Source organism: Bradyrhizobium sp. Mp27, assembly GCF_029953005.1.
GTDB classification, from domain to species: Bacteria; Pseudomonadota; Alphaproteobacteria; order Rhizobiales; family Xanthobacteraceae; genus Bradyrhizobium; species Bradyrhizobium barranii.
Map to the genome: position 1 here is coordinate 1 of NZ_JASAUS010000012.1, position 57,671 is coordinate 57,671.

Annotated in this window: 48 protein-coding genes and 1 pseudogene (1 of these 49 running past the window's edge); 16 read left to right on the forward strand and 33 right to left on the reverse strand. The window is 65.1% G+C overall.

The window, feature by feature from the left end; all coding sequences use genetic code 11:
• Positions 1-255: 255 nt before the first annotated feature.
• Both hpnH and ispH read right to left on the reverse strand, forming a co-directional pair.
• On the reverse strand, positions 256-1,416 hold the full coding sequence (gene hpnH / locus QJT78_RS10045) for an adenosyl-hopene transferase HpnH (protein WP_014496816.1): 1,161 nt from the start codon (positions 1,414-1,416) through the stop codon (positions 256-258).
• Between the two features lie 35 nt (positions 1,417-1,451).
• Positions 1,452-2,377, reverse strand: a pseudogene (gene ispH / locus QJT78_RS10050) (4-hydroxy-3-methylbut-2-enyl diphosphate reductase).
• Positions 2,378-2,838: 461 nt separating this feature from the next.
• On the opposite strand from ispH, the gene QJT78_RS10055 reads away from it, so the two are divergent.
• Positions 2,839-5,427 (forward strand): MMPL family transporter, encoded by a 2,589-nt coding sequence (locus QJT78_RS10055; RefSeq protein WP_028146957.1) that lies wholly within the window; start codon positions 2,839-2,841, stop codon positions 5,425-5,427.
• On the opposite strand, the gene QJT78_RS10060 is transcribed toward QJT78_RS10055, so the two are convergent.
• Positions 5,395-6,060: a DUF2147 domain-containing protein gene (locus QJT78_RS10060; RefSeq protein ID WP_028146958.1), complete on the reverse strand. Its 666-nt coding sequence runs from the start codon at positions 6,058-6,060 to the stop codon at positions 5,395-5,397. The genes QJT78_RS10055 and QJT78_RS10060 overlap by 33 nt on opposite strands.
• A gap of 141 nt (positions 6,061-6,201) precedes the next feature.
• Here QJT78_RS10060 and hpnO point away from each other — a divergent pair, with 141 nt between their 5' ends.
• Positions 6,202-7,593, forward strand: a complete 1,392-nt coding sequence (gene hpnO, locus QJT78_RS10065) for an aminobacteriohopanetriol synthase HpnO (protein ID WP_028146959.1) — start codon at positions 6,202-6,204, stop codon at positions 7,591-7,593.
• A gap of 9 nt (positions 7,594-7,602) precedes the next feature.
• On the opposite strand, the gene QJT78_RS10070 is transcribed toward hpnO, so the two are convergent.
• From QJT78_RS10070 to QJT78_RS10105, 8 genes are all read right to left on the reverse strand, one after another.
• Positions 7,603-7,908, reverse strand: coding sequence for a HigA family addiction module antitoxin (locus QJT78_RS10070; RefSeq protein WP_028146960.1), 306 nt, complete (start codon positions 7,906-7,908; stop codon positions 7,603-7,605).
• An 11-nt stretch (positions 7,909-7,919) separates the two neighbouring features.
• Positions 7,920-8,201: a type II toxin-antitoxin system RelE/ParE family toxin gene (locus QJT78_RS10075; protein WP_028146961.1), complete on the reverse strand. Its 282-nt coding sequence runs from the start codon at positions 8,199-8,201 to the stop codon at positions 7,920-7,922.
• A 71-nt stretch (positions 8,202-8,272) separates the two neighbouring features.
• Positions 8,273-9,040 carry an anti-sigma factor gene (locus QJT78_RS10080; RefSeq protein WP_028146962.1) on the reverse strand — a complete coding sequence of 256 codons (768 nt, stop codon included), beginning with the start codon at positions 9,038-9,040 and terminating at the stop codon, positions 8,273-8,275.
• Complete coding sequence (locus tag QJT78_RS10085; RefSeq protein ID WP_028146963.1) at positions 9,037-9,585, reverse strand: sigma-70 family RNA polymerase sigma factor; 549 nt, start codon at positions 9,583-9,585, stop codon at positions 9,037-9,039. Before QJT78_RS10085 ends, QJT78_RS10080 begins: the two co-directional genes overlap by 4 nt.
• Positions 9,586-9,727: 142 nt before the next feature.
• Complete coding sequence (locus tag QJT78_RS10090; protein ID WP_028146964.1) at positions 9,728-10,051, reverse strand: cupredoxin family copper-binding protein; 324 nt, start codon at positions 10,049-10,051, stop codon at positions 9,728-9,730.
• A gap of 24 nt (positions 10,052-10,075) precedes the next feature.
• A complete protein-coding gene (locus QJT78_RS10095; protein ID WP_028146965.1) occupies positions 10,076-11,017 on the reverse strand; it encodes a metallophosphoesterase in 942 nt (313 codons plus the stop codon).
• A 170-nt stretch (positions 11,018-11,187) separates the two neighbouring features.
• On the reverse strand, positions 11,188-12,078 hold the full coding sequence (locus QJT78_RS10100; protein ID WP_080586509.1) for an alpha/beta hydrolase: 891 nt from the start codon (positions 12,076-12,078) through the stop codon (positions 11,188-11,190).
• 101 nt (positions 12,079-12,179) lie between these two features.
• Positions 12,180-13,799 (reverse strand): GMC family oxidoreductase N-terminal domain-containing protein, encoded by a 1,620-nt coding sequence (locus QJT78_RS10105; protein WP_028146967.1) that lies wholly within the window; start codon positions 13,797-13,799, stop codon positions 12,180-12,182.
• A gap of 211 nt (positions 13,800-14,010) precedes the next feature.
• Here QJT78_RS10105 and QJT78_RS10110 point away from each other — a divergent pair, with 211 nt between their 5' ends.
• The gene (locus QJT78_RS10110) at positions 14,011-15,183 is read left to right on the forward strand and encodes a M20 aminoacylase family protein (RefSeq protein WP_028146968.1); all 1,173 of its coding nucleotides are present in this window, start codon (positions 14,011-14,013) and stop codon (positions 15,181-15,183) included.
• A gap of 76 nt (positions 15,184-15,259) precedes the next feature.
• On the opposite strand, the gene QJT78_RS10115 is transcribed toward QJT78_RS10110, so the two are convergent.
• The 3 genes from QJT78_RS10115 to QJT78_RS10125 form a co-directional block, all read right to left on the reverse strand.
• The gene (locus tag QJT78_RS10115) at positions 15,260-16,888 is read right to left on the reverse strand and encodes an inorganic phosphate transporter (protein ID WP_028146969.1); all 1,629 of its coding nucleotides are present in this window, start codon (positions 16,886-16,888) and stop codon (positions 15,260-15,262) included.
• Positions 16,889-16,996: 108 nt separating this feature from the next.
• On the reverse strand, positions 16,997-18,439 hold the full coding sequence (locus tag QJT78_RS10120) for a UdgX family uracil-DNA binding protein (protein ID WP_028146970.1): 1,443 nt from the start codon (positions 18,437-18,439) through the stop codon (positions 16,997-16,999).
• Complete coding sequence (locus QJT78_RS10125) at positions 18,439-19,674, reverse strand: putative DNA modification/repair radical SAM protein (RefSeq protein ID WP_028146971.1); 1,236 nt, start codon at positions 19,672-19,674, stop codon at positions 18,439-18,441. Before QJT78_RS10125 ends, QJT78_RS10120 begins: the two co-directional genes overlap by 1 nt.
• 163 nt (positions 19,675-19,837) lie before the next feature.
• Between QJT78_RS10125 and QJT78_RS10130 the strand changes: the two genes are divergently transcribed.
• The 4 genes from QJT78_RS10130 (at position 19,838) to QJT78_RS10145 (ending at position 26,326) form a co-directional block, all read left to right on the forward strand.
• On the forward strand, positions 19,838-20,638 hold the full coding sequence (locus QJT78_RS10130) for a DNA repair protein (RefSeq protein ID WP_028146972.1): 801 nt from the start codon (positions 19,838-19,840) through the stop codon (positions 20,636-20,638).
• On the forward strand, positions 20,541-22,127 hold the full coding sequence (locus QJT78_RS10135) for a DNA polymerase Y family protein (protein ID WP_049807505.1): 1,587 nt from the start codon (positions 20,541-20,543) through the stop codon (positions 22,125-22,127). The genes QJT78_RS10130 and QJT78_RS10135 overlap by 98 nt, the downstream gene beginning before the upstream one ends.
• A complete protein-coding gene (locus tag QJT78_RS10140; protein ID WP_028146974.1) occupies positions 22,124-25,498 on the forward strand; it encodes an error-prone DNA polymerase in 3,375 nt (1,124 codons plus the stop codon). The genes QJT78_RS10135 and QJT78_RS10140 overlap by 4 nt, the downstream gene beginning before the upstream one ends.
• Positions 25,499-25,633: 135 nt before the next feature.
• On the forward strand, positions 25,634-26,326 hold the full coding sequence (locus tag QJT78_RS10145; protein WP_028146975.1) for a hypothetical protein: 693 nt from the start codon (positions 25,634-25,636) through the stop codon (positions 26,324-26,326).
• A gap of 306 nt (positions 26,327-26,632) precedes the next feature.
• On the opposite strand, the gene QJT78_RS10150 is transcribed toward QJT78_RS10145, so the two are convergent.
• Together QJT78_RS10150 and QJT78_RS10155 are read right to left on the reverse strand one after the other, a co-directional pair.
• Positions 26,633-27,403: an SDR family oxidoreductase gene (locus QJT78_RS10150; protein ID WP_028146976.1), complete on the reverse strand. Its 771-nt coding sequence runs from the start codon at positions 27,401-27,403 to the stop codon at positions 26,633-26,635.
• Positions 27,404-27,665: 262 nt separating this feature from the next.
• Positions 27,666-27,953 (reverse strand): hypothetical protein, encoded by a 288-nt coding sequence (locus QJT78_RS10155; RefSeq protein WP_028146977.1) that lies wholly within the window; start codon positions 27,951-27,953, stop codon positions 27,666-27,668.
• 117 nt (positions 27,954-28,070) lie between these two features.
• Between QJT78_RS10155 and QJT78_RS10160 the strand changes: the two genes are divergently transcribed.
• The 3 genes from QJT78_RS10160 (at position 28,071) to QJT78_RS10170 (ending at position 34,019) form a co-directional block, all read left to right on the forward strand.
• Positions 28,071-29,483: a CoA transferase gene (locus tag QJT78_RS10160; protein ID WP_028146978.1), complete on the forward strand. Its 1,413-nt coding sequence runs from the start codon at positions 28,071-28,073 to the stop codon at positions 29,481-29,483.
• Between the two features lie 145 nt (positions 29,484-29,628).
• A complete protein-coding gene (locus QJT78_RS10165; protein ID WP_028146979.1) occupies positions 29,629-30,873 on the forward strand; it encodes an efflux RND transporter periplasmic adaptor subunit in 1,245 nt (414 codons plus the stop codon).
• A 29-nt stretch (positions 30,874-30,902) separates the two neighbouring features.
• Entirely contained in the window at positions 30,903-34,019 is a 3,117-nt protein-coding gene (locus tag QJT78_RS10170; protein ID WP_028146980.1) for a CusA/CzcA family heavy metal efflux RND transporter, read from the forward strand.
• A gap of 20 nt (positions 34,020-34,039) precedes the next feature.
• Here the strand turns inward: QJT78_RS10170 and QJT78_RS10175 are convergent, their stop codons facing one another.
• The 5 genes from QJT78_RS10175 to QJT78_RS10195 all read right to left on the reverse strand — a co-directional run bounded on the left by QJT78_RS10175 (position 34,040) and on the right by QJT78_RS10195 (position 38,835).
• Positions 34,040-35,002: an amidohydrolase family protein gene (locus tag QJT78_RS10175; protein WP_028146981.1), complete on the reverse strand. Its 963-nt coding sequence runs from the start codon at positions 35,000-35,002 to the stop codon at positions 34,040-34,042.
• 45 nt (positions 35,003-35,047) lie between these two features.
• The gene (locus QJT78_RS10180; protein ID WP_038942553.1) at positions 35,048-35,611 is read right to left on the reverse strand and encodes a hypothetical protein; all 564 of its coding nucleotides are present in this window, start codon (positions 35,609-35,611) and stop codon (positions 35,048-35,050) included.
• Positions 35,612-35,636: 25 nt separating this feature from the next.
• Complete coding sequence (locus QJT78_RS10185) at positions 35,637-37,034, reverse strand: TolC family outer membrane protein (RefSeq protein ID WP_049807506.1); 1,398 nt, start codon at positions 37,032-37,034, stop codon at positions 35,637-35,639.
• Positions 37,035-37,255: 221 nt separating this feature from the next.
• A complete protein-coding gene (locus QJT78_RS10190) occupies positions 37,256-38,035 on the reverse strand; it encodes an enoyl-CoA hydratase (RefSeq protein WP_028146984.1) in 780 nt (259 codons plus the stop codon).
• 164 nt (positions 38,036-38,199) lie between these two features.
• A complete protein-coding gene (locus tag QJT78_RS10195) occupies positions 38,200-38,835 on the reverse strand; it encodes a hypothetical protein (protein WP_028146985.1) in 636 nt (211 codons plus the stop codon).
• 289 nt (positions 38,836-39,124) lie between these two features.
• Here QJT78_RS10195 and QJT78_RS10200 point away from each other — a divergent pair, with 289 nt between their 5' ends.
• Positions 39,125-39,670, forward strand: coding sequence for a sigma-70 family RNA polymerase sigma factor (locus QJT78_RS10200; protein WP_028146986.1), 546 nt, complete (start codon positions 39,125-39,127; stop codon positions 39,668-39,670).
• A gap of 2 nt (positions 39,671-39,672) precedes the next feature.
• Positions 39,673-40,311: a DUF1109 domain-containing protein gene (locus QJT78_RS10205; RefSeq protein ID WP_028146987.1), complete on the forward strand. Its 639-nt coding sequence runs from the start codon at positions 39,673-39,675 to the stop codon at positions 40,309-40,311.
• Positions 40,312-40,322: 11 nt separating this feature from the next.
• On the opposite strand, the gene QJT78_RS10210 is transcribed toward QJT78_RS10205, so the two are convergent.
• Together QJT78_RS10210 and QJT78_RS10215 are read right to left on the reverse strand one after the other, a co-directional pair.
• Positions 40,323-41,426: a DUF2336 domain-containing protein gene (locus QJT78_RS10210; protein ID WP_028146988.1), complete on the reverse strand. Its 1,104-nt coding sequence runs from the start codon at positions 41,424-41,426 to the stop codon at positions 40,323-40,325.
• Positions 41,427-41,489: 63 nt separating this feature from the next.
• Positions 41,490-42,647 carry a GGDEF domain-containing protein gene (locus tag QJT78_RS10215; protein ID WP_038942557.1) on the reverse strand — a complete coding sequence of 386 codons (1,158 nt, stop codon included), beginning with the start codon at positions 42,645-42,647 and terminating at the stop codon, positions 41,490-41,492.
• Between the two features lie 434 nt (positions 42,648-43,081).
• On the opposite strand from QJT78_RS10215, the gene QJT78_RS10220 reads away from it, so the two are divergent.
• The 4 genes from QJT78_RS10220 to QJT78_RS10235 all read left to right on the forward strand — a co-directional run bounded on the left by QJT78_RS10220 (position 43,082) and on the right by QJT78_RS10235 (position 47,281).
• Positions 43,082-43,651 carry a sigma-70 family RNA polymerase sigma factor gene (locus QJT78_RS10220; protein WP_008140099.1) on the forward strand — a complete coding sequence of 190 codons (570 nt, stop codon included), beginning with the start codon at positions 43,082-43,084 and terminating at the stop codon, positions 43,649-43,651.
• Positions 43,648-44,337 (forward strand): hypothetical protein, encoded by a 690-nt coding sequence (locus QJT78_RS10225; protein WP_028146990.1) that lies wholly within the window; start codon positions 43,648-43,650, stop codon positions 44,335-44,337. The genes QJT78_RS10220 and QJT78_RS10225 overlap by 4 nt, the downstream gene beginning before the upstream one ends.
• A 15-nt stretch (positions 44,338-44,352) precedes the next feature.
• Complete coding sequence (locus QJT78_RS10230; protein ID WP_212478881.1) at positions 44,353-46,068, forward strand: S8 family serine peptidase; 1,716 nt, start codon at positions 44,353-44,355, stop codon at positions 46,066-46,068.
• Between the two features lie 511 nt (positions 46,069-46,579).
• A complete protein-coding gene (locus QJT78_RS10235; RefSeq protein WP_028146991.1) occupies positions 46,580-47,281 on the forward strand; it encodes a TIGR03809 family protein in 702 nt (233 codons plus the stop codon).
• Between the two features lie 125 nt (positions 47,282-47,406).
• Here the strand turns inward: QJT78_RS10235 and QJT78_RS10240 are convergent, their stop codons facing one another.
• The 10 genes from QJT78_RS10240 to scpA all read right to left on the reverse strand — a co-directional run.
• Complete coding sequence (locus QJT78_RS10240; protein ID WP_028146992.1) at positions 47,407-47,715, reverse strand: GIY-YIG nuclease family protein; 309 nt, start codon at positions 47,713-47,715, stop codon at positions 47,407-47,409.
• A 243-nt stretch (positions 47,716-47,958) separates the two neighbouring features.
• Entirely contained in the window at positions 47,959-49,329 is a 1,371-nt protein-coding gene (locus tag QJT78_RS10245) for a TIGR03808 family TAT-translocated repetitive protein (protein WP_038942562.1), read from the reverse strand.
• Positions 49,330-49,563: 234 nt separating this feature from the next.
• Complete coding sequence (locus QJT78_RS10250; RefSeq protein WP_028146994.1) at positions 49,564-50,220, reverse strand: pyroglutamyl-peptidase I; 657 nt, start codon at positions 50,218-50,220, stop codon at positions 49,564-49,566.
• Positions 50,217-51,206, reverse strand: a complete 990-nt coding sequence (gene meaB / locus QJT78_RS10255) for a methylmalonyl Co-A mutase-associated GTPase MeaB (protein WP_028146995.1) — start codon at positions 51,204-51,206, stop codon at positions 50,217-50,219. The genes QJT78_RS10250 and meaB overlap by 4 nt, the downstream gene beginning before the upstream one ends.
• 51 nt (positions 51,207-51,257) lie before the next feature.
• Positions 51,258-52,769, reverse strand: a complete 1,512-nt coding sequence (locus tag QJT78_RS10260; protein ID WP_028146996.1) for a tripartite tricarboxylate transporter permease — start codon at positions 52,767-52,769, stop codon at positions 51,258-51,260.
• Between the two features lie 4 nt (positions 52,770-52,773).
• Positions 52,774-53,268 (reverse strand): tripartite tricarboxylate transporter TctB family protein, encoded by a 495-nt coding sequence (locus tag QJT78_RS10265; protein ID WP_028146997.1) that lies wholly within the window; start codon positions 53,266-53,268, stop codon positions 52,774-52,776.
• A gap of 181 nt (positions 53,269-53,449) precedes the next feature.
• On the reverse strand, positions 53,450-54,442 hold the full coding sequence (locus QJT78_RS10270; RefSeq protein WP_028146998.1) for a tripartite tricarboxylate transporter substrate binding protein: 993 nt from the start codon (positions 54,440-54,442) through the stop codon (positions 53,450-53,452).
• A gap of 131 nt (positions 54,443-54,573) precedes the next feature.
• A complete protein-coding gene (locus QJT78_RS10275) occupies positions 54,574-55,347 on the reverse strand; it encodes an RsiV family protein (protein WP_038942564.1) in 774 nt (257 codons plus the stop codon).
• Between the two features lie 32 nt (positions 55,348-55,379).
• Positions 55,380-55,676, reverse strand: a complete 297-nt coding sequence (locus QJT78_RS10280; protein WP_028147000.1) for a nucleotidyltransferase domain-containing protein — start codon at positions 55,674-55,676, stop codon at positions 55,380-55,382.
• Between the two features lie 37 nt (positions 55,677-55,713).
• Positions 55,714-57,671, reverse strand: partial view of a methylmalonyl-CoA mutase gene (gene scpA / locus QJT78_RS10285; protein ID WP_038952474.1) — the 3' portion only. It continues 199 nt past the right edge of the window; only the last 1,958 of its 2,157 coding nucleotides appear in the window; the start codon falls outside the window, past its right edge; it ends in the stop codon at positions 55,714-55,716.

Here is a 57,671-nt window from a genome sequence, read left to right on the forward strand (position 1 = left end):
ACATAAACGTCCTGCCTGACCGGCTACTGCTGTTCAGCGGCGCTGACGGCGATCATCAGGTGGGGGAGTTTCAAGTGACCATACCCGGGGGATTTTGACCGACCCACGGGGCGAATGCCTGCAGGCCGGGTCCCGCCAGGATCACATGGTGTGGGCGCTGCACGGATATCGTTGCCTCGGGGCGTTCGCGCCGAACATGAAAAGGCCCGGTCGCGGTGGCGACCGGGCCTTTTTCGTTCGTGCCGAGTCGCGCGCTTACGCGGCAGTCGAAGCCTTCCGAGCGGCCTTCTCCTGCGCAGCGGCTGCCTCGTCCTTGCGGATCTCCGACAGGCGCTTCTGCACTTCCGCCGAGAAGATGTACTGCGCGGGACGCTGCTTGGACATGTCGATCTCCGGCGCCATCGGACCGGAGGTCCTGATGCCGCGCAGCGAGACCCACATCGCCTTCAGCGGGTTGTTGAGAGCTGCGGTGGCCGCCGTCGGCTCGTAGCCGCAATGGGCCATACAGTCGGCGCACTTCTCGTACTTGCCGGTGCCGTAGGTCTCCCAGTCGGTGGTGTCCATCAGCTCCTTGAAGGTCTTGGCATAGCCTTCACCGAGCAGATAGCAGGGCTTCTGCCAGCCGAAGATGTTGCGCGCGGGCATGCCCCACGGCGTGCACTCGTATTCCTGGTTGCCGGCGAGGAAGTCCAGGAACAGGCCGGAATGCATGAAGTTCCACTTCTTGCCCTTGCCCATCGCGAAGACGTCGCGGAACAGCTTCTTGGTCTTGGTGCGGTTGAGGAAGTGCTCCTGGTCCGGCGCACGCTCATAGGCATAGCCCGGCGACATCGAGACGCCGACACCGAGCTCGACGGTGAGGTCGAGGAATTTCGCGATCTCCTCGGCCGGATGGCCGTCGAAGATGGTGGCGTTGACGTTGACGGTGAAGCCGCGCGCCTTGGCCGCCTTGATCGCGGAGACGGCGCGGTCGAACACGCCCTTCTGCGACACGGCCTTGTCGTGATGGTCCTTCAGGCCGTCGAGATGCACCGAGAAGAACAGGTACGGCGAGGGCGTGAACAGGTCGAGCTTCTTCTCGAGCAGCAGCGCGTTGGTGCAGAGCGAGACGAACTTCTTGCGCTCGACGAGGCCGCGCACGATCTCGCCGATCTCCTTGTGGATCAGCGGCTCGCCGCCGGGAATCGCGACCATCGGCGCGCCGCATTCGTCGGCCGCGTCCCAGCACTCCTGGGCGGTCATGCGGCGGTTGAGGATCGCATCCGGATAATCGATCTTGCCGCAGCCGACGCAAGCGAGGTTGCAGCGGAACAGCGGCTCCAGCATCAGCACGAGCGGATAGCGCTTGCGGCCAAGCAGTTTCTGCTTGAGCAAATAGCCGCCGATACGCATTTCCTTGAAGAAGGGGATGGCCATTACAAGTTTCTTTCTGGGCTTGGAATTCAGGTGGGTCAGCTCGCTGCCAGTTCGGCGGGAAGCCGGAATTCGATGTTTTCCTCGCGGCCCGGCAGCACCGAGACCTTGACCGGTCCGATCCGCCGCATCGCTTCGATTACGTCATCCACGAGTACCTCAGGCGCCGAAGCGCCGGCCGTGACGCCGACGGTCTTGGCATCTTTCAACCACTCCGGATTGAGCGCGCTGCCGTCGGCAATCAAATAACTCGCGACGCCGGCCTCAGTGCCGATTTCGCGGAGCCGGTTCGAATTCGAGCTATTGGCGGCGCCCACCACCAAGATCACGTCGACCAGCTTGCTCAAGTCCCTTACCGCAGATTGGCGGTTCTGTGTCGCATAGCAGATATCCCGGATATCCGGACCTTGAATATCTGTAAAGCGGGCTTGGAGGGCCGCAATAATGTCCTTGGTGTCGTCGACCGACAGGGTGGTCTGGGTGATGTAGGCCATTGGCGTATCCGCCTGCAGCGTCAAGGCCTTAATCTCTTCAACGCTTTGGACAAGCAGCACCGGGGCGGGAACCTGGCCCATCGTGCCCTCGACCTCGGGTGGCCGGCATGGCCGATCAGGATCAGGGTGCGGCCCCTGGCGATGTAGCGCTTCCCCTGATTGTGAACTTTCGTGACCAGCGGGCAGGTGGCATTGAGCACCGGAAGGTCGCGCGCGGCCGCCTCTTCCTCGACGCTGCGGGCGACGCCATGGGCACTGAAAACGGTCACGGCCTTCGGCGGAACCTCGGACAACTCCTCGACGAAGATCGCGCCCTTGTTCTTCAGGCTCTCGACCACATACTTGTTGTGCACGATCTCGTGGCGCACGTAGACGGGCGGGCCGTACTTCTCCAGCGCCCGTTCCACGATCTCGATCGCACGCACCACGCCGGCGCAAAAGCCGCGCGGCTGCGCTAGATAAACTTCCATCGGACGCCCATCACGCAAGTTGCACCAATCCGCTTCTCAAGTCCCCGGCGGCACCTCGGTACTGCCCAATGAGTTGCAATAACCGCACCATTGGTTTCGCGCACGCGGTAACCACCCACCTAGCTGGGCCCCGGCGCATGGAGGCACAGCACTTTGTGTCAAAAAACCGGCAAAAAGGAAAGACCGGATGAAACCCTGGTTCCGTTACCGTGCGCATCTGCGGTATTATAATAGGGCGTTCGCTCTGAGCAAAATGGCGACATTTGTGCTCACCGCTTCGCCACTTTCCCGCCTCAAGTCACCGGCTATACCGACCGCCCCGCATGATTTTGCCACGGTCCGTCGCCGTTTACCTCGAACCTTCGTGCGGCGAGAACCACTCAAAACAGCAATAGGTTTCGCCGGGGAACTCCGATAAACAGCGGGCGTTTCCGGCAAGCTGTTAACCGCAGAAAGAAAAGATGCTGCAAAGCGTAGTCGTTGCCATCGTCAGGGCCTGCACCCGGTTTGCCTCCCTCGTCGTCGTTCTCGGGCTCCTGCTGGCGGTGGGGGCGGGCTACTACGCGTCCCAGCACTTCGCCATCAACACCGACATCAATTCGCTGATTTCCCAGAATCTGGACTGGCGCCAGCGGGATCAGCAGTTCGACCGCGCCTTCGACCGCGATGCCACCATCACGGCCGTCGTCGAGGCGAAGACGCCGGAGATGGCGACCGCGGCTTCGGACGCGCTGTTTGCCAAGCTGAAGGACAACAAGACCGACTTCCAGTCGATGCAGCAGCTCGGCACCGGCGAGTTCTTCGAGAAGAACGGCCTCTTGTTCCTGCCGACCGAGGAAGTCGCCAAGATCACCAGCCAATTCGAATCCGCAGCGCCCTTGGTCGAGATCATGGCGGGCGACCCCTCGATCCGCGGCCTGACCGGCGCGCTGGAGACGGGACTTGCCGGCGTCAAGCGCGGCCAGGTCAAGCTCGACAACACCGCGCGGCCTTTCAACCAGATCGCGCAGACCGTCGAGACCGTGCTCAACAAGGGCAATGCAAGCTTCTCCTGGCGCGAGCTCGTCAGCGACGAGCCGCTGACCGATTCCGACAAGCGCGCCTTCATCGAGTTCAAGCCGATCCTCGACTACAACGCGCTGGAGCCCGGCAAGGGCGCCACAGACGCGATCCGCAAGGCGGCAGTGGATCTGGATTTTGCGACCAAATACCAGGCGCGGGTGCGGCTGACCGGCCCGGTGCCGATCGCCAACGAGGAATACGCCACCGTCCAGGAAGGCGCCGTCGTCAACGGCGTCGGGACTGTGCTGGTCGTGCTGCTCATCCTGTGGTTGGCGCTGCATTCGGCGAAGATCATCTTCGCCGTGTTCGTCAATCTCTTCGTCGGGCTTGCACTCACGACCGCCGCCGGTCTGATGATGGTTGGCTCGTTCAACTTGCTGTCGATCGCGTTCGCGGTGCTGTTCGTCGGTCTCGGCGTCGATTTCGGTATCCAGTACAGCGTTCGCTACCGCTCGGAGCGCTACAAGCACAACGACCTTTCGGGTGCGCTGGTGCTGGCTGCGAAACGCTCGGCGGTGCCGCTCTCGCTCGCGGCGATGGCGACCGCGGCCGGCTTCCTCTGCTTCATGCCGACCGACTACAAGGGCATCGCGGAGCTCGGCCAGATTGCCGGTGTCGGCATGCTGGTCGCGTTCCTCTCCTCGATCACCATCCTGCCGGCCATGCTGAAGCTGCTCAACCCGCCCGGCGAGAAGGAGCCGGTCGGCTACGCCTTCCTGGCACCGCTGGATCACTTCCTGGAGAAGCACCGTGTGCTGGTCGTCGGCGGCACGCTGCTGCTGGCGCTCGCCGGCCTGCCGCTGCTCTACTTCATGAAGTTCGATTTCAACCCGATGAACCTGCGCAACCCGCACGCGGAGTCGATCGCGACCTTCCTCGATTTGCGCAAGGATCCGAACACCGGCGCCAATGCCATCAACGTGATGACCACGTCCGAGGAGCAGGCGAGGCAGGTCGAGGCGAAGCTCGAGAAGGTGCCTGAGGTGCTGCGCGTGATGTCGCTCGACAGCTTCGTGCCGCAAGACCAGCCGCCGAAGCTGAAGCTGCTCGCGCAGGGCGCCAAGGTGCTGAACCCCGCGCTCAATCCCGACCAGGTCGACGCGGCGCCGACCGACAAGGAGAACGTCGATTCGCTGAAATCCTCGGTCGACAATCTGCGCCGGACCGCGGGTGACGCGAAGGGCCCGGGTGCGGTCGCCTCGCGCCGGCTTGCGGACGCGCTCGAGAAGCTCGCCAATGGCGACGAGGCGACGCGGAACAAGGCGCAGGACGTGTTCGTCACGCCGCTCAAGATCGCGTTCGATCAGCTCAGGAACGCGATGCAGGCCGGGCCGGTCACCCTGAACTCACTGCCGCCCGATCTCGTCAACGCCTGGAAGAGCAAGGACGGCATCATCCGCGTCGAGGCGTTGCCGAAAGGCGATCCCAATGACAACGACACGCTGCGCAAATTTGCAGCGGCGGTGCTCGCTGCCGAGCCGACCGCGATCGGCGGGCCGGTCTCGATCCTGAAATCCGGTGACACCGTGGTGAAGGCGTTCATCCACGCCGGCATCTACGCGCTGCTGGTGATCGGCCTGTTGCTTTGGATCACGCTGCGGCGGTTCGTCGACGTGCTGATGACGCTGGTGCCGCTGCTGGTCGCCGGCGCGGTCACGCTCGAAATCTGCGTGTTGATCGGCCTGCCGCTCAACTTCGCCAACATCGTCGCGTTCCCGCTGCTGCTCGGCGTCGGCGTCGCCTTCAAGATCTATTATGTCGTGGCCTGGCGCTCGGGCAGGACAAACCTGCTCCAGACCAGCCTGACGCGCGCGATCTTTTTCAGCGCGCTGACGACGGCGACCGCGTTCGGTAGCCTGTGGCTGTCGAGCCACCCCGGAACGTCCAGCATGGGCAAGCTGCTCGCACTCTCGCTGGTGACGACGCTTGCCGCAGTGCTGCTGTTCCAGCCGGCCCTAATGGGCAAACCCCGCAATCTCAGGGAGTAGGCAGATGTCGCCGACCGGGTCGGCGGCGTTCTTCTGACCGGGCTTGGCGGTGGTCGCGGTCTTCTGGGCTGCGGGGGCAGGGGCCGGCGTTGTGGCGCTGGCGCCGGTCGTGCCGCCTGTTGTGGGGCCGCCCGTTGTGCCTTGGGCTTTCGGCGCCGTGCCGGTCGGCTTCGGCGCGCCCTTGGCCATGGCGTTGGCGGTGCTCAAAGGAATCGGCGGGGCGACGCGGGTCCAGGTCTCGCCGCCGCAGAGGAAGCCCATCACGCAGCCCTTGATTTCGAGCTGGTCGGTGCCGACGGGCGTGATGGTTGCGCTGTAGAGCTGGCCGTCCTTGGCGTTGTAGACCTGCCCTTCCCACTGATCGACGCCGGGCTTCTTCTTCATGTCGATCAGAGTCGCCATGCCCAGCGTCGGCCTGGTCTTTCTCGACGGATCCGGATTGTATTCATCGCGGCCACCGGGCTGCTTTTCCCAGGAAACCGCGCCCCACATGCTGCCATTGCATTGGGCGACACGAATGTTGGCAACGGCGTCGGCAACCCGCCAGTCGCCGGTCGGATCGGCGGCGAGCGCCGGGGTCAGGCCGGTGAAGCCGCCAGCCAGTATTAGTCCGGTGTAAAGGGCTAAACGCATGATAGTTCCTTGGCAGTGCAACATGGTTTAAAGCTGTGCTTGCGAAGATGGTCCGAAAAAGGGCAAAAGGCCGCACAGACCGTTTTCGGTAACGGTCCCTTTTCAGTTGACGAGCCGGCCCTCAAGCGAAGTATGTAGCGGATGCACAGCCCAAATCCAGACATGTCTCAGCTATTCGCGGACCGTCAGGCCCAGCGCAGCACCCTACATAATCGGTATCTGAACGAGCAGTTCGTTCGGGTTCTCAAGACCATCGGCTACGATGTCGGCTTCCAGAAGGGGCAGGGGCAGTACCTCTACGATCGCGAGGGGGCGCGCTATCTCGACCTGTTGTCCGGCTTTGGCGTGTTCGCGATCGGGCGCAATCACCCTGTCATGCGCGAGGCGCTCAAGAGCGTGCTCGATGCCGACCTGCCCAATCTGGTCCAGTTCGACGTGTCGGTGCTCGCCGGCGTGCTCGCCGAGCGGCTGCTGAAATACGTCCCCTATCTCGACAAGGCGTTCTTCGCCAATTCCGGCGCCGAATGCGTCGAAGCGGCGATCAAGTTCGCCCGCGGCGCCACCGGCCGTCCCGGCATCGTCTACTGCGCCCACGGCTATCATGGCCTGACCTACGGCGCGCTGTCGCTGACGGGTGATTCGAACTTCCGCACCGGCTTCGAGCCGCTGCTGCCGGGCTGCACCTCTATTCCGTTCAACGACCTCGCCGCGCTCGAAAAGGCGCTGGCCTCGCGCGAGGTCGCGGCCTTCGTCGTCGAGCCGATCCAGGGCAAGGGCGTCAACATGCCCACCGACGAGTTCCTGCCGGGCGCTGCTGCGCTCTGCAAGAAATACGGCACGCTGTTCGTCGCCGACGAGATCCAGACCGGCATGGGCCGCACCGGCCGCTTCCTGGCGGTCGAGCATTGGAACGTCGAGCCCGACATGGTGCTGCTGTCGAAGTCGCTGTCCGGCGGCCACGTGCCGGTCGGCGCCGTGCTGACGCGCAAGAGCATCTTCGACAAGATCTTCAACCAGATGGACCGCGCGGTGGTGCACGGCTCCACCTTCTCCAAGAACGATCTGGCGATGGCCGCGGGCATCGCGACGCTCGACGTCATGGAGTCCGAGAAGCTGATCGAGTCCGCCGCCAAGCGCGGCGCCGAGCTGCGCCTTGCGCTGACGCGCATGGTGCCCGGTTACGAACTGATGAAGGAAGTGCGCGGCAAGGGCCTGATGATCGGCGTCGAATTCGGCCCGCCGAAGTCGCTACGGCTCCGGGCGTCCTGGAACGTGCTGGAAGCTGCCAACAAGGGCCTGTTCTGCCAGCTCATCACCGTGCCGCTGTTCAAGGACCACAAGATCCTCACGCAAGTCGCCGGTCACGGCAGCCACACCATCAAGCTGCTGCCGCCGCTCACCATCACCGAGGAAGACTGCGGCTGGATCGAGCGCGCCTTCGACGACGTCATCGCTGGCAGCCACAAGGTCCCCGGCGCGATCTGGTCGCTCGGCAAGACGCTGGTGGACAACGCGGTGCGGCGGTCGGCGTAAGCCGATTGCTCAGGCCGCCTTGGGCTTGTTCACAGTCTCGATGCGGTCGAGTGCCTTGCCGAGATCGCGCTTCGCGATCTGGATGTCATAATCGTTCTGAAGATTGAGCCAGAGTTCGGCCGTTGTGCCGAGCGCCTTGGCCAGTCGAAGCGCGGTGTCGGCGGTGATTCCGGTCTGCTCATTCGCGATCCGCTCGATGCGCGTGCGCGGCAAGCCGCACGTCTTGGCGAGCGCGCCAGCGGACATGTTCAGCGGGATTAGAAACTCTTCTCGTAGAACCTCACCGGGATGCATGGGCTTGAGTTTTTTGGCCATTGCTGCGTTCCCTAGTGATAGTCCACGATCTCGACCTCAACGGGCCCTTGCGGTGTCCAGATGAAGCACACTCGGAACTGATCATTTATCCTGATCGAGTGCTGTCCCTTGCGATCGCCGCTCAGGGCCTCCAGACGGTTGCCGGGCGGCGCCCTTAGATCGCTGAGCTCGCCGGCGGCGTGCAGATAACGCAGCTTCCGGCGCGCAGCCCTCACCAGATCGGCCGGAAAGCCTTTGGGACTTTCTCCGTTGAAGACTGCCTCAGTCGTTTTGTCCCGAAACGTCCTGATCACCCAATCAATGTATCATTATCTGATACATTTGGCAATACTCGCGTATCGCGGAATGATACATTGTCGAGCCGCTACCCCTCCACATTCGCCTTCATCGCCGCCTCGAACTTGTCGACGAACTCGGCGAGCTCGTCGGCGCCGATATCGCTGACGGCCCAGAAGTTCAGGCCGCGATTGCCCCAGCGGCGGCAGTTGAAGCCCTGCATGGTCTCGGTCTTCGGCGCGCGATATTCCGCGTTCGATGTCTGTGATACGAACAAATTGATCACATGCTGCCGGCGCTTGTAGACGACGGCGCCGATGGCGCGGGCGTCGATATAGTCGAGCCGGCCGCCGACCAGCGTGAAGCCTTGCGCGGTGAGATCGATCACGGGCGGGGCGACGTCGAGCTTGCCGTTGAACCACGGCTTCACGGTGTGCTGGTCGGTGGAGACCACGTCGATGAGATGGCCGGCCTGCAGCGAGCGCAGATGCGCGGAGACGACCTCCGACAGGATGCGCTGCTGGTCGTCCTGGCGCAGCACCACGGCGACGACGCCGGAAGCGGCGAGCGCGGACACGGCAGAGCCCATCGCGAAGCCGCGCAGCACCGAGCGGCGGGTCGGTTGCCGGCGCTGCGGCTGCGGCAGCGACGCTTCGATCCGGGCGCGCAGGCTTGCCGGTGCGGCATAGCGCAAATCGGTGTCGGCGAGCACGCGCTGCATCTCGCGTTGTGCAGCAAACTCCGCGGCGCAGTCCGGGCAGCCGGCAATGTGGGCTTCGACCTCGCGCGCGTGGCCGGCATCGAGCTCGTTGTCGAGCAGCGCGTGAAGCAGGATTTTTGCTTCGTCGCAGGTCATCTCGAGTGCTCCTCTTCCGCCGTCCAGGCCGCGCGCAGCATGGCGCGGGCGCGGGCGAGGCGGGACATCACGGTGCCGACGGGGGCGCCGACGGCCTCGGCGATTTCACGATAGGACAGGTTGTTGATCTCCCGCAGCACGAATGTTTCCTTGAACGGTTCGGCGAGCGCGTCGATCAGCTTGCGGATGGCGCCGGCATCGCGGCTGCGCAGCACCTCGGTCTCGGGGCTCGCCTCGCTCTCCTGCCAGATCGGCGTTTGCTCGGCGGCGCCGGGCGTATCCTCGATCGCGCTGGGCCTGTGCGCGCGCCGCGCGTATTCGGCGTTGCAGACGTTGCGCAGGATCGCGAACAGCCAGGGCTTCATCGCCGGCCCGCGATAGCTGTCAAAGTGCTTCAGCGCGCGCAGATAGCACTCCTGCACCGCGTCCTCGGCGTCGGAGGCATCGCGCAGCAGATAGCGCGCGAGCGTGTAGACGTCGTCGAGATAGGGCAGCGCGGCTTCGCGGAAGCGCTGCGCCTTCTGCAAATCGTCGTTGGCGGGCATCGCTCCTCGCTTTGCCTCTTGTTCTGCGCGTCGCGTTGTTTCGTCCCTGTTCGTTTCGTCCCGGTGTGTGACCGAAGGCACACGAGCCCGGCCGGCGTGGGACCACCGGCCGGGCAAGACGTTGATGCCTTGGTTCGAGGCGTTACTCAACCTTGATCATCCCCGTCATGTGCGGGTGCAACGAACAAAAATATTTGTAGTCGCCCGCATTGGTGAAGGTGAACGAGAACTTGTCGTCGGTGTCCAGGGCCTTGGACCTGAACTTGCCGGCCGACACCACGGTGTGGGGGATGTCGTCCCGGTTGGTCCAGGTCACGGTGGTGCCGAGCTTGATCTTCAACTCGGCCGGCTGGAAAACGAAATTGTCGATATGCACTTCCATGTCGTCGGCACGGGCCGTCGTTGCGGGCAACAGGATGGCCGCGACCACGGCGACACCGAAGTCGCGGCGATTGAGTGTTTTCATTGTCAGCTTCCGTTCAGCCTCGGATCAACCCTGCAGCGGCGTGTCGATGATCGCGAGCCGCTGTTCGTTCTGCTTGAAGTTGATGCTGGCGACGCCGAGCATGCCGCGCAGCTTTGCGTCCTCGACCTTCATCGGTCCGGGCGAGGGCGCGGACCCCGGCGCCGGTTGCGGGAACGCCGTCGAACGCGCGGTGTGGAAGGTGACGTTGCCCTCGACCTTCTGCATCACCTGATGGATATGGCCGTTCAGCACGGTGACGGAGCCGAAACCCTTCACGTGTTCCAGCGCGCGGCCGCCGTCCTCGGTGCCCCAGCCCCATTCGGGATAGACCGTCCAGAGCGGGATGTGCGCGAACAGCACGATCGGCGTCGATTTCGACTTGCCGCGCAGATCGTCCTCGAGCCAGGCAAGCTGCTCGGCGCCGAGATTGCCGAGGCCGCCGGCCTTGAGGTCGACGACGTTGACGAGGCCGATGAAGTGTACGCCGCCGGCGTCGAACGAATACCAGCCTGCACCCTTGGTGCCGCGGCCGTAACGTTCGCGATAGAACTTCACCTCCTCGTCGAGGAAGTCATGCTCGCCCGGCACGTAGTGCACGTCGAGCTTGCTCTGCGAGATGATGCGGTCGGCATTGTCGAACTCGGCGGCCTTCGAGAGATGCGTGATGTCGCCGGTGTGGATCATGAAGGAGGGTTTTGCCGGCATTGCGTTGATCTTGTTGATGGCCTCCTCCAGCGTGCCGAGCGCGTTGGGGTTCGCCGGCTTGTCGAAGCCGACATGGCTGTCGCTGATCTGGAGGAAGGTCATGCCGGGCGCGGCCGCGGTGGCGGCCTGCGCGGAATCGATGATACCGAGCGAGCGCGGCACGCCGCCCGTGATGGTCCAGAGCACCCCGGTGCCGGCCCAGGTCATGCATTCCAGCACCTTGCGGCGGCTGACGCCGTCCCCGTGATCGTGTCCGCTCATCGCACGTCTCCACTTCGCCCGGAATTGGGCTTCGGGGAGGTGATTGGGGGAGGGGGAGACTTATTCCCGGATGCGATGACGTTTTCGTGAGGTCGAGATTGTAGCCCGCATGGAGCGCAGCGAAATGCGGGGGCGCGGCTATCCCCGGATTACGCTTCGCTCCATCCGGGCTACGCAGGGGATTTGGCGAATTCCCGCAGGGCCTCTACCACGCGTTCCGGCACTTCCTGCGCCACGCAGTGCCCGGCGCTCTCGAAGACCATCGTGCTGACGCGCGGAATCAGCGACACGGCGCGTCGCGCCATCTCCTTGTAGATCGGCCCCAACTTCGCGGCGGTGGTGACGCGCACCGGGCAGTCGATCTCGGTGAGCGAGACAAACGGATTGCCGCGGGCATCGCCGACATAGACCTGCTCCATCGCCTCGTAGATCGGACGCAGGATTGCGAATTCGATCTCGGGCGTGCAACAAAGCCGAACCCGGCCATTCTCCAGCGGCACGAAGCCGTGGCGCACATAGGCCCGCAGCGATGGTTCGGTCCAATCGGCAAGCGCCGGCGCTGTGCGGTAGCGTTCGAACACGGTGTCGGCACTGTCGAATTCGGCCCGCCGGCGCAGCGTGCCCTGGACGCGGGTGAGCGAGTCTTCGCTCAAGCCTCCGGGCCGCACCGCGCGCGGGTCCATCACGGTCGGCTCCATCACGAACAGGCGCGTGAAGCGTCCAGGCCGAAGTTTCGTCGCGAGCAGGAGATCGGTCGCGCCGGCGCTGTGGCCGATGCCGTAGACGTCGCGCAGATCGAGCGCATCGATCACCCGGCAGACATCCTCGGCATAATCAAGGAAATGATAGGCATCGGGCTTGTGGCTCGCGCCGTGGCCGCGGCGGTCGAGCGCATAGATGGTGTAGGTCGATGCAAGCTCGCGGGCGACCTCGTCCCAGACGTCGGCGACGAAGCCGGTGCCGTGCACGAGCAGCGCGGGCGGCCTCCCGCTCTTGCCCCATCGCAGCATGGCGATCTCTGTGTCGGGCGGGCCGATTGAAAAGCGATGCGGGTTGATCATAGAGTGATGCATCGTAGCCCGGATGGAGCGCAGCGTAATCCGGGTCAATTGTGCATGGGTCCCCGGATTGCGCTACGCTCCATCCGGGCTACGGGGTTCGTTTACTTCGCATCCTCCAGGATCATGCTCGCGCCTTTCTCGGCGATCATCGCGGTCGGCGTGTTGGTGTTGCCCGAGGTGATGGTCGGCATGATCGAGGCATCGACGATGCGTAGGCCGCTCAGGCCGTAGAAGCGCAGCCGCTCGTCCACCACCGCCATCGGATCATTCGCGGCGCCCATCTTCGCGGTGCCGACGGGATGGAAGATGGTGGTGCCGATGTCGCCGGCGGCCTTGGCGAGCGAGGCATCGTCATCGCCGACGGTGGGACCGGGCAGATATTCGCTCGGGCGATATTTGGCGAGCGCCTTCTGCTGCATCAGGCGGCGGGTGGTGCGGATGGCGTCGGCGCCGACCTGGCGATCGTCGTCGGTCGACAGATAGTTCGGCGCGATGATCGGCTTCTCGTCCGGGCTCGCCGAGCGCAGCCGCACCGTGCCGCGCGAGGTCGGCTGCAGATTGCAGGCGCTCACCGTGATCGCGGGGAAGCGGTGCAGGGGATCGCCGAACTTGTCGAGGGACAACGGCTGCACGTGGAACTGGATGTTGGCGCGTGCGCGCGTCGCGTCGGAGCGCGTGAAGATGCCGAGCTGCGACGGCGCCATGGTCAGCGGTCCGCGGCGGCGGAAGGCGTAGTCGAGTCCCATCAGGCCACGGCGGAACAAATTGTAGTAGGTCTCGTTCAGCGTGCGCACGCCCTCGACCTTGTAGATCGCGCGCTGCTGGAGATGGTCCTGAAGGTTGCGGCCGATTCCGGGCTTGTCCATCACGATGTCGATGCCGAGCGGCGACAGCCAGTCGGCGGGGCCGATGCCGGAGCGATGCAGCACCTGCACCGAGCCTATGGAGCCTGCCGAGAGGATCACTTCGCGCTTGGCGCGCGCCTCGATGATCTCGCCGTTCTGGATGAAGCGCACGCCGACGGCGCGGCCCTGCTCGATGATGAGACGGTCGACCAGCACGTTCTTCTCGAGCCGCAGGTTGGGACGGTTCAGCGCCGGCTTGAGGAAGCCGCGCGCCGACGACCAGCGCCGGCCGCGCTTCTGGTTGACGTGGAAATAGCTGGTGCCTTCGTTGTCACCGGTGTTGAAATCCGGAATACGCTTGATGCCCATCTCCTCGGCGGCGTCGCCGACGGCGTCGAGAACAGCCCACGACAGCCGCGGCGCCTCGATGCGCCAGCCGCCGCCGGTGCCGTGATGTTCGCTCGCGCCGAGGAAATGATCCTCGAGCCGCTTGAACAGCGGCAGCACGTCGTCATAGCCCCAGCCGGTCATGCCGAGCTGGCGCCAGTGGTCGTAATCGGCGGCCTGTCCGCGCATCGAGATCATGGCGTTGATCGCCGAAGAGCCGCCGATCACCTTGCCGCGGGGATAGGCCAGCGAGCGGCCGTTCAGGCCCGGCTCGGCCTCGGTCTTGAACATCCAGTCCGAGCGCGGATTGCCGATCGCGAAGAGATAGCCGACCGGAATGTGGAACCAGATCCAGTTGTCGTCGCCGCCGGCTTCGAGGATGAGGACGCGGTTCCCTGATACGGCCGAGAGGCGGTTGGCAATGACGCAGCCGGCGGTGCCGGCCCCGACGACAATGTAGTCAAACTCACCTTCGAGGCGCCTCGGCATTCTGCTTCCACCCAAACAGGCGTCATGCCCGGGCTTGTCCGGGGCATCCACGCGCTTTCCGTCCTAATAGTCAGACGTGGATGGCCAAGACAAGCTGGTGGCAGGCCCGGCCATGTCGAGAGCACAGGGGACCCTCGATCCGCGGGAGTTAGGTGGACTGGTGCTTGCATGGTAAACAGTCCTGTATTCCCAACAAGGCTTGAGACCTTCCATGCCCATCGTGAACCGCGTCGCCGACCTCCAACCCGATATTCAGGCCTGGCGCCGGGACATCCACCAGCATCCGGAGCTGCTGTACGACGTCCACCGCACTGCAGCATTCGTTGCGGACCGGCTGCGCGAGTTCGGCTGCGACGAGGTCGTGACTGGCCTCGGGCAGACCGGCGTGGTCGGCGTGATCAAGGGCAGCAAGCCGGCCGGCGAGGGGCTCAAGGTGATCGGCATGCGTGCCGACATGGACGCGCTGCCCGTCGACGAGCAGACCAACCTGCCTTACGCCTCCAAGACTCCGGGCAAGATGCACGCCTGTGGCCATGACGGCCACACCGCGATGCTGCTCGGTGCGGCCCGCTACCTCGCCGAGACCCGTAACTTCGCCGGCGATGCTGTGGTGATCTTCCAGCCGGCCGAGGAGGGCGGCGCCGGCGGCGCAGCCATGGTCAAGGACGGCCTGATGGAGCGTTTCGGCATCGAGCAGGTCTACGGCATGCACAACGGCCCGGGCATTCCGATCGGCTCGTTCGCGATCCGGCCGGGCCCGATCATGGCGGCGACCGACGAGGTCGACATCATGATCGAGGGCCTCGGCGGCCACGCCGCGCGTCCGCACAAATGCGTCGATTCCGTGCTGGTCGGCGCGCAGTTGATCACCGCGCTGCAGTCGATCGTCGCCCGCAGCGTCGATCCCCTGGAATCGGCCGTGATCTCGATCTGCGAATTCCACGCCGGCAACGCCCGTAACGTCATTCCGCAGACTGCGACGCTGAGGGGCACCATCCGCACGTTATCGCCGGAGGTGCGCAAGCTGGTCGAGAAGCGCGTGCACGAAGTGGTGGCGGGCGTCGCACAGATCACCGGCGCCAAGATCGACCTGCACTACAAGCGCAACTACCCTGTCGTGAACAACCACGCCGCGGAGACCGAGGTGGCGCGGCGCATCGCCAGGAACGTTGCCGGCGAGGCCAATGTGCACGAGATGCCGCCGCTGATGGGCGGCGAGGATTTCGCCTACATGCTGGAAGCGCGGCCCGGCGCGTTCATCTTCTGCGGCAACGGCGACAGCGCCGGCCTGCATCACCCCGCCTACAATTTCAACGACGAGGCGATCGTGTTCGGCACGTCCTATTGGGTCAAGCTGGTCGAGGAGTCGCTCGCGGCGTCTTAACGCCGAACCCCGAAGCACAAACGAAAAGGGCCCGTGCATCGCACGGGCCCTTTGTCTTTGAGGCGCGTGATCGGCTTTAGAAGATCCGCGAGAAGATCACATACAGCGTGGCCGACAGCGCGATCGCGCAGGGCAGCGTCAGCACCCAGGCCATCAGCAGATTGCGGATGGTCGCCATCTGCAGGCCCGAGCCGTTCGCGGCCATGGTGCCGGCGACACCCGACGACAGCACGTGTGTGGTCGAGACCGGCAGGCCGAACACGTCGGCGGCGCCGATCGTGGCGGCGGCGACGAGCTCGGCCGAGGCGCCCTGCGCGTAGGTGAGATGGGTCTTGCCGATCTTCTCACCGACCGTGACGACGATGCGCTTCCAGCCGACCATGGTGCCGAGACCGAGCGCGATCGCGACCGCCACCTTCACCCAGGTCGGGATGAACTTGGTGGCGCTATCGAGCCCGCCCTTGTAGGCGTTCAAGGTTGCGACCTCTTCCTTGTTGAGGTCGTTTTCCTTGTCCTTCATCAGGAAGCGGATCGCTTCCGAGGTCAGGTACATGTCGTTACGGGTGTTGCCGACCACTTCCGCCGGTACCTTGTTGAGCGAGCCGTATTTCGCGACCTGGTCGCCGACATCCTTCACCAGCACCGACAGCGAGGGGTAGGTGCCTTCGCTGATGTGGTGCGAGGTGATGTACTGCGTCACCGCAGGACGGGGATCGCCGATGATCGAGTGACCAGCGCCCTTGGCCGCGATCACCTTGGAGGCGGCCTCCGAGACCTTCTGGAACTGGGCGACCTGGCTCTCCGGCAGCGCGCGGTTGAGCGCGTAGGCCGTCGGCACGGTGCCGATCAGGATCAGCATGATCAGGCCCATGCCCTTCTGGCCGTCGTTCGAGCCGTGGGCGAAGCTGACGCCGGTGCAGGTTGCGATCAGCAGGCCGCGGATCCAGAGCGGCGGCGCCTTGTTGCCTTCGGGCGCGGCGTACAGGGCGGGGTTGCGCACGATGAACTTGAGCAGCAGCAGCAGCACGGCGGCGCAGATGAAGCCGAACAGCGGCGACAGCAGGAGCGCGTAGCCGATCTCGGTGGCCTTGCTCCAGTCGACGCCCGAGGTGCCGTCGCGGCCGCGCATCACGGCGTTGGCAATGCCGACGCCGATGATCGAGCCGATCAGCGTGTGCGAGGAGGAGGCGGGCAGGCCGAAATACCAGGTACCGAGGTTCCAGATGATCGCGGCGATCAGCAGTGCGAACACCATCGCGAAGCCGGCGCTGGAGCCGACCTGGAGGATCAGCTCGACCGGCAGCAGCGAGACGATGCCGAAGGCGACCGCGCCGGAGGAGAGCAGCACGCCGAGGAAGTTGAAGAAGCCCGACCACATTACCGCGAATTCGGCCGGCAGCGAATGGGTGTAGATCACGGTCGCCACCGCGTTGGCGGTGTCGTGGAAGCCGTTGACGAATTCGAAGCCGAGCGCGATCAGCAGCGCGACGAACAGGAGAATGTAGGGCAGGAAGGTCGTCACCTTCGTGCCGGTCGCGTTGACGTCGACATAGATGCTGTAGGCGACGAACAGCAGGCCTGCGGCAAGGATGCCGAAGAACAAGATCATCGTGAGCGGGTTAAAACCCTTGTCGAGATTGGGCCTGGATGCCGGCTGGACAGGCGTCGGATCGCCTACCGCACGGTCGAATGCAACATCTGTCATTTTTGGACGCCCCTTAACTAATTTGAAGGGGCTATTGTCCGCGATGGATTTGAAGGCTGGATGACAACTGCGTCGTAAAGTCGCTTTCCCTCCAGTATTTGCCAGTATTTAGGCGGCGCGCGGGGCTTTCTTCTGCAAGCCGGCGGCAATCTTCAGGTCTTCGACAAAGCGCTGATATTCCAGCACTTTGGCTTCCGGATCGGGGAGTCGCAGCAGATAGGACGGGTGCACCGTCACCAGTGCCTTGCGTCCCTCGGGCAGATCTATGAGCCGGCCACGGGTCTTGCCGATCGGGGTGATCTTGCCCAACACGCTTTGCGCGGCAGTGGCGCCCATCGCCACGATGAGCTCGGGCTGGATTGCCGAAACTTCCCGCTCGTACCATTGCCGGCACGCCCGGATCTCCGGCGTTGCCGGCTTCTGGTGCAGACGGATCTTTCCGCGCGGCACGAATTTGAAGTGCTTGACCGCGTTGGTGACGTAGACCTTGTTGCGGTCGACGCCGGCTTCCTGAAGCGCCCGATCGAGCATCTGGCCGGCCGGGCCGACGAACGGATGGCCGGCGAGGTCTTCCTTGTCGCCGGGCTGCTCGCCGACCAGCATGATGGTCGCATCTTTCGGGCCCTCGCCGAACACGGTCTGCGTCGCGTCCTTGTAGAGCGGGCAGGCGCGGCAGTGCGCGGCCTCCTCGCGGAGCGCTTCGAGATCGTCGGCAGCCAGCTTGCGTGGCATCGGAGCCTCCGGCCGCTTCTGGGGCTTGTGCGGATCGGTTGCGGCATTGGCGATCATGGCGCCGGTCATGCGCTCGGCGTCCTCGATCAAGGGCTTAATGATCGACGCCTCGGGCAGGTTCCTCCAGTATTTCTTTGGCATCTCCGTCTGCATTGCCTTCACCTTCAGCCGCGCCGGATTGAAGATGCTGGCGTAGTAGCGCCGCCAGGTTTCCTCCAGCCGGTCTTCGCCGGGTGCTTCGCTCTTGCTCACGCCCGACGTGAACGAGAGCGCGTGGCCATCCCAATGCGCACACAGATCGGGTGTCAGGATCGACCAGGGCATGTCGGCGAAGCGCTTGGCGAAGAACGGCGCGGCAAGCTCGACGATGTGATGCTCCGGCTCGAACCAGGCGACGTAATGCGCTGCGCGCTCGCGTCCGATCTCGCGGAAGCGCACGAAGGCATGCATCTTGTGCTCGTCGCGATGAACCGCTCGTGCCATCGCCGTGACCTGCGCGACATCGGGATCGGTCGCGACCTCGATGAGATCGTGATTGTCCTTCAATCGCCAGAGCAGGCGATAGAGGATCGCAAAGCGCTCGGGATCACGATGCAGGATCGCGGCCTTGGCGAGCTCGACGAATTTTGCCGACACATTGAAGGTGCCATCATTCACCTCAAGTATCGGAGACGGGGAGGGCGGTGCGAACAACTCGGCTTCGCCGCCTTGTACGGTCCAGATGACATCGGTTGGCTGCACATGATGCAGCACGAGCGACCGCGCGGCTTTGCGCCAGCCGTCGAAATCGGTTTCGGTGTCGAGGGTGATGTACTGCATCAGAAGCCAAACCCCAGTTGTGTCGCCTTCGGCTTGAACCGTTCGATCAGCCGCGCCTCGTCGAGGCGTTGCGGCGCGGGCCGGTGATCGCTGAGGACGATGAAAGGCAGCGCCTTGTTGCGGGGCACATGCAGCCGCGCGAGATCGGAGAGGCGGATCGTGGTGGTGCGCCGTGTCGCGATGATGCGTTCGACCGCCTTGGTGCCGAAGCCGGGCACGCGCAACAGCTCCTCGCGGCTGGCGCGGTTGACGTCGAGCGGGAAGCGGTCGCGATGGCGCAGCGCCCAGGCGAGCTTCGGATCGATGTCGAGCGGCAGCATCGCGCTGTCGTCGACGATCTCCGCAACGTCGAAACCGTAGAACCGCATCAGCCAGTCGGCCTGGTAAAGCCGGTGCTCGCGCAGCAGCGGCGGCTGTACCAGAGGCAAAGCGTGGCTGGCATCGGGGATCGGGCTGAAGGCGGAGTAGTAGACGCGCCGCAGCCGGTATGAGCCGTAGAGATTGGCACTGGTGTGCAGGATGGTGTGATCGGAGGCCGCGTCGGCGCCGACGATCATCTGCGTGCTCTGTCCGGCCGGTGCAAAACGCTGCGGCCTCGCCTTCGTCTTTGTGCTGCGGTTTTCCTCGGCCTCGTCGAGTTTCAGCCGCAGCCGGCCCATGGTGCGGCGGATCGCGCGCACATCCTTTTCCGGTGCGTATTGCTGCAGGCTCGTCTCCTGGGGCATCTCGATGTTGATGGAGAGACGGTCGGCATATTTGCCGGCTTCCGCGATCAGCGCGTCGTCGGCCTCGGGAATGGTCTTGAGATGGATGTAGCCGCGGAAGTGATGCTCCTCGCGCAGCTTTCGCGCGACGCTGACCACCTGCTCCATGGTGTAGTCGGGACTGCGGATGATGCCGGAGGAGAGAAACAGGCCCTCGATGTAATTGCGCCGGTAGAAGTCGAGCGTGAGCTTGACCACCTCGTCGATGGTGAATCGGGCACGCGGCACGTTGGAAGAGGCGCGGTTGACGCAATAAAGGCAGTCGTAATTGCAGGCATTGGTCAGGAGCACTTTGAGCAGCGAGATGCAGCGTCCGTCCGGCGCGTAGGAATGGCAGATGCCCATGCCCGGCGCGGTCGAGCCCATGCCCTTGCCGTCGCTGGAATCCCGCTTCTCGGTGCCGCTGGAGGCGCACGACGCGTCGTATTTGGCGGCATCAGCCAGAATCTCCAGCTTGCGTTGTACGTCCATCGTGGAATCCCTTTGATTCAGCTTACGAATCCGGATGAGCACCAATTCGATTGACTCCCCGGCCGCTGTTAGCTTTATATTAGAACATATCATGAACAAATGAGCCAGCCGCAGGTTCTTATTTTTGAGAACCTCGGCAATCACCTCTGAAGGAGCGGCGTATATGAGCGGCGCACGGATGAACGCGCTTGCGACCTTGCGCGGCCAGATCGAGCGCATCGAGACGGCGGAGGTCGTGCATCAGCACGATCGCGTCGCGCTCGGCCACGGCGAGGTCGACAGCGCGCTGAAGGGCGGGCTCGCGCGCGCGGTGATCCACGAGGTGTTTTGCGAGGGCCGGCAGGGAACCGCCGCGACGGGTTTTGTCATGGGACTTGCGGGGCGTGTCTCGCGGCGCCGGCCGCTGCTGTGGGTGCGGCAGGATTTTTCGGAACTCGAGACCGGCGCGCTGTCGATGAGCGGGCTTGCCGAGATCGGTCTCGATCCGCGCCGCGTGGTGATGGTGCGCGCCGCCGATGCCGAGAGCGCGTTGCGGACCTCGGCCGATGCGCTCGCCTGCGACGCGCTTGGCGCCGTCGTGCTCGAGCTCTGGGGTGAGACGCGGCAATTCGATCTCGTGGCGAGCCGCAAGCTGACGCTGGCCGCGCAATCGTCCGGTGTCACCGGCCTGATGTTGCGGATGGCGGCGCCGCCGCTGCCCTCGACCGCGGAGACGCGATGGATGCTGCGCGCGGCGCATTCGCCGCCGGGCCCGGCTTCAATGCCTGCGGCGCCTTGGAGCTCCTGGGGCGCGCCGCGCTTCGATGCGGAGCTGTTGCGCAATCGTCATGGCCCGTGCGGCCGGTGGATCATGGAATGGAAATGTGATGAGTGCCAGTTCTCTGAACCGTCGGCGTATCCTCAGCCTGTGGCTGCCACGCCTGCCCATCGATCGGATTCAGCGGTTCTTCGGCGCGCTGGGTAAGGCCAATGATCCGAGCATCGTTGTCATCAAGGACAACAATGCGCTGGTGATCCATGCGCTCAATGAAGCCGCCGAGCGCCTCGGCTTGCACATCGGCCAGCCCCTGGCCAATGCACGGGCGATGTGTCCGGACTTGAAAGTGTTCGACGCCGATGTCGTGGCCGATGCGAAGACGCTCAGCGACGTCGCCGACTGGTGCGACCGCTTCACGCCGCTGGTGGCGCTCGATCCGCCGCACGGGCTGTTTCTGGACATCACCGGCTGCGCGCATCTGTTCGGCGGCGAGGCTGCATTGTTGCAGACCTTCGTCCGCGCGCTCGCCTGTCAGGGTTTTGCCGTCAGCGCGGCGATCGCCGGCACCTCGGTCTGTGCGCGCACGCTGACGCGGCAGGCCTCCGGCACCATCGTCGCCGATGGCGGGGAGGCGGCGGCGATCAGCCGGCTGCCGGTATCCGCGCTCGGTGCGGGCGAGGCCATCACCACTGGTCTGCGCCGCGCCGGCCTGAAAACCATCGGCGATGTCGCCTCGCGCGAGCCGCATGAGATCACGGCGCGGTTCGGCGCGCGGTTCTCGACGCTGCTCGCGCATGCGCAGGGGCATGGCGATGCCCCGATCAATCCGCGCAAACCGCTGCCGGATTACATCGTGGAGAAGCGCTTTGCCGAACCGATCGCCACCGACACCATGATCGCGATGACGCTGTCGCGGCTCGCCGATACGTTGATCGCGTCCATGGAAAAGCAGGGCAAGGGCGCGCGGCGCTTGGAAGCCGCCTTCTTTCGCACCGATGGCGTGGTGCGCGCGATCATGGTCGAGACCGGGCGGCCGGTGACGCAAAGCAAAGTCATCGACCGGCTGTTTCGTGAACGCCTCGATGCGCTCGCCGATCCGCTGGATCCCGGCTTCGGTTTCGACATGGTGCGGCTGTCGGCAAGCCGCACCGAGATCGTGGTGCAGGAGCAGCGCGATCTCGACGCCCATGTCCACGACAATGACGAACTCGCCGCGCTGATCGACCGCATCGCCGCGCGCATCGGCGGAAAGCGCGTCGTCGTGCATTTGCCGCAAGACACCCATATCCCGGAATGTGCGGTGCTGGCCGCGCCTGCCCAGCACCATCTCGCTGTGGCCATGCAGGCCGAATGGCCGGCGCGCGCCGAGAGCGAGCCGCCACTGCGCCCCCTGCGGCTGTTCGACAGACCGGAACCGATCAAGGTGCCGTTCGCGACCGTGCCGGACGGCCCGCCGCATCAATTCACCTGGCGACGCGCGCTGCATGCGGTGGTGCGGGTGGAAGGGCCTGAACGTATCGCGATGGAATGGTGGCGGCAGGACGGCAAGCAATTGACGCGGGATTATTTCCGTATCGAGGACGCCGAAGGCCTGCGCTTCTGGATCTTCCGCGACGGTCTTTACGAAGGAGAGGTGTTCGACGACGAAGGCAAACCCATTCCCCCCAACTGGTATGTGCACGGCCTCTTCGCATGACCACGCCCGCTTATGCCGAGATCGGCATCACCACCAATTTCTCCTTCCTGCGCGGCGGCTCGGATCCGCGCGCCTATGTGCATCAGGCGAGCATCCTCGGCATTCCCGTGATCGGCATTGCCGACCACAACACGCTCGCCGGCGTGGTGCGCGCCTACAAGGAGCTCGACAATGACAAGGTGCTGCACAAGCCGAAATTGCTGATCGGCGCGCGCATCGTCTTCATCGACGGTACGCCCGACATTTTGGTCTATCCGCGCGACCGCGCCGTCTATGGCCGGCTGTGTCAGCTCCTCACCAGAGGCAAGCGCGGCGACGACATCACGCGGATCGAGAAGGGCGAATGCCGTCTCACCTTCGGTGATCTTCTTGAGTTTGCGGAAGGCCAGCTCCTGGTCCTGACGCTGCCGCATCGCTTCGAGCCCGCGCAGGCGCTGGATGTTCTCGCCAAGCTTAAGGACAGCCGCGCCGAGGGCGTGTGGCTGGCGGCGAGCCTGGTCTATCGCGGCGACGACCGCCGCCGCCTGGCGCGGCTCGATGATCTCGCCGCCAAAGCAAACGTGCCGCTGCTCGCGACCAACGAGGTGCTCTATCACCACCCCGGCCGCCGTCCGCTCCAGGACGTGCTGACCTGCATCCGGGAAAAGACCACGATCGAGGCGGTCGGACGGAAGCTCGAAGCCAATGCCGAGCGCTTCCTGAAGACGCCACGCGAAATGTCGCGGCTGTTCCGCGATTTTCCCGAGGCGATCGCGGAGACCATGCGCTTTGCGGGCAAGATCGATTTCACGCTCGACCAGCTCAAATACCAGTATCCGGACGAGCCGGTGCCGCGAGGCAAGACCGCACAAGGGCATCTGGAGGATCTGACCTGGGCGGGCGTGCAGACATATTTCGGCGGCAACATCGATGACAAGCTTCGCGCGACCCTGAAGAAAGAGCTCGCGCTGATCGCAGAGCTGAAATACGCGCACTACTTCCTCACCGTGCACGACATCGTGCATTATGCGCGCAGCCAGAACATCCTGTGCCAGGGGCGGGGATCGGCGGCGAACTCAGCGGTCTGCTACGTGCTCGGCATCACCTCCGTTAATCCGACCAGCGTCGATCTCCTGTTCGAGCGCTTCATCTCCAAGGAGCGGCTGGAGCCGCCTGACATCGACGTCGATTTCGAGCATTCTCGGCGCGAGGAGGTGATGCAATATGTCTATCGCCGCTACGGCCGCCACCGCGCCGCGATCATCGCCACCGTCATCCATTACCGCCCGCGCAGCGCCATCCGCGACGTCGGCAAGGCGCTGGGCCTGACCGAGGACGTCACTGCCGCGCTTGCCGACACCGTCTGGGGCAGCTGGGGCAAGGGCCTCAACGACATGCAGGTCAGGCAGGCCGGGCTCGATCCCAGCAATCCCATGATCAACCTCGCGGTAGAGCTCGCGACCGAGCTGATCGAATTCCCGCGCCATCTCTCCCAGCATGTCGGCGGCTATGTGCTGACGCAGGACCGGCTCGACACCTATGTGCCGATCGGCAATGCCGCGATGGACGACCGCACCTTCATCGAATGGGACAAGGACGACGTCGACGCACTCAACATGATGAAGGTCGACGTGCTTGCGCTGGGGATGCTGACCTGCATCCGGAAATGTTTTGATTTGATCGACCACCACAAGGGCGAACGCTGGGTGCTGGCGAGCGTCCCGCAGGACGATCCCAAGGTTTACGACATGCTGTGTGACGGGGAGTCGCTCGGCGTGTTCCAGGTCGAGAGCCGCGCGCAGATGAACATGCTGCCGCGCCTGAAGCCGCGGACCTTCTACGATCTCGTCATCGAAGTCGCGATCGTACGCCCCGGGCCGATCCAGGGCGACATGGTGCATCCGTATCTGCGACGGCGGAACGGCCAGGAGAAGGTGAGTTATCCCTCGCCATCACCCGAGCACGGTCCCGCGGACGAGCTCTACAAGGTGCTGCACAAGACAAAAGGCGTGCCCTTGTTCCAGGAGCAAGCCATGCGCATCGCGATCGAGGCGGCAAAATTCACCTCCGAAGAGGCTAACGGCCTGCGCCGCTCGATGGCGACCTTCCGCAATGTCGGCACCATCGGCCAATACGAGGAGAAGCTGATCGGCAACATGGTCGCGCGCGGCTACGATCCCAATTTTGCGAGAAGCTGCTTTGACCAGATCAAGGGCTTTGGCTCCTACGGTTTCCCGGAGAGCCACGCCGCGAGCTTCGCGCAGCTCGTCTACATCTCGTCATGGCTGAAATATCATCACCCCGATGCGTTCTGTTGCGGCCTGCTGAACTCGCAGCCCATGGGCTTTTACGCGCCGGCGCAGATCGTCGGCGACGCCCGCAAGAATGGCGTCGAGGTGCGCGACATCGACGTATCCTACAGCTTTGCGCAAAACACGCTGGAGAGCACCGACGGCAAATACTGCGCCGTGCGCCTCGGCTTCCGTCAGATCGACGGCTTTCACTGGCTCGATCCCGATGAGGAGTTGCTCAAAGAGGCGCAGGCGAAACGGCAAGGCAAGGTATATGTCACTCAGAAAGACTGGGCCGACCTGATCATCGACGCCCGCAACAGCGGTCCCTTCACCTCGCTCGAAGACTTCGCCCGCGACACCAAGCTGCCCAAGCGTGCGCTGATCCTGCTCGCGGATGCCGACGCCTTCCGCTCGCTCGGCCTCGACCGCCGCGAGGCGCTGTGGCAGGTGCGGCGGCTGCCCGACGACGTGCCGCTGCCGCTGTTCGAGGCCGCGACCGCGCGCGAGCAGCCGGACGAGCACGCAAAACCATTGCCGGAGATGCCGCGGGCCGAGCAGGTGGTCGCGGATTACCAGACCATCCGGCTATCGCTGAAGGGCCATCCGATGGAGTTTTTACGCGAGATGTTTTCGCGCGAGCGTGTGGTGGCCTGCAGGGACATCAGCCATGAGAACGAGCGGCGCCGCGTCCGCTGCGCCGGCGTGGTGCTGGTCCGGCAGCGGCCGGGCAGCGCCAGCGGTGTCGTGTTCATGACGCTGGAGGACGAGACTGGCATCGCCAATGTCGTGGTGTGGCCCAAGATCATGGAGCAGTACCGCAAGGAGGTGATGGGCGCGCGCCTCATCCTGGTCGAGGGCTATATCCAGAGCAGCCCCGAAAAGGTGACGCATCTCATCGCCCAGCGCATGGTCGACCGCTCGTACGATCTGGTCGGGCTCGCCAACGACGCGCTGAGCCGCAAGCATCCGGTGCCGGCAGGCGCCGACCTGATCGAGCCCCTCAACGACGATCCCCGGGCCCAGGCGGATATGCCGGCGCAAAAAATCCGCCACCCCCGCAACGTCCGCATCCTGCCGCCATCGCGGGATTTTCATTGAGGAGGCATGAACAACCGCAGGGATCGGCTGATCCCGCCCAACGATCAATACGATTTGAATCAACTCCCTAAGCAACCTGAAAGCGAAGTTCCTATATACTTGGTTGTGCCCGATTTGGATATGACGGGGTGATGTTTGCAGCAGCTGGAATCGCCGCAACGATCGCGCGGCCTCGCCGTCGCCGTAAAGCCGGATCGAAGACCCTCCCGCGTCGATAGGCTGAGTCTCTGGTTATCCAAGGGCAGCACGATCGATAGGCTTTGGATCGGGACAACCGAAAGCAAGCCTTACCCGGCGTTGCGCCGTGTGGAAGAGGCCCTCCAGCTCATCAAGCGCCACGACACACTCAACTATTCCCGTATCACCCGCAATCTCGACCGAATATGGGTGCACCTGCTCCCCAGCGCCCAGGCGCACTATGATCAGTCATTGAACGCTTGCGCCCTCGATGAACGTTACGTTCTCAACGAGACAATGACGCTTGCGCGGATTGCCTCAACCATCGTCCATGAAGCGACCCATGCACGATTGGAGGGATGGGGGATTATCTATGAAGAAAAGCGCCGCTATCGGATCGAAGCGACCTGTCTTCGACGCGAGCTCAACTTCCTCAAGAAGCTGCCTGGCAGCGGACCCATGCAGGAAGAAATTGTTCGTACATTGGAGTGGTGCAAAGTCGACCAGACTTACCTTTCCGACGCGAGCTTTCGGGACCGCGAAGACCAGGGTCAGATCGATACATTGCGCTATTTGAAAGTGCCGGACTGGCTCGTGCAATTTGCAAGGTGGCTCATTCGCAGGCGGCGTTCGCGTGTACCCGCACCATGAGTGCCTGAGCCTCCGCGAGGAGCGAAGCGACGAAGCAATCCAGACTGTATCTGCGGCAAGATTGTGGATTGTTTCGCTGCGCTCGCAATGACGAGCTTGTTGAGCCGGGCCGTGTCACACTCTCGGTGTCATACCCCGCGACCCGGCTACGCCAAGGCTTCGCCGAGGCTGACGTCCAGGGCCGCCGAAGCTTTAGCGTAGGCGGCAAGCGGGGTATCCAGTACGCTGCGGCCCCTCGGCTCTAGCCGAGCCGTCTCTGGAATACTGGGTCGCCCGGTCAAGCCGGGCGACGACAGTGTGCTCGTCTCAAAAATTCACCCGGTTCGAGATCGCGCCGTCCACGACGAGATTGGAGCCCGTGGTGAACCCCGACACCGGGCTTGCCAGAAACACCGCCGCGCTCGCGATCTCCTGCGGCGTTGCTATGCGGCCCGTCGGATTGCGCTTCATCGCATCGTTGTAGCGCTCCGGCATGTTCTGCTCGATCATGTTCCAGACGCCGCCCTTGAAATAGACCGTGCCGGGCGACACCACGTTGACGCGGATCTTCTTCTTTGCGTGTTGCCGCGCCAATCCCTTGGCCATGTGGATCAGCGCCGCCTTGATCGGGCCGTAGGAGCTGGCGAGATCGGCCTGCGCGGCCGAAATCGATGAGATGATGACGAAGGCGGCATCGCCGCTTTTCTCGCCGCTGGCCTCGAGGAACGGCCGCGCGGCGTCGAACGCATGCACGGCGCCGAGCACGTCGAGCCGGAAGTTCTGCTCCCAGGACGCTGCATCATGGCCCTGTGCCATCGCGCCGGCATTGGCGAACAGCAGGTCGAGGCCGCCGAGCTCCTTTGCAGCAGTCTCGATCCAGGATTTCAGCGCCGCACCGTCGGTGACGTCGACCGGACCGCCGCTGGCGCGGATTCCGCTTGCCTTGAGTTCAGTGACGGTCGCCGCAACCTGATCCGCGTTGCGCGCGCAAACCGCGACATTGGCGCCTTCACCGGCCAGCGTCGCCGCAATCGCCCGCCCGATGCCGCGCGTGCCGCCGAGGACGATGGCGTTCTTGCCTTTGAGACCGAGATCCATTGTTTGGCTTTCCTTTTTGTTGGTCGCCGGGAGTGTAGCCGTTTCAGGAGATACGCAGAAGCCTCAACATCGTCATTGCGAGCGTAGCGAAGCAATCCAGAAATGAATCCGCGGAAACAGTCTGGATTGCTTCGTCGCAAAGGCTCCTCGCAATGACGAGGTCGTAGGGTGGGCAAAGGCGCATAAGCGCCGTGCCCACCATTCCTCAGTTTGCACGCAAGCGGTGGGCACGCCTCGCTTTGGCCACCCTAAGAATTCTGCTTCACTCCGGTGCCGCCCCCACCGGCGGGCCGCCCGGCGGGCGGTGCAGGAAGGTCAGCGAGGCGTAGGCGCCGGCCCAGGAGCCGATCGCCGCGAAAGCGACATAGAAGGCGTTTTCGGTGTAGCTGATGACGGCGTAGGAGGAGAGCATGTACCAGACCGCACTCCAGTTGGCGGCCGACATGCGCTTGCGCGCAATCACGGCCGAGGTGAACATGACATAGACCGCGTCAGTGGCCGCCGTTGCGATGAACACGGCGCCTGCGGTGAGGGGATCGATGGCGGCCATTGCATTCCTTCATGTGCTAATGGATGGTTGCAAAAAACTACAGCATGATCCGGAAAAGTGCGCAGCGGTTTTCCGAAAAAGTTCATGCTCAAACAATAGAAAGGGAGAGAAGCGGCCATGCAAAGCCCCGCCGGCATTCTCAATGACATCTGGACCTCGGCCGGCGGCGACGGCTCCGCGCTCGAACGCGTGCGGCTGACCGGTGACGAGCCGCAAATTCCGTCCTCGTTTCGCGTCGCCGTCGCCGGGCAGACGACGATCGCCGCCGCCGGCCTTGCCGCCGCCGAAATCTGGAGACTGCGCAGCGGTGAGACGCAGGACGTCTCGGTCGACATGCGCCACGCCGTCGCCGAATGCCGTTCAGAGCGTTATTTGCGCCTCGACGACAAGCCGCCACCGCCAGCCTGGGACGCCATCGCCGGCGTCTACAAAACCGGAGACAACCGTTTCGTCCGCTGCCACACCAATTTCCCGCATCATCGCGACGCCGTCTGCAACGTGCTCGGTTGCGAGCCCGAGCGCGACAAGGTTCAGGCCGCGTTGATGCAATGGAAGGGCGAGGATTTTGAAACTGCGGCCTATGCCGCGGGCGGCGTCGTCGCCCTGATGCGCTCCTACGACGAATGGTCCGCGCTGCCGCAGGCGCGCGCGCTCGCCGAACTGCCGCTGGTCTCGATCGAGAAGATCGGCGAGGCCCCGCCCAAGCCATGGCCGCAGGGATCGTCGAACGGCGATCGTCCGCTTTCCGGCCTGCGCGTGCTCGATCTCTCGCGCGTCATCGCAGGCCCCGTTGCCGGCCGCACGCTCGCCGCGCACGGCGCGGATGTGCTGCTCGTCTCGGGGCCGGAGCTGCCGGCCATTCCCTGGCTCACCATCGACACCGGCCGCGGCAAGCTCACCACGCTGGTCGAGCTGCAGAGCGAGGCGGGCAGGGCGCAGCTGCGCGAGCTGTTGAAGGGCGCCGACATCTTCTCGCAAGGCTATCGTCCGCGCGCGCTTGCAGCCCTCGGGTTCGCGCCGGAGGATGCGGCGAACATCAATCCCGGCATCGTCTATGTCACGCTGTCGGCCTATGGCCATGCCGGCCCCTGGGCGGAGCGGCGCGGTTTCGATTCACTCGTGCAGACCACGACGGGCTTCAACCACGCCGAGGGGCAGTCCGCCGGCATCGACGGTCCGAAGGAATTGCCGGCGCAGATGCTCGACCATGCCACCGGCTATCTGATGGCGTTCGGTGCGATGATGGCCAAGGCACGCCAGGCCCGAGAGGGCGGGAGCTGGCACGTGCGCGTATCGCTGGCGCAGACCGGACGCTGGCTGTGGAATCTCGGCCGGCTCGACGGCGGCCTGGACACCCCGGATCTTACGGGCGAGGCCGTACATGCTGCATTCATCGAACCCATGCCATCTGGCTTCGGCACGTTGAAGGCGGTGCGCCATTCCGCGCTGCTGTCGTCCACGCCGGCGGGATGGAGCCGCCCGGCGATGCCGCTCGGCAGTCATCCGCCACAATGGCCGGCGCGAAACTGACGTGAAGCTGACGCGATGCAATATTTTAACGCAAACGGAAAGGTGGCTGGCGTTTTTTAGGTTGTTTGAAATCCCAATTCAGCACTATTAGCGCGACCGATAAGGCAGGCGTCTGCCGAGATCGTCGCAGACTTGACCGGGCCCCATGGTAGTTGAAAATACCAAGCGATTGCAGGTGTTTACAAAACAACGGGTGATCACATCCGTAGTTTTACTGGCACTCGCTGGCGTCGGTGCCTATGGCTTCATGCGCGTGGGGGCCAAGGAGAAGAGCCACTCCGAGGTCTCCAGCCAGTCGCGCAGGAATGCGCAGAATTTCACGCCGACGCCGTCCGAATGGGCGACGCTGACGATCGAGCCGGTCAAGGCCAAGACCTTCCGGGCCGAATATGTCACCGAGGGTAAGGTCGCGGTCGACGAGGATCGCTCGACGCCGGTGTTCTCGCCCTATGCGGGCCGGGTGACCAAGCTGCTCGCCAAGCCGGGCGAGATGCTGAAGCAAGGTCAACCGCTGTTCACGATCGAGGCCGCCGACACCGTGCAGGCCCAGAACGATTTCATCGCGGCGATGACCTCGCAGAACAAGGCGAAGTCTGCGATCGATCTTGCCGACATCCAGTTCAGGCGCGCCAAGGACCTCTATGAGGGCCACGCCATCCCGCTGAAGGACTATCAGCAGGCCGAAGCGAACCAGGTCCAGGCGCAGAACGACATGCGCTCCTCGGCGACGGCGCTGGAGGCCGCGCGCAACAAGCTGCGCATCCTCGGCTTCACCGACGAGACCATCAAGGCATTCCAGGACAAGGGCGTCATCGATCGGGAGATCACGATCCACTCGCCGATCTCCGGCACCGTCGTGCAGCGCAAGATCGGTCCGGGCCAGTATGTCAATTCCGGCGCAAGCGATCCGGTGTTCGTGATCGGCGACCTCTCCACGGTCTGGCTCACCGCCTTCGTGCGCGAGAGCGATGCGGCCGCGGTGTGCATCGGGCAGGACATCAGCGTCAACGTGATGGCGCTGCCGGGCCACCCCCTGACCGCCAAGATCAACTACGTCGCCGCCGCCATCGATCCCAACACGCGCCGCCTGCTGGTTCGCGCGACCATCGACAACAAGGACGGCCTGCTCAAGCCGGAAATGTTCGCCAACGTCACGATCTATTCGGCCGGCGATCGTGCCGCGCCGGCGGTGCCGAAGCAGGCGCTGATCTACGAGGCCGACAAGGTCCGCATCTGGGTCGCGCGCGAGGACAAGTCGGTCGAGCTGCGCCAGATCAAGACCGGCCTCATCAATGGCAATCTCGTCGAGGTTACCAGCAATCTGAAGCCAGGCGAGCAGATCGTCACCAAGGGCAGCCTGTTCATCGACCGCGCGGCGTCCGGTAGCTGATCGACGACTCAAGAAAATTGAAGACCTGAATGGATCGTCTCGTCGCCCTTGCCGTCAACCGGCGCTTCCTGATGGTCGGGATGTTCGTCGCCGTGCTGATCGGCGGCGTGATCGCGTTCAACCAGCTCAACATCGAGGCCTATCCCGATCCGACGCCGCCGATGGTCGACATCGTGACGCAGAGTCCGGGCCTGTCGGCGGAGGAGATCGAGCGCTACATCACGATTCCGATCGAGACCCAGGTCGCAGGTCTGAAGAACCTCACGACGATCCGCACCATCTCGCTCTACGGCCTCTCCGACATCAAACTGCAGTTCTCCTTCGCCTACACCTATGACGAGGCGCAGCAGCAGGTCTTGAACCGCCTGGCGCAGCTTGCGCCGTTGCCGGGCAATGTGCAGCCGCAGATCTCGCCGCTCAGCCCGATCGGCGAAATCTTCCGCTACCGCCTCGTCGGTCCGCCGAACTACAGCGTGCTCGACCTCAAGACCATCCAGGACTGGATCCTGCAGCGCCGCTTCCGCGCCGTGCCCGGCGTCATCGACGTCACCGGCTGGGGCGGCAAGAGCAAGACCTACGAGCTCCAGGTCGACTTCAACAAGCTCGTCGCCAACGGCCTGACGCTGCCGCAATTGCTCCAGGCGGTCAGCAATTCCAACGTCAATGTCGGCGGCAACACCGTCAATATCGGCCAGCAATCGGCCGTGGTACGCGGCGTCGGCCTGATCCGTTCCATCGACGACCTCGCCAACACCATGGTCTCGCAGACCAACGGCAATCCGGTGCTGGTCAAGGACGTCGCCACCGTCACCGTCGGTCAAAAACCCCGTCTCGGCATTGCCGGCCTCGACGATTCCGACGACATCGTGCAGGGCATCGTCCTGATGCGCCGCGGTGAGCAGAGCTCGCCAACCATCAAGCGCGTCCACCAGCTCGTTCAAACCATCAACGAGTCCAGCATCCTGCCGCCCGGCGTGCGTATCGAGCGCATCTACGATCGCGGGGACCTGATCGACCTCACCACCCACACCGTGCTGCACAACATGGTGGTCGGCATCCTGCTCATCGTGCTGTTGCAGTGGATCTTCCTCGGCGATCTCCGCAGCGCGCTGATCGTCGGCGCCACCATTCCGTTCGCGCTGTTCTTCGCCGTGATCATCCTGGTGCTGCGCGGGGAATCCGCGAATCTGCTGTCGGTCGGCGCGATCGATTTCGGCCTCATCGTCGACGCCACCGTGATCATGGTGGAAGCGATCTTCCGCCGCCTGACGCAGACGACGCCGGTGTCGGAATCCGAGCAGATGTCGCCCGAGACGCTGTTCGGTATGAAGAGCCACGCCATCCTCAGCGCCGCCGCCGACGTTTCCCGCTCGATCTTCTTTGCCGCCGCCATCATCATCGCGGCGTTCCTGCCACTGTTCACGCTGTCCGGCGTCGAGGGCAATATCTTCGGACCGATGGCGCGCACCTATGCCTATGCGCTCGCCGGCGGGCTGCTCGCGACCTTCACGGTGACCCCGGCGCTGTCCGCGATCATCCTGCCCGCGCATGTCGAGGAGACCGAGACGAGGGTCATGCGGATCCTGCACCGGATCTACATGCCGGTGCTGAATTGGGCCGTCGCCAACCGCGGCATCATGCTTGGCGGCGCCGTCGGTCTCGTGCTGATGACGGTAGCGCTCAGCCGGCTGCTCGGCCTGGAATTCCTGCCCAAGCTGGAAGAGGGCAATCTCTGGATCCGCGCCACGCTGCCGCCGACCATCTCGCTCCAGGAAGGCAACACCTACGTCAACGAGATGCGCAAGCTGATCCGCGCTCGGCCCGAGGTGGAATCCGTGGTGTCGCAGCATGGCCGCCCCGATGACGGCACCGACGCGGCCGGCTTCTTCAACGCCGAGTTCTTCGCCCCCCTCAAGCCCGCGAGCCAATGGCCGGGAACGCACGACAAGGAAGAGTTGACCGCGCAGCTGTTGAAGCAGCTCGACGACCGCTTCCCCGGCGTCGAATTCAACTTCTCGCAATATCTCCAGGACAACGTCTCCGAAGCGGTCTCGGGCGTGAAGGGCGAGAACTCGATCAAGCTGTTCGGCAGCGATCTCCAGGCGCTCACCGACACCGCCAACAAGATCAAGTCGGTGCTGGCGACGGTGCAGGGCGTCACCGACCTCGCGGTGTTCACCTCGCTCGGGCAGCCGACCATTCAGATTGACATCGACCGTGCCAAGGCCGCGCGCTATGGGCTCGCGCCCGGCGACATCAACGCCACCATCAAGGTCGCGATCGGCGGCGATACGGCTGGGGATCTCTACGAGCCGGGCTCCGATCGTCACTTCCCGATCATCGTCCGCCTCGCGCCGGAATATCGCAGGAGCGCCGAGGCGATCCAGAATTTGCGCATCGGCGCGCCTGGCCCCAACGGCACCGTCACGCAGATTCCCCTGAGCGAGGTCGCCACCATCAGCCTCGTCTCCGGTGCCGCCTACATCTATCGCGAGCAGCAGGAACGCTATCTGCCGATCAAGTTCTCGGTGCGCGAGCGCGACCTCGGCAGCGCGATCCGCGAGGCGCAACAGAAGGTCGCCGAGCAGGTGCAGCTGCCGCCCGGCTCGCACATGGACTGGGTCGGCGAGTTCGGCAATCTCCAGGACGCCATCCGCCGGCTGTCGATCGTGGTGCCGATCTCGCTGACGTTGATCGGCGTGCTGCTCTGGTTCAATTTCGGCTCGATGACTGACACGCTGCTTGCCATGAGCGTGATCCCGATGGCGATCTTCGGCGGCGTGCTCGGGCTGTTGATCACCGGCACTGCGTTCAGCGTCTCCGCCGCGATCGGATTCATCGCGCTGTTCGGCATCGCGGTCATGGACGGCATCATCATCCTGTCGCAGTTCAATCAGCTGATCGAAGAGGGCATGGACCGCATGAGCGCGGTGATACGCACCGGCGAATTGCAGCTCCGGCCGGTGTTGATGACCTGCGTCGTTGCCGGCGTCGGCCTGCTGCCGGCGGCGCTGTCGGAAGGCATCGGCTCGCAGGTGCAGAAGCCGCTCGCCGTCGTCGTCGTCACAGGCATGATGCTCGCGCCGGTCGTGATCCTGGTGACCTTGCCGGTCCTGATTTCCTTCTTCTCCCGCCGCGCGCGCTGATCGCGCGCAGCCGCCGCGCCTCAGAATCCGTAGAGACGCGCCGGATTGTCGACCAGGATCTTCTTGCGCACCTCCGCATCCGGCGCCCACACCGGAAGTTGGTTGAGCAGCCGGCCGTCGTCGATCTGATAGAGCGGCGCGATGTCGGTGGGCTTGCGTCCCTCGACGCGGCTGGAATCCGGATGCGGCCAGTCGGTGCCCCAGACGATGCGGTCCGGGTTCGCCGCGATCAGCGCGCGGGCATAGGGCACCATGTCCTGATAGTCGGGCGCGAGGTTCGACGAGCGATAGGCTCCCGAGATCTTCACATAGGCCTTGCCGGATTTGACGAGCGCGACCAGGTCGGAGAATCCCGGCTGCTCCAGTCCGAGCGACGCCTCGAGGCCGCCGAAATGGTCGAACACGGCAGGCACGGGCGAAGCCAGCACGAGCTCCTTGATCGCAGAGATCATCGGCAGCGTGGTGTAGAGCTGCACGTGCCAGCCGCGTGCCTTCATGCGCTCGACGGCGGCCGTGAAACGCGCGCGGCCGACATTCGGATCGCTGACGCCGCCGGTAGCGAGATTGATACGACTGCCACGAAAACCGTCCGCCTGCATCGCGTCGAGCTGAGCCTCCGTCGTCTTGTCGTCGATCACGGCGACCCCGCGCGCTCTCGCGCCGCGCGCCTTCATGCCGAACAAGGTGGAGGAATTGTCGGTGCCATAGACGCTCGGCGTCACGATCACCACGCGCTCGATATGCAGCGCCTTGTGCAGCGCCGCCATTTCCTCGGGGCTTGCCGGTTCCGGCGTATAGACGCGCCCCGCGAAGAACGGAAACTTCTCGACGTCACCGTGGATGTGCGTGTGGCAATCGCAGGCAAGGGCCGGAACGTCGAAATCGACCGGCGTCGCGGGCTGCGCCGCACGGGCGTGAGCTTTGTTGGTCATGGCTACTCCGGCGGCAAGGGAGGCAAGCAGGACGCTGCGTCGGTTGAGCATGGTTGTCTCCCTGCTTCGTTATTTGGAGGTGGGACCGAAACAGTATCACATCAGCCCGGTAACCCGCTCCGCTTCGCTGCATAGCTGCTCGACAAGATCCGCAAGCGGGCGTGAGCCGTCGACGCGCACGACCGGGCAGGGCAGGCCCGCGAGCCAGGCTTCATCTTTTGTGAGACTGCGGCCCTCGCGATCGCCGGCTTCGTAGCGCGAGGCCCATTCGACGAACGACTCCGTCTCCTCGTGACGCCAGCCGCCCTGTGCGACGGCATCAGCTCCGAAATGCGTAGCCTCGCGGCCACGCAGGCGCTGCAAGCGAAGCTCGCGCGGCGTCGTCACAAAGACGACAAGATCGAACAACGGGACGAGCTCGTCGCCCCGGCCGGTGACGGTTCCGCTCAGCACCCAGTCGCGGCGCGGCAGAAACATCTCGCGCATCAGGCGCAGGCGCTCGGCGGCGGGGCGCGTCGTCTGGTAGGGCGGCACGGTCGGCAGCCAGAAATAATCGTCGCTGTCGTGATGCGGCAGCGCAAGCCGACCGGCGAGCGCGCGACCGATCGTCGTCACGCCGGAGCCCGAAGCTCCCATCAGATTGATGCGGCGGCTCTTCATCGGCATCAGGCCAGACGATTTGAAACTACTGCCCCGACGGCGTGCGCAGGCCGTGCCAGGCGTCGCGGACCTGCTGGTAATGCACCTCGGGCAGATAGTCCGGCGTGTTGAGGCTCAGCGTCTTGACGTCGAGATGGCCGACCGCACTGAGCAGCGTGTAGGAGGCGATCACGCGGTCGCGCAGGGCGCCGATCAGGCGGGCCTTGGCCTGGATCAGATCGGCCTGCGAGTTCAGCACGTCCACCGTCGTGCGCTGCCCGCCGGCGGCCTCGCGCTGCACGCCCTGGAGCGCGACGGTCGCCGCCTTCACCTCCGACTCGGACGCGGAGACCGTGATCTTGGCGCCCTCATTGGCGACCCAGGCGCTGGTCGCCGCCGTGCGCGCCTGGTTGCGGACCTGATCGAGCACGAGCCGGCTCTGCGCCGTGATCTCCTTGGCCTGCCGGGTCTGCGCGGCGGCCTGGCCGCCGTCGTAGATCGGCGCGGTGACGTTGGCGACGATCGAGGCCTGGTCTTCGGCGATGGTGCTCAGCGTCGGGTCGTTGCTGCGGCTCTTGCTGGCGCTGCCCTGAAGACTGGCGCTCGGCAGCAGCGCGCCCTCGGCGATGCGGATGTTGGTCGAGGCAACATCGACGTCGAAGCCCGCCGCCATCACCGCTGGATGCTGGCGGATCGCCATCGTCAGCGCATCCTCGCGGCTCTTCGGCAGATAGCGGTCGACGACTTCGGCGGGCCGAAGCTGCGTTGGCGCATTGCCGATCACCTGCGCGTAGACCGCCTGGCTCACCGCCAGTGCGACTTCCGCGGCGTTGAGATCGGCGAGTCCCCGGTTGAGCCGCGCCTCAGCCTGGGCGCTGTCGGTCGGCGTAACGTCGCCGGCGTTGAGGCGGCGCTGGGTGACGGCGAGCGTCTCGCGCAGGAACGCGACGTTGGAGCGTTGCGCCTCGACCAGTGACTGGTTGGCGAGCACGTTGGTGTAGGCGGTGACCGCGTCGAGCAGCACGCCCTGGCCGACATTGCGCAGGGCCTCGCGGCCGGACTGCACCTGGAGTTCCGCGGCGCGGACGCTGTTGGCGGTGCGGAACCCGTTGAACAGGGTCTGCGTCACGGTGACGCCGATGATCCACGGCTTCAGATTGGCGGTCTGGATCGTGTTGTCGGGCAGCAAATTGCGCACCGATTGCAGGCCGGCGCTGAGGCTTGCCACGATCTGCGGCCGGTAGCCGGCGAGCGCCTGCGGCACGTTTTCATCCGTGGCGCGTTGCCGCGCGCGCTCGGCATTGAGCTGCGGGTTGGTCTGGTAGGCCTTGGCGAGCGCTTCCGGCAGGGCTTCCGCCCATGCGGTGGAGGGCAGGGCGCAACAGAGCGCCAGCGCGGTCCATGTCGCAAGCACAGGACCCACGCCCGATCGATGTCGCGTCATCACGCAACCAACTCTGGCGGCACGCCCAATCATGTAATCCCGCTAAACCCCGGCTGTCCGCCCCCGCCGACGGTGGCCTCTTAACTGTTTAACCAGCCGGGGTCCCGCAGGCAAACTGCCGCGGGGGAAACCCCCATCTATTCCGTGCTTGTTGCAGGTGCGTCACAGGGTTTCTGCACCAGAGCGGCGAAGCCTTACACCAGCCTGACCGCTCGCGGGCATTACCGGTTCTTGTTCACCGGCTTGCGCTTCTCGATGAACGCCGCCATGCCCTCGGAGCGGTCCTCCAGCGCGAAGGTCGCGTGAAACAGGTTGCGCTCGACGCTCATGCCTTCGGCGAGCGTGGTCTCGAAGGCGCGGTTGACCGCTTCCTTGGCCATGGCGACGGCGGGCCGCGACATCGATGCGATCTTCTCGGCGGCTTCCATGACCTCGTCTGTGAGCTTGTCGGCGGGCACGATGCGGCTGACGAGGCCTGAGCGCTCCGCTTCCGCCGCATCCATCATGCGGCCGGTGAGGCAGAGGTCCATCGCCTTCGACTTGCCGATCGCGCGGGTCAGGCGCTGGGTGCCGCCGATGCCGGGAATGGTGCCGAGCGTGATTTCGGGCTGGCCGAATTTGGCGGTGTCGGCGGCGATGATGAAGTCGCACATCATGGCGAGTTCGCAGCCGCCGCCGAGCGCATAGCCCGCGACCGCGGCGATGGTCGGCTTGCGGCAGCGCGCGACGCGGTCGCCGCCGATCGCGGCGAAATCCTCGGAGAACATATCGATGAAGCCTTTCGGCTGCATCTCCTTGATGTCGGCGCCGGCGGCAAAGGCCTTCTCGCTGCCGGTGACGACGATGCAGCCGATGGCGTCATCGGCCTCGAGATCGTCGACGGCCGCGGCGATCTCGCGGAAGACGCCGAAGGAGAGCGCATTGAGCATCTTCGGCCGGTTCAGCTTGATGATGCCGACCGCGCCCTTGCTCTCGACGATGATGTGTTCGAACGTGCTCATGCTCCACCCACGCTTTTGATTGGGCGGGCAATGTGCCCGCTGGCGCGGTGGGCTTCAAGGGGGCCGAAAAGCTGTCGGAACGAGGCCGCCCAGAACGCGCGGCGAGACGCGCGTTCCGGACGAGGTCCCTCACCCCAAAATCAGGCCAAAAAACAGGCCAAGCATCAAGCGAAGAACATGCGTGCGGCAGAGGCCAGCGTCAGCAGCGTGCCGACGCCGATGAAGATCTTGCCGATCAGCGAGCTCTGGTCCCAGGCCGAGCTGTGGCTGCTCGCCATCACCGGCGCCGGCCGCGCCTCGGTTGCGGCGATCACTGCCTTCTGTGCCGGCGGGTCCTGTTGCAGGGCGCGGTCGATGTCGTTGAGCTGATCGGGCGCCACCACCTGAGCCTCGTCATTCGGCGCGGTGGTATTATCGGCTGCAGCCTGAACGTTGTCGTTGGCGCGGCCGGTCATCGCGGAGGCCGCGGCAGCCGTCGGCGTATCGCCTGCGGCGATCTGCGCGTTGGCGTTGGCGACTGCCGGCGGCATCCGGCTCAAGGCCGGCACGTCGTTTTCGACCTTTGCCGCGCCGTCCTTCTTGTCGGCCTTGTCGTCGGATTTCTGTGCCGTCTTGCCGCTGTCGCGGTGGCGCGATGCATGGCGCCGCTGCTTGCTCGGCTTGACTGCCTCGGCCTGGTTGCTCGCGCTGTCCGATTGGCTGCTTGCGGCCGAACTCGGCGCCGCCTGTGCAGCGGCTCCGACCAGCACGAAAAGGCCGGCAAGAAGAATCAGTGCGGCGCGCCCGCTGGCTTTCATCATGTTGACGATCTCCCCAATTCCGCCTGTCCCGGGACTGAACAGAGCCCCTGGGGCGTGACCACAGCGGGGCAAAAAATGGGAATCTTCGGGCTATCCCGGGCAAAAGCGGGGCAAACCGCCGCCTCGCGACCGGCCGCCGGATGCGGACGGGACCGATCGGTGTTATGAGCCGTCGCGGGTTTCTACGGTTGCATCGCGTGGCGAGGCACGGCGCAGATCACGAAGCCGTGATCTTTCTGGTGCCGGCGTAACAAACTGAAAGAGCTGCCGAATTGCATGGTGAGGGCGCGTGCGCGGACGTGAGGACGAGTGGACCGGCCTGATGCGGTCGGCCATGGCAGGCGATGATGCGGCGTATCATCGCCTGTTGAAGGCGGTCACGCCTGTGCTGCGCGCTGCCGCGAGGCGGGGTCTGGCGCGGGCCGGGCAGCCTCCCGACCAGGCCGAGGATATCGTGCAGGAGATTTTGTTGGCGGTGCATCTGAAACGGCACACCTGGGACAGCGAAGCCCCCTTCGCCCCGTGGCTGTTTGCGATCGGGCGCAACAAGCTGATCGATGCGCTCCGGCGGCGGGGCCGGCGGGTCTTCGTCAACATCGACGATTTCGCCGAGACGCTGCCGGGCGAGGCTCCGCAGGAGACGGCCTCGGCGGCCGAGGTCGCAACGCAGCTCGACACGCTGCCGCAGCGCCAGCGCGACGTGCTGCAGTCGATCGCCGTCGACAGCGCTTCGATCAAGGACACGGCGTCAAAGTTTTCGATGAGCGAAGGTGCGGTGCGGGTCGCGCTACATCGCGGACTTGCGGCGCTGACTGCCAAACTGCGGGACCACTAGTCATGGATACCGATCAACTCATTCGCTCGCTCGCGGCCGACAACGCCCATCGCGCGCCGCGCGTCGGCGCCATGCTGACGATGGCGCTGCTGGTGGCGGCGCCGTTCTCGATCCTGATCTTCGCCAGCTTCCTTGGCGTGCGGCCCGACGTGATGACCGCGATGCATAATCCGTTCTTCGACACGAAGTTCGCGGTCACGCTGTCGCTTGCGATCCCCGCGATCATCGTCAGCCTGCATCTGTCACGGCCCGAGGCCTTGATGCGTGGCTGGGGCTGGCTGCTGCTGCTTCCCGTCGGCCTGCTTGCGGTTGCGATCGGCAGCGAGACCATGATGGCCCCGGCGATGCCTATGACGATGCGGCTGGTAGGCAAGAACTCCCGGGTGTGCATGCTCGCGATCCCCGCGATGTCGCTGCCGCTGCTTGCGGGCGCGCTGTTCGGCCTGCGCCACGGCGCGCCGTCGCATCCTGCACTCGCCGGCGCGCTCGCCGGCCTGCTGTCGGCCGGCCTTGCCGCAACGCTCTACGCCTCGCACTGCACCGACGACTCGCCGCTGTTCGTCGCGACCTGGTACACGATCGCGACGGCGCTCGTGACCGCGATCGGCGCCTACGCGGGTTCGAAAGTTTTGCGCTACTAGCGGCGGCGGCCTCACGCCACCGGCGTCGTGCCCTGCTGCATGCGGTGGAAGCGCAGCACCTGCTGCGCGGTCGATGAGCGCAGGGCCTCGTAGGCATCGCGCAGCGTCAGCATGTCGGTCTTCGAGCCGCCCGAGAGCTTTTCGCGCATGGCGATGATCGCGCGGACGCTCGACCATTGCATGCCCGCGACCTTGGCGAGGACCATCACGCCCTCGTTGCGGCTCTCGATCATCATGTTCTCGGCGGTCTCGACCGCGACGCCCGCGAGCGCTGCGAGCCCCGCATTGGTCTCGTCGAACTTGCCCTGCTCGGCGAAGCTGGTGACCTGGAACTCGTTGAGACGACCGTCCTCGTGCAGCGATCTCACCAGCGCGCGCGCCATTTCGGTCTGCCTGGTCATGGCGGCGGCGCGGACCCGCTGGGTCGCTTCCTGGACCACGCTGGACACTTCGTCCGCGAGCTCCGGATGCGCGGCCTCGAGCTTCCTGCGCACGCTCAGCGACGCCCTGGCGATCAGCTTCAGGTAGTGATGGCGCGGCAGGTCGGGCCGCAGGCCGATGCAGGTGGCGAGGTCATCGTCGCGTTCGGCGCGCGTGACGAGGTCGGTGAGACTTCCCTCGGAGAGCCGCGCGCCCGGATTGCTGACGGTCGATTGCACGACGTCTTCGTTGCCGCGCGCCACCAGCACGTCGGTCAGCGCTTCCGACAGCACCCGCCGCAGCGAGATCGCCTTGAGATGCGCCTGGCCCCTGGTGCGCGCGATCTCGATCAGGGTCGCCTCGTCCAGCCGTTCCGATTTCGAGAGCACGGGTCCGGAGACCTCGATCACCTCGTCGAGCGCGAGGGTGCGGATGATCTTGGGCGGCGCGGCCGCGATCGGCGCGAGACGGTTGGCGAGCAGCGTTCTCGCCGAGGCCTCGATCTGCTCGATCAGGCACTGGAACACGTCGTCGAACACCCTGATGTGCTCGTCGGAATAATCCACCGCATTGTTGATGAAGAGATCCGTGACGCGGCGCAGGGCCTCGACCCGGCGCGCGACGGTGCCGTGCGAGAGCGCGGTCTGCAATTCCTCAAGCAGGTTCTCGGATGGTTTTTCGGATTTCGATCTCATGGCCCTGTCCTGGAGCGTTCGGTCCGGCTGCGGCTTCTGCGCAGCCAGGAGAAAATGGATTAGTCAGCTCGTTGCAATACGGTTGCGCCCTTGCGCCTTGGCGGAATAAAGCGCGCTGTCGGCGCGTGCGAGAAACGTGTCGGCAGTATCGTTGTCGCGCAGCGTCACGACGCCCGCGGATATCGTCACCCGCATGCCGGGGGAAAATGCGCTCCAGTCGAGATCGGCGACGATGCCGCGCAGCCGCTCGAGCATGCGCCCCGCCGCGCCGCCGTCGGTGCCCGGCAGCAGCAGCAGGAACTCCTCGCCGCCATAGCGGCCGAAAAAGTCGGCCGGGCGGATATTTGCAAAAATGGTGATGGCGAAGGTGCGCAGCACCTCGTCGCCGACGGGGTGGCCGTGGGCGTCGTTGATGCGCTTGAACCAGTCGAGGTCGATCAGCGCGATGGCGCAAGGTGCGGACGCCTGCTGCGACTTTTCGACCTCTGCATCGAGCAGCCGCATGATGCAGCGGCGGTTGTAGGAGCCGGTGAGCTCGTCGAGCTCGGCGAGCTCCTCGATGCGCTGATAGGCGGCCTTCAGCTCGATGCTGCGCCGGTACAGGACCTTTCGCAGTGTGGCGCCGAACAGGCCGAGGAAGGCGCACTGGCCGATCACCAGGACGAAGCACAGCATCGAGGCTGTCCGCTGGAGCTTCGTGGCGACTGGCATGCCGATCGGCAGGTCGGAGGCGAGGAAGACGGCCGCGAGGCAGGTCGTCGCGATCGCCCAGGTGAACATCGCCTGCGCCGAGGTCATGCGCAGCGTGCCGAAGGCGAAGATCAGGAACAGCACGCTGATGAAGGCGATGCCGAGGGTCGGCACCGACACCAGGAAGATGAACTGCAGCGCCATGTGCGCCGAGATCTGGAAGACGGTGAGATAGTGGTCGCTGTGCCTGTCGCCGACGCCGGCTTCCGACATCACGACGAAGATGCCAATGATCATCAGGCCGCCGACCCAGAACAGCGACGGAACGTTCATGGGGACGACGCCGTCATGGGCATAGATCAGCAGCACGAAGGCGCCGAGCGAGTAGCTTGCGACCTGGCCGACATACATCTGCCGGCGTTGCCGGACCCGGCGCGCTCGCACCTCGGGCGCAGCCGCGTCGGGCATGAGAACGAGATCCGCGACCTGAGCGGCATTCCTCTCCGGTAAGGTCGTCGCGGCCGTGCCCATTGTCCCGCCAAGGGTGGATGTCAGCCCAAAAATCTACGCGGCAAGCCTTTAGGTTTGGTATCCTTCGAAATCGAATCCAAACGGTGCAGCGCGCAACAGGGTGACAGCGGCCGGCGGGGAAATTTGCCGGCGATTAGGCATCGTTGGCGACGGGGTCGAGCCAAAACAGGGCTTGGTGAGACATACGTCGTGCAGGGCTGCTATGGTTCCATCATGTCGGGCCGTCCGTGCGGGACGGCATTGCGCAGGGAATGCATCATTACTATGTTACCGTTATCGAGCGAGCCGGCCAACCGCCGCGGGTGGCAAAAGGAAAATTCGCGTATGTGGGGTAGATCACACAGACCCCCGTGTGACTGCGGTAGGCTGAAGAATTTCGCCCCGCCCGTCGAACCGTCCGCCGCGCCGACCCGACCAACTTTGCGAGACGGGCATTGAGCGTGACACAGGCGGCTTCGGACGAGGTCCTGATCGCCAGGATCGCTCAAGGTGACCGGCTCGCCATGCAGGTGCTGTACGGGCGGCACCATGTCAGGGTCTACAGGTTCGGGCTAAGGCTCGTGCGGGACGAGCAGGCGGCGGAAGACCTCATCAGCGAGGTATTTCTCGACGTCTGGCGTCAAGCCGGCAAGTTCGAGGGTCGATCCGCCGTTTCCACCTGGCTGCTGGCAATCACCCGATTCAAGGCCCTGTCTGCGCTCCGGCGCAGGAAGGACGTTGGGTTGGACGACGAAGCTGCCAACGCGATCGAGGATTCGTCTGACGATCCGGAAATCGCGGTGCAGAAAAAGGATACCAGTGAAGCGTTGCGGGAGTGTCTGACGGGCCTCTCGCCGGACCACCGGGAAATCGTCGATCTCGTCTACTACCACGAGAAATCCGTGGAAGAAGTGGCCGAAATCGTCGGTATTCCGGAGAACACTGTGAAGACGCGCTTGTTCTATGCGCGCAAGAAACTGGCCGAACTGCTGAAGGCAGCCGGCGTTGAGCGAGGCTGGCCATGATGGCGTTGAGCAAAAAGATGCTGGAGCAAGAGCCCAGTGAAATTGAACTGCTGCTGCCCTGGCACGCCGCCGGTACGCTGAACGCGCGTGACGCTCGCCGCGTCGAGGAAGCGCTGGCGCGTGATCCGGCGCTTGCAAAGCAATATGCCGCGATCCGCGGCGAGTACGAAGAGACCATCCATCTGAACGAGAGCATAGGGGCTCCGTCGGCGCGGGCGATGCAGAAGCTGTTCGCCGCGATCGACGCCGAGCCGGCGCGGCCGGTCGGTTCGCTGCCGCTCTCGGCGCGCATCGCGACCTTCTTCTCGAGCCTGTCGCCCCGTACGCTGGCCTGGTCGGCGAGCCTGGGTGCCATCGCGCTGCTGCTCCAGGCCGGCATCATCGGCGCCGTGCTGATGAAGACCCAGCCCGCGACCTTCGAGACCGCTTCGCTGTCGGTCGGCGCGCCGATCACACGCGACCTTGGAGCTGCACCTGCGCGCGCGCTGGTGCGCTTCACGCCCGAGGCGCGCGTCGCCGACATCACCGCGCTGCTCGACAGCTACCAGGCTTCGATCATCGGCGATGCCAAGGGCGGAATGTTCCGTCTCCAGTTCGACAAGGCGATGAGCCGGGACGAGCTCGCCTCGCTGCTCGGCAGGATGTCGCGCGAGAAGTTCGTCAACCTCGCCGTCGCGGCGCCGTAAGGCGCCGCTGCACCGATGACGCGCAAGTCCGAGAGTAAGTCGCGAGCCGGGGCCTACGCTTCATCGGTCGGAGCTGCACTCTTGCTCGCCGCCGGTCTCGGCGTCGAGGTTGCGCAGGCGCAGGCCATCATGCGCACGCCGACGATCAGCGTCCCCACGCGCACCCCGACCATCTCTCCCAGTATCGCCGCGCGCGTCAGCCCCGGTGTCGGCGCCCGGGCCGTCGGTGTCACCCCTGGCCCGCGTTCTATCCCTGCTATCCCGCGTACCACCACCACGGCGCGGATGAGACCGACCCCGGTGCTGCCCTATGCGCGCTATTCGCCGAACCTGTACCCGGCCTGCACCGCCCCCTATCGCGACGCCGACGGCGAATGCCTGGCGCAGCCTGGCGCAGGCGGCGATGGCGCGGGCAAATCGGGCAAGAAGCGCGCCGGCAAGGGGCTGGGCGACAGCACGCCGGCCGCCGTCGACTTGCGCACTTTCGCCAATGAATTCGTAGCCGAGATCGACGGTGCGCTGTCGGCGACCGAAGCCGACGAGCTTGCGCGTCGCCACGGCTTGACGCGTGTCTCATCCGAGAATTTCCCGCTGATCGGGGCGACGTTCGGCCTGTTCCGCATCACCGACGGCCGGCCTTCCGAGACGGTGCGGCGGGAGTTCGCCGCCGACGGCAGCGTGCGTTCGGTCCAGCCGAACTTCCGCTACGTGCTCCAGGACCAGAAATCGTCGGTGCCGACCGAGGGCGATCCCGCGCAATACGTGCTGGCCAGGCTTCGGCTGCCGCAGGCGCATACGCTGGCGCACGGCGCCAACGTGACGGTTGCCGTGATCGACTCCGGCATCGACGCCCAGCATCCCGAGCTCGCCCATTCCATCGCCGACAACTTTGATGCGCTCGGCAGCTCCGAGGGCCCGCATGTCCATGGCACCGGCATTGCCGGCGCCATCGTGGCGCATGCCAAGCTGATGGGCAGCGCGCCCGAGGCGCGCATCATCGCCATCCGCGCCTTTGGCGGCTCGACGGGTGGAGCCCAGAGCTCGTCCTACATCGTCCTCCGCTCGCTGAATTACGCCGCCGAGCACGGCGCGCAGATCGTCAATATGAGCTTTGCCGGTCCGAAGGACGCCGTGATCGAGCGCGCCATCGCGGCCGCCGCCGCCCGCGGGCTGGTGCTGATCGCGGCCGCGGGCAATGCCGGCGCGAAATCGCCGCCGCTCTATCCGGCCGCCAATCCCAACGTGATCGCGGTCAGCGCGACCGACCAGCAGGACAAGCTGTTCTCGGCGTCCAACCGCGGCAATTACATCGCGCTGGCGGCGCCCGGCGTCGACATCTTCCTGCCCGCGCCGGACGGCAAGTACCAGATGACCTCGGGGACCTCGTTCTCGGCCGCCTATGTCTCGGGCGTCGCCGCGTTGCTGCTCGAGCGCAATTACACGCTCAAGCCGGAAGCGTTGCGCATGACGCTGGCGAAGACCGCGCGCGACCTCGGTTCACCCGGCCGTGATGATCTCTTCGGCGACGGTGAGGCCGACGCGTTTGCCGCGGTGATGGCCGTTCCCGTCGACAACGCGACGCCTGTTGCGGCTGCGTCGGGTACAACAAAACGTGAAGATGCCGAGAAGCGTCGCGACGAGCCTGGCGTCCGCGCGATCGAACAACCCTCGCTGTCGAGCGCAGGCGATAAATCCACGATTTCTCAGGCGGATAGGCCGGCGACGCGATAGCGGCTGCGACAACTTTGCGCGCGGTGCGACGGCCAAGAAATCGAACGCCGCATTGAACGTTCAGCCGGCTGCCACGACCAAATTATGTGGGAGCGGTCATCCCTCCCCATAAGTCATATCAGGCGCGAGCGCCCATCCACCCCAAGCGCCCATATGGCTCGACCCGTCCGGTTGTCCCCCCGGACGGGTCTTTTCTTTTCAGGCGTCTGATTTCTTGAACCGCCCGGCGCGATCAGCTTCCGGTTGAGCAAACGCGGCGGCGCCCCTTGTCGGCGTCCGCGAGTCGCCCCGCAGGCCGGTTATGCTTGTGCGAAGCTTGACTCGAAAACACAGCAATTCTCCGCACGACTACGGTGAATGACGGCGACCGGCGTGTCGTTGCTGGACAAGTCAAAACTTTTCCACAAAATATTCATGTCGCGTCTAAATTGATTCGTGTGCGTTGCGTCGCGTCCGTATTTTTCTCCCAACGGGCTGGTTTATGACACATCGCCAAGAGGCTGTTCGCGACGTGGCGCGTGGCCGCGACATTGCGGCACGCTGGTGCGCTCTCGCCGAGCAGCGACTGGAACATCTCTCCGAAATGTTCGAGACCGGACGCTGGCGCCGCTATCACTCCGAGATCGCATTCCTCGAAAACATCCAGGAAGCCAAGCGCGCCGTCCAGACCTGGCGCGCGCTCGCAACCGGTACTGACGTGGCCGCGGCGGCCGCGAGTGTCTCGCCCGTATTCGGCTGGTCGCCGGCGACCATGCCCCGCGTGTTTCCGCGCGACCAACAGGCGCAGACCGTGCAGCCGAAGGCCGTCCATATCGCCGCAGAGACCGCCGTCCCGGTCAGGCTCGCGCCCAAGCCGGAGGTCCTTGCCGAAATCATCGAAGCCCCGCTCGCGCCGCGAGCGACGCCTGCTACGGTGGCATTGTTCACTGCGCCCGCCGCTGTCGCGCCGCTCAAGGCTCCCGCTGCACGGGCGCGGGCGCCGCTCACCGCACCCGCCGTGAGGTCACCGGTCGCCGCACCTGCCGCAATCGCGGCGTTCACCGCACCTGCCGTGGAGGCGCCGCCCGCCACGCCTGCTGCAATGGCAACGCTCCTGCCGCAGTTCGCCCCGCCCGCCGCCGAAATCGTCGCCGCACCCGAGCGCGTCGTCGAATTCACCTTCAGCCTCGACGGCCTGGAAGCGAAATACCCGCTGCTGAGGAACGCGTTTTAAGGCGGACATTCAAGACGGTAGCTGCGACTTCTTGCGCCGTCATCCTGAGGCGCGAGACACGTGGCGCAATGCGCCGCGTGGGGAGCCTCGAAGGATGCGCGGCCCGTCTGCCGCCGCGCTGACGCTTACTTCTTGGACCTCGGCGCCCCCGCCCGCCGCCGCGCAAGCTGGCTCACCGATCCCCAATCCGAGCGAATGAGCGCCTCCTTCTTGGCGCGACTCCACCCCTTGAGCTGTCGCTCAGCTGCAATGCCGTCGGTGATCCGATCGAAATACTCCGACCACATCAGGACCACTGGCCGTCTCGAATAGGTGTATCCCGGATAGGCACCGGCATTGTGTTCGTCGACGCGTCTCGACACGTCCTCGCCGGTAGCGCTCCCGATATAGAAGGAGCCGTCCGCACACCGCAGCATGTAGACATAGATGCCCACAACATCATCCTTCGAGGCTCCTCGCGCGCTGCTCCGCACCGCACGGCTCGCACCTCAGGATGACGGCGCTGTGCTTGTTGTCAATGCTTAGCGGAGCAACTTTTGAGTGTGTCGCCGAACAGCGTGACGTTGTCGAACCCAAGCTCCGCCTCTCGCCCCGTCATCTTGAGGTGCGAGACACGTGGCGCAATGCGCCGCGTGGGGAGCCTCGAAGGATGCGCGGCCCGTCTGCCAACGGCGCAGCTACCGCCGCACCGCATTGCCGCCGACCACCAGCTGCGCGAAGCGCTGCGCGCCGTCCGCCGACAGATCCGACGTCACCGCACGGGCGTGATCGAGCCCAACCACGGCGCCGCGCGGGGTTTCCGAGATCATGTTGTTGTTGACGAGCGCGGTGCCAGCGCCGGACACCACGGAGACGCCGACGCCGGCCAGTGCCTTGCGGATCACGTTGCCCGTGATCGCGACGTCGCGCAGATATTTGCCCCAGCCGGCGACGATGCCGTAGGACGGCGCGTTCTCGATCACATTGCCGGTCACGGAGCTGTCAGCCTCGATGTAGATGCCGACGCCGGCATCGTCGTCGGGGGCGGTGCCGATCGGTCGCTTCGGGATCAGATTGCGGATGATGTTGCCCTGGACCACCGCGATGCGGCCGCCTTCGTTGAAATTGCAGACGGAGACGCCGACGGCGGCACCATCGACCGTGTTGTTGGCGATAATCGCGGCCTCGAACGAAAACTCCGAATAGAGCGCGACCTCGCGCACGTCGCTGACGCTGTTGCATGATATGTGGATGTTCGACGCCGAATTGCCGCGCACCGCCGAGTAGTCGCAGTTCCTGATGCGATTGCCGCGCACGATCACATTGCCGGCGCGAAACGCGTTGATGGCGTTGCCGTACTGGCCCGAGCCGCCGGGACCGGCCTTGATGTCCTCGATGCGGTTATCAGCGACCAGCGTGCCGTCGTCGCCGATTGCGGTGCGCAGGATCTCGATGCCGTTGTCGTTGGTGCCGATGATGGTGTTGCGCGACACGCTGAGGGTTCTGGCGTCGAACGAAACCACCGCCGTCACCGCGATATTGGTGAAGATGTTGCCGGAGATGTCGCCGGACACCTGCTCGAGCCAGATGCCGCTGCCGCCGGAGGCGGTGATCTCGCAATCGGTGATGCGGACGTCACGCCCGCCGAGGACATGGATGAGTCCGCGCCGCGTTGGCAGCGGAATGCCGCCGCCGTCGAAGGTGATGCCGGTCAGGCCGATCGAGTCCGAGCCGTCGCTCTGGATCGCGGAAGCGCCGCCGGTGAAGACGAGCTTGGTCGCGCCGCGCACGCCGATCAGCTGGGCACCATTCGGCAACCGCAGCAATCCGCTGCGATAGATGCCGGGTGGCAGCGCCAGCGGCACCTGTGCCCGCGCAGCTTCGTCGATGGCGCGCTGGAGCACGCGGGTCTGGTCCTCGCTGCTGCCGGGCCGCACACCGTATTGCGTGGCATCGCGGCCGAGCAGGGATGTCAGCGGCGCCGCGCGCGCGGCGTCGGCCGGCATGGCGAGGGCGCCCGCGATGCCTGCGGTCGAAGCTCCGATGAGATGACGGCGATTGAGGTCCATGACGCATCCTTCGGCGGACGCGGGAGGTCCGCGACCGACTAGGTAGCGCAGGGTGGCTGGGGCGGTGAGGATTGTTCGCGGTAGGGTTAAATGTTTACCGCAAAGACGGTGCCGTAGGGTGGGCTAAGCGACTTGTCCGCCGTAGCTCGAAGAGCGAAGGCGGAAGCGTGCCCACCATTGTTACAACCGGTGTGGATGCATGGTGGGCACGGCGCTCGCGCGCCTTTGCCCACCCTACGAAACCGGCGTGTTCCGCGCTTTCCGCGCCAGCCCCACCAGCTCCATCAGCATCGCTTCCCCCGCGTCCACCAGCTCCTCGAGCGTAATCCGCGGCGCGCCCTTGCGGCGCACCGCGCCGCTGCGCGCGAGCAGGGGAATGTGGATGAACGCCGCTAGCTGTGGCCCGCCCGCCCTCGTGTTCTCGATCGCGCGCCAGCTGAGATAATTGCAGAGATAGGCGCCGGCATCGCGCGAGGCGCGCGCGTCGATGCCGGTGAGACGCGCGGCGCGCAGCAGTCTTGCCGTGTGCGGACCGAACGTCATCGCGTCCGCATGGCCGGCGATGCCGCGCTTGCTGGAACGGGTGTTGGCGGCATCGGGCCAGAGCATGGTGACGGCATTGCGCGCGCGGGTCTCGATGCGCAGGTAAGGCGTACGCGCGGCGAGGCCGAACATCAGCAGCGCGTCGGGCGTCTGCTTCGCGAGCACATCAGGCAATTGCCGGTCGACCGCGGCATAGGTGACCGGGAAGATGTGGCTCGCGAGCGCGACATCGTCGAGCGCCGGACGGCGCAATTGCGCCAGCCGCGCCACCAGCGGCTGGGTCGGGTTATAGGGCGCGCCGGGAAACGGTCCGAAGCCGGTGAGGAGAATGCGGAGCTTTTCGCTCATTGCAGCAACTCCAGAATCTGCTCGGCGGCGAGTGCCGGCGTGAGATGGCCTTCGGCCACCTCAGCCTCGATCTTCCTGACCTTGGTCCGCACCGACGCCTCGCTGCGCAGCCGCGCCAGCATGCGCTGCTCCAGCATCGACCACATCCATTTCACCTGCTGCCCGCGCCGCCGCGCGGCGAAATCGCCGGATGCGTTCATCGCCTTGCGGTGATCCAGAACCTTCTGCCAAATTTTTGCGATGCCGTCGCCGGTCAGCGCCGAATAGGTCTCGACCGGCGGGTGCCAGTGCTCGGATCGCGGCGCCAAAATATGCAGCGCGCCGCGATAGTCGGCGGCGGTGATGTTGGCGCGCTTGAGATTGTCGCCGTCGGCCTTGTTGATCGCGATCATGTCGGCGAGCTCGACCAGGCCCTTCTTGATGCCTTGCAGCTCGTCGCCGCCGCCCGGCAGCATCAGTGCGAGGAAGAAGTCGGTCATGTCACAAACTGCGGTCTCGGACTGGCCGATGCCAACGGTCTCGACCAGCACGACGTCGAAGCCGGCGGCCTCGCACAACAGCATGGCCTCGCGCGTCTTGGCGGCAACGCCGCCGAGCGTGCCTGACGATGGCGAGGGACGGATGAAGGCGTCGTCGGAGGCCGACAGCTGCGCCATCCGCGTCTTGTCGCCGAGGATCGAGCCGCCGCTGCGCGCCGAGGATGGATCGACCGCGAGCACCGCGACCTTGTTGCCCTGCTCGATGAGATACGTCCCGAGCACATCGATGGTGGTGGACTTACCGACGCCGGGCGAGCCGGTGATGCCGACCCGAACCGCCTTGCCGGTGTCGGGCAGCAGCATCTGCACCAGCTCACGCGACAGCGCCTGATGATCGCCGCGCCGGCTTTCCACCAGGGTGATCGCCCGGGCGAGGGCTGCGCGACTGCCGGAGCGCAAGTCGCGGGCGAGGGTTTTGATGTCCAGCGAGGCCTTCTTCTCAGTCATGCCCTGCTTTACAACGCCCCGGCGGGGCAGGCGAGGGCCGCTCGCCCGATATCACCGAGTCGTTGCCGCGGCCGTCTGCACCGGCTTCACCTTGCGCCAGACCCACACCAGCACCGGCCAGAGCAGCGCGCCGATCGCCATGGCGGCGAGGATCGCCGCGACGGGTCGCTCGAAGAACGGCAGGATGCTGCCGTCGGACTTGATCAGCGACGTCACGAAGGCCTGCTCGACCATGGTGCCCATGACGATGCCGAGCACCATCGCGGCCACCGGATAGCCGTTGGCCTCCATCACGTAGCCGATGACGCCGAAGGCGGCGACGGTGACGACGCCGAACATGTTGTTGCCGATCGCGAACGAGCCGACCGCGCAGCACAGCATGATGATCGGCATGATGGCGGAGCGCGGTGCCAGCAGGATGTAGGCGGCGATCCGGATCATGGCGATGCCGAGCGGGATCATCAGGATGTTCGCGATGATGAACATCAGATAGATCGCGTACATGCTCGACGCCTTCTCGGTGAACAGCGTCGGGCCGGGATTGAGGCCCTTCATGTAGAGCACGCCGATCGCGATCGCCGCGATGGTGTCGCCGGGAATGCCGAACAGCAGCGAGGGCACCCATCCCGAGGCGATGCTGGCGTTGTTGCTGGCGCCGGCCTCGACCAGGCCCTCGACGTGGCCGGTGCCGAACTTCTCCGGCTCCTTGGAGAAGCGCTTCGACATCGCGTAGGAGACCCAGGCGGCCATGTCGGCGCCGGCGCCCGGCAGCACGCCGATGATGATGCCGATGATGTTTCCACGCGTCATCTGCCAGTGATACTTCTTGGTCAGCTTCCACTGGCCGGCCATGATGCTTCCGAATTTTCGTCGCGGCAGTGGCGGCGGCTCGGGCGTCAGCATCGCGCGCATCACCTGCGCCACCGCGAACACGCCGACCAGCGCCGGGATCGGCTCAATGCCGCCGAACAAATCGGTGATGCCGAAGGTGAAGCGCGGCACGCCGCCGGGATTTTCGATGCCGATGCAGGACACCAGCAGGCCGAGGAACATGCCCGCGATCGCCTTCACCGGCGAGGAGCGCGCGACCAACGTGGCGCACATCAGGCCGAGCAGCGCCAGCCAGAAATATTCGAAGGTCGAGAACGACAGCGCGATCTCTGCGAGCGGCGGCGCCAGGATCATCAGCGACAGCACGCCGGCAATGCCGCCGACGGCGGAGAACCACACGCCGGCCCCCAGCGCCAGCTCAGCCTGGCCCTTGCGCGTCATGGCGTAGGCCTCGTCGGCATAGGCGGCCGAGGCGGGGGTGCCGGGAATGCGCAGCAGCGCGCCGGGGATGTCGCCCGAGAAGATCGCCATCGAGGAGGCCGCGACAATGGTCGCGATCGCTGCGATCGGCGAGAGGTAGAAGGTGACGGGGACGAGCAGGGCGGTCGCCATCGTCGCCGACAGACCCGGCAGCGAGCCGATGACGAGGCCGTACACGGAGGCTGCGAACATCGCGATGATGACCTCCCAGGTGGAGATCAGCGCGAACGCTTCAATCAGGGTTTTCAGCATGGGATCACCAGGGCGTCGGCAGCAGGCCGGCGGGGAGCGGCACGCGCAGCAGCTTGCCGAAGATGAGGTGGATGCCGAACGGCGACAGCGCCGCGAGCGGCAGCGCCAGCTTCCACTTCGCCCCGAGCGCGGTCGAGGTGACGTAGACCATGATCGCCGCGGTGATGATGAAGCCGAGCCGGTCGGCGGCGGCGACGTAGAACAGCAGCAGCGCCGGCGGCAGCAGGGCGCGCAGGCCGTAGAGCTTGCCCTGCGGCGGCGGCGCGGCCGCTACCTGGCCGTCCTCAAGTGGGACCAGCTCTTCCTTCTCCTCGAAGGAATGGCCGATGCCGAACACGATCGCGAGCCCGCACAGCGCGAGCCCGATGCCGATCACGAGCGGAAATACGTTGGGGCCGACCGGTTGCCCCGGCACCGGCGGCAGGATCCAGCCGCCATAGGCAGCCGCCGCGCCGAGCACGACGAGAAACGATCCCGTGACGGAGTCGGGAAGACGCATGGGAGAGGTCCTGTCAGAATTCCGGGAGGTGCGCTCCCTCTTCCCGCGTGCGGGGAGAGGGTGGGGTGAGGGGGGCTCTCCGCGGGGACGGTGAAAGCTGCATTCGCGGAGACTCCCCCTCACCCGGATCGCATCTGCGATGCGATCCGACCTCTCCCCGCAAGCGGGGAGAGGTGAAAGATCACGCCTTGCTCAGGCCGGCGGCCTTCATCGCCTCGCCCATCTGGGCGTCGCCCTTGTCCATGAAGCTTGCGAACTGGCCGGCATCGCCCCACACGGTGCCGAAGCCGCGGTTGCTCATGAAGTCCTTGAACTCGGCGGAGTCGTAGACCTTCTTCAGCGCCGCGGTGAGCTTCGTTGCGATCTCCGGCGGCAGGTTCTTCGGTGCGCCGATGCCGCGCCAGGCGCCGGTCGCGTAGTCGATACCCATCGCCTCCTTCAGCGTCGGCACGTCCTTGAAGATCGGGTTGCGCGCCGGCGCCATGATGGCGAGGCTCCTTGCCTTGCCCGCCTCGATGATGGCGCGCGCCTCCGGCACCGAGCAGGTCGTGAGGTCGAGGCCGCCGGCGGCAAGATCCTGCATCGCGGGCGCAGCGCCATTCGACGGCACCCAGGCGACCTGGTTGGCGGGCAGGCCCATCGCCTGCATCCAGCCGACCAGCGCGAGATGCCAGATGCCGCCCTGGCCGGTGCCCGACGCCTTGAACTTGCCGGGAGGCGCCGCCTTGATGGCTTCGGCGAGCTCCTTGACGGTCTTGTAGGGCGAGGAGGAGGAGACCTGGATGCCGGGCGGGTCCTCGTTCATCAGCGCCAGCGGCGTGTAGCTCTTCGGCGTCAGCTCGGTGAGGCCCTGCCAGTGCATCATCGAGATTTCGACGGTGAGCATGCCGATGGTATAGCCGTCCGGCTGCGCGGTTGCGATCGCGCTATGGCCGACCACGCCTGAACCGCCGGTGCGGTTGACGACGTTGAAGGGCTGGCCCAGATCCTTTTCCAGAAGGGCTGCGACAATGCGCGCAGTCGCGTCGGTGCCGCCACCGGCGCCCCAGGGCACGATCACGGTGACCGGCCGGGCCGGATACGCCTGTGCGCGCGCGGGTGTGAGACCGAATGCGGCGGATGCGGCAATCGCGGCGGAAGAGGCCGCAAAAGTGCGGCGCGAAATCTTGGACATCAATGCCTCCCAGCGGCGCCCGTGACACCGGGCGCTCTTGTCAATGAAGGCATTCTAGTCGGCTTTGCGGCGCCGCTGCAAGGTAGCGCTACCACAGCGCTGTGAGCAACGTGTCGCTGCTCAAAACATCATCACTGCGGCTCCTCCGCGTCGCCCTTCGGCCGCGCGCCGCCGAAGATGCGCATGCCTTCCGCCGTGAGATGGGTGTTCAGCGTTTCCCACGGCACGAAGGCGACATATTCGCCCTCGGCGTAGGGGCCGACCGCGTAAGGCGGATAGTGGAAGGTGAGCCCGGAACTCTTGCCCGCTTCGGTTGACGGCGCGAGCGTCACCGCGCCGATCTTGAGCAGGCTCGGCTCGACGCTCTTGAACCACTCGTCGGTCGCGGTCTCGCTGGTGTCTCGCTTCTTCTTCTCGGCTCTCAGCGAAGCGATCACGGCCTTCACCATCGCCTTCATGGTCGCCCCGTTGTCGGCGGTCTCCGTGAAGAACGGGCGGATCGAGATGCGCTTGCCCTCGCTCTTGTCCGACAGGATCGTGTTCACGTCCGAATTGGGATGCGCGCCATGAGTGTCCATGTAGTCGTTGCGCAGGACGCTGACATAGCGATCGCCGACCACGGAGCGGATCGCATATTTGCGCTCGAAATCCCAGCCGCCGTCCTTGAAGAACTGCGGATCTTCCTTGCGCGCGGCGGCGGCTTCGGCCGCGTTCTTGTCGAGCCACTTCCTGCCTTCGGCCAGGCAATCCGCCGCTAGCGCCGCATCCGCCTTGATCCTGTCGTCGAGGAAGACGCGGGCGTCGATGCTCTTGGTCTTGATGACGGCGTCGGGCTTGGGGTCCGCGGCGAGGGCGGAGATGACGCACGTTGCGCTAAGCGCCATGGCGACGCTCAAACCGATCATGAACTTCAAGGGGAGTGCTCCTTACGTGAGCGTCAGAATATTTCGAGGATGTGGTCTGCGATCTGCTGCGCAGAGTGGGGAGAGGCGGAGCGCCGGACAGTCGCCTGCGCCTGCAAGCCGGTCGCATCCTCGATGATCTGCTCGACGTCGATCAGGTTGAGCAGCGAGAAAGAGGCCTCCGGTTCGACCTCGACCAGGACATCGATGTCGCTGTGCGGGTGATAATCGTCGCCGTCCCGCGTGCCGAGGATGGCGAGCTTCGAGACGCCCTTGGCTTTGATGGCATCAGCGTTCCTGCGTATCGCAGCGATGACCTCATCACGTGTCATGGAGACAATCCGGCCGGTGATGCGGCCAGCGTACCATCTACTCCGCCGCCTCGCTATGCCCGAGCCGGGCATTCAGCTTGCGGATCAGCTCCTCGGCGGCTTCCGCAATCACCGTGCCCGGCGGGAAGATGGCTTCGGCGCCGGCCGCATAGAGCGCGTCGTAATCCTGCGGCGGCACCACGCCGCCGATGATGATCATGATGTCGTCGCGGCCCTGTTTCTTCAGCGCGGCCTTGAGTTCAGGCACTGCGGTGAGATGGGCGGCGGCGAGCGAGGAGACGCCGAGGATGTGCACGTCGTTCTCGACCGCCTGCCGCGCAGCTTCGTCGGCAGTTGCAAACAGCGGCCCGATGTCGACGTCGAAGCCGATGTCGGCGAAGGCCGAGGCAATCACCTTCTGGCCGCGGTCGTGGCCGTCCTGGCCGATCTTGGCGACCAGGATGCGCGGCCGGCGGCCTTCCGCCTCCTCGAAGGCGTCGATCAGCGCCTGAACCTTCTCGACCTGGTTACCCATGCTGGACGCCTCCCGCTTGTAGACGCCGGTGATGGACTTGATCTCTGCGCGGTGCCGGCCGAACACCTTTTCCATCGCGTCCGAGATTTCGCCGACGGTCGCCTTCGCCCGTGCCGCGTCGATGGCGAGTGCGAGCAGATTGCCGTTGCCTTCGCCGGCCGAGCGCGTCAGCGCGGCAAGCGCCGCGTCGACGTCGGTCTGGTTGCGCTCGGATTTGAGCCGCGTCAGCTTGTCGATCTGGAGGCGGCGGACATTGGTGTTGTCGACCTTGAGGATGTCGATGGGAGCCTCATCCGTCGGCTTGTACTTGTTGACGCCGATCACCGCCTGCTTGCCGGCATCGATCCGGGCTTGCGTCTTGGCCGAGGCCTCCTCGATGCGCAGCTTTGGCACGCCGGCCTCGATCGCCTTGGCCATGCCGCCGAGCTCCTCGACCTCCTGGATATGGCTCCACGCCTTCGCCGCAAGGTCGCGCGTCAGCCGCTCGACATAATACGAGCCGCCCCAGGGATCGATGATGCGGGTGGTGCCGCTCTCCTGCTGCAGGAAGAGCTGGGTGTTGCGGGCGATGCGTGCCGAGAAGTCGGTCGGCAGCGCTAAGGCCTCGTCGAGCGCGTTGGTGTGCAGTGACTGGGTGTGGCCTTGGGTGGCCGCCATCGCCTCCACCGTCGTGCGCATCACATTGTTGAACACGTCCTGCGCGGTCAGCGACCAGCCCGAAGTCTGGCAATGCGTGCGCAGCGACAGCGAGCGCGGGTCCTTCGGATTGAACGGCTTCAGCAGCTTCGCCCACAAGAGGCGCGCGGCGCGCATCTTGGCGACTTCCATGAAGAAGTTCATGCCGATCGCCCAGAAGAACGACAGGCGCGGCGCGAAGCGGTCGACATCCAGGCCCGCGGCAAGTCCTGCGCGCAGATATTCGACGCCGTCGGCGAGCGTATAGGCGAGCTCGAGGTCCTGCGTCGCGCCGGCCTCCTGCATGTGATAGCCGGAGATCGAGATCGAATTGTATTTCGGCATCTTCGTGGAGGTATAGGCGAAGATGTCCGAGATGATCCGCATCGAGGGCGCGGGCGGATAGATATAGGTGTTGCGCACCATGAACTCTTTCAGAATGTCGTTCTGAATGGTGCCTGAGAGCTTTTCCGGCGCAACGCCCTGTTCGCCCGCGGCGGCGACATAAAGCGCGAGGATCGGCAGCACCGCGCCGTTCATGGTCATCGACACGCTCATCTGGTCGAGCGGAATGCCGGCAAACAGCGTGCGCATGTCGTAGATGGAATCGATGGCAACACCGGCCATGCCGACGTCGCCGCCGACGCGCGGATGGTCAGAGTCATAGCCGCGATGGGTGGCGAGATCGAAGGCGACCGAGAGGCCTTTCTGTCCGGCCGCGAGGTTGCGGCGGTAGAACGCGTTGGAATCCTCCGCCGTGGAGAAGCCGGCATACTGCCTGACGGTCCAGGGCTGGTTGACATACA

Excerpts from the sequence above, each read along its gene's own strand:
- QJT78_RS10210 (WP_028146988.1), bottom strand. The coding sequence starts at position 41,426 with ATGAGATCGAAATCCGAAAAACCATCCGAGAACCTGCTTGAGGAATTG.
- QJT78_RS10080 (WP_028146962.1), bottom strand. The coding sequence starts at position 9,040 with ATGACCTGCGACGAAGCAAAAATCCTGCTTCACGCGCTGCTCGACAAC.
- QJT78_RS10265 (WP_028146997.1), bottom strand. The coding sequence starts at position 53,268 with ATGCGTCTTCCCGACTCCGTCACGGGATCGTTTCTCGTCGTGCTCGGC.
- QJT78_RS10275 (WP_038942564.1), bottom strand. The coding sequence starts at position 55,347 with ATGATCGGTTTGAGCGTCGCCATGGCGCTTAGCGCAACGTGCGTCATC.
- QJT78_RS10270 (WP_028146998.1), bottom strand. The coding sequence starts at position 54,442 with ATGTCCAAGATTTCGCGCCGCACTTTTGCGGCCTCTTCCGCCGCGATT.
- QJT78_RS10055 (WP_028146957.1), top strand. The coding sequence starts at position 2,839 with ATGCTGCAAAGCGTAGTCGTTGCCATCGTCAGGGCCTGCACCCGGTTT.
- QJT78_RS10100 (WP_080586509.1), bottom strand. The coding sequence starts at position 12,078 with ATGATCAACCCGCATCGCTTTTCAATCGGCCCGCCCGACACAGAGATC.
- QJT78_RS10165 (WP_028146979.1), top strand. The coding sequence starts at position 29,629 with ATGGTAGTTGAAAATACCAAGCGATTGCAGGTGTTTACAAAACAACGG.
- QJT78_RS10230 (WP_212478881.1), top strand. The coding sequence starts at position 44,353 with ATGACGCGCAAGTCCGAGAGTAAGTCGCGAGCCGGGGCCTACGCTTCA.
- QJT78_RS10130 (WP_028146972.1), top strand. The coding sequence starts at position 19,838 with ATGAGCGGCGCACGGATGAACGCGCTTGCGACCTTGCGCGGCCAGATC.
- QJT78_RS10170 (WP_028146980.1), top strand. The coding sequence starts at position 30,903 with ATGGATCGTCTCGTCGCCCTTGCCGTCAACCGGCGCTTCCTGATGGTC.
- QJT78_RS10150 (WP_028146976.1), bottom strand. The coding sequence starts at position 27,403 with ATGGATCTCGGTCTCAAAGGCAAGAACGCCATCGTCCTCGGCGGCACG.
- QJT78_RS10185 (WP_049807506.1), bottom strand. The coding sequence starts at position 37,034 with ATGACGCGACATCGATCGGGCGTGGGTCCTGTGCTTGCGACATGGACC.
- QJT78_RS10205 (WP_028146987.1), top strand. The coding sequence starts at position 39,673 with ATGGATACCGATCAACTCATTCGCTCGCTCGCGGCCGACAACGCCCAT.
- QJT78_RS10215 (WP_038942557.1), bottom strand. The coding sequence starts at position 42,647 with ATGGGCACGGCCGCGACGACCTTACCGGAGAGGAATGCCGCTCAGGTC.
- QJT78_RS10245 (WP_038942562.1), bottom strand. The coding sequence starts at position 49,329 with ATGGACCTCAATCGCCGTCATCTCATCGGAGCTTCGACCGCAGGCATC.
- QJT78_RS10180 (WP_038942553.1), bottom strand. The coding sequence starts at position 35,611 with ATGAAGAGCCGCCGCATCAATCTGATGGGAGCTTCGGGCTCCGGCGTG.
- QJT78_RS10095 (WP_028146965.1), bottom strand. The coding sequence starts at position 11,017 with ATGAGCGGACACGATCACGGGGACGGCGTCAGCCGCCGCAAGGTGCTG.
- QJT78_RS10195 (WP_028146985.1), bottom strand. The coding sequence starts at position 38,835 with ATGATGAAAGCCAGCGGGCGCGCCGCACTGATTCTTCTTGCCGGCCTT.
- QJT78_RS10140 (WP_028146974.1), top strand. The coding sequence starts at position 22,124 with ATGACCACGCCCGCTTATGCCGAGATCGGCATCACCACCAATTTCTCC.
- QJT78_RS10160 (WP_028146978.1), top strand. The coding sequence starts at position 28,071 with ATGCAAAGCCCCGCCGGCATTCTCAATGACATCTGGACCTCGGCCGGC.
- QJT78_RS10190 (WP_028146984.1), bottom strand. The coding sequence starts at position 38,035 with ATGAGCACGTTCGAACACATCATCGTCGAGAGCAAGGGCGCGGTCGGC.
- hpnH (WP_014496816.1), bottom strand. The coding sequence starts at position 1,416 with ATGGCCATCCCCTTCTTCAAGGAAATGCGTATCGGCGGCTATTTGCTC.
- QJT78_RS10260 (WP_028146996.1), bottom strand. The coding sequence starts at position 52,769 with ATGCTGAAAACCCTGATTGAAGCGTTCGCGCTGATCTCCACCTGGGAG.
- QJT78_RS10110 (WP_028146968.1), top strand. The coding sequence starts at position 14,011 with ATGCCCATCGTGAACCGCGTCGCCGACCTCCAACCCGATATTCAGGCC.
- QJT78_RS10085 (WP_028146963.1), bottom strand. The coding sequence starts at position 9,585 with ATGCCCGCCAACGACGATTTGCAGAAGGCGCAGCGCTTCCGCGAAGCC.
- QJT78_RS10105 (WP_028146967.1), bottom strand. The coding sequence starts at position 13,799 with ATGCCGAGGCGCCTCGAAGGTGAGTTTGACTACATTGTCGTCGGGGCC.
- QJT78_RS10115 (WP_028146969.1), bottom strand. The coding sequence starts at position 16,888 with ATGACAGATGTTGCATTCGACCGTGCGGTAGGCGATCCGACGCCTGTC.
- QJT78_RS10090 (WP_028146964.1), bottom strand. The coding sequence starts at position 10,051 with ATGAAAACACTCAATCGCCGCGACTTCGGTGTCGCCGTGGTCGCGGCC.
- QJT78_RS10225 (WP_028146990.1), top strand. The coding sequence starts at position 43,648 with ATGATGGCGTTGAGCAAAAAGATGCTGGAGCAAGAGCCCAGTGAAATT.
- QJT78_RS10250 (WP_028146994.1), bottom strand. The coding sequence starts at position 50,220 with ATGAGCGAAAAGCTCCGCATTCTCCTCACCGGCTTCGGACCGTTTCCC.
- hpnO (WP_028146959.1), top strand. The coding sequence starts at position 6,202 with ATGCACAGCCCAAATCCAGACATGTCTCAGCTATTCGCGGACCGTCAG.
- QJT78_RS10060 (WP_028146958.1), bottom strand. The coding sequence starts at position 6,060 with ATGCGTTTAGCCCTTTACACCGGACTAATACTGGCTGGCGGCTTCACC.
- QJT78_RS10135 (WP_049807505.1), top strand. The coding sequence starts at position 20,541 with ATGAGTGCCAGTTCTCTGAACCGTCGGCGTATCCTCAGCCTGTGGCTG.
- QJT78_RS10120 (WP_028146970.1), bottom strand. The coding sequence starts at position 18,439 with ATGCAGTACATCACCCTCGACACCGAAACCGATTTCGACGGCTGGCGC.
- QJT78_RS10070 (WP_028146960.1), bottom strand. The coding sequence starts at position 7,908 with ATGGCCAAAAAACTCAAGCCCATGCATCCCGGTGAGGTTCTACGAGAA.
- meaB (WP_028146995.1), bottom strand. The coding sequence starts at position 51,206 with ATGACTGAGAAGAAGGCCTCGCTGGACATCAAAACCCTCGCCCGCGAC.
- QJT78_RS10125 (WP_028146971.1), bottom strand. The coding sequence starts at position 19,674 with ATGGACGTACAACGCAAGCTGGAGATTCTGGCTGATGCCGCCAAATAC.
- QJT78_RS10155 (WP_028146977.1), bottom strand. The coding sequence starts at position 27,953 with ATGGCCGCCATCGATCCCCTCACCGCAGGCGCCGTGTTCATCGCAACG.
- QJT78_RS10175 (WP_028146981.1), bottom strand. The coding sequence starts at position 35,002 with ATGCTCAACCGACGCAGCGTCCTGCTTGCCTCCCTTGCCGCCGGAGTA.
- QJT78_RS10280 (WP_028147000.1), bottom strand. The coding sequence starts at position 55,676 with ATGACACGTGATGAGGTCATCGCTGCGATACGCAGGAACGCTGATGCC.